Here is a 53435-nt window from a genome sequence, read left to right on the forward strand (position 1 = left end):
CCTTCGGGACGGCGGCGCTGGCGGGTACGGGGGTGCCGGAGGGTACGGAGGTGCCGGAGGGTACGGAGGTGCCGGAGGGTACGGAGGTGCCGGAGGGTACGGAGGTGCCGGAGGGTACGGGGGTGCCGGAGGGCGGGGCGGTGCGGCTGGCGGCGGACTCGGTGGCGGTGGTACTGACCGGCTGATTCACCAGAGGAAGGTGCCGATCCGCGCCTTGAGCGAAGCCGCGTCCAGGCCGTAGGCGGCCAGGTGCTCGGGGATCGCGCCGTACTGCCGGTGCTCCTCCCGGGGCACGCCCAGGGCCAGCACCCGGTGCGGGCGGTCGGCCAGCGCCGCGTGCGCCTCGTTCGCCGAGGTGCCCGCCAGGTACGGCTCCACCAGCACCACGTCCGCCTTCTCGCCCAGCGCGGCGCGCAGCCCGGCGGCGTCGAAGGGGCGCACCGTCGCCGCGTACAGCACGGTGACATCCAGGCCCTCGGTCGCCGCCAGCACCGCGTCCAGCATCGGGCCGACGGCCAGCACCACGCCCCGGCCGCCGGTGCGCACGGTGGTGAAGCGGCCGGGCTCGACCGCGACCGGCGCGTCGTTCTGGTGGGCGGACAGCCGGACGTACACGTTGCGGTCACCGTCCGCGTAGGCATGGCGCAGCAGCTGCTCGGCCTCGTCCGGGTGGCCGGGGACGTGCACCGTCCAGCCCGGGAGGGTGTCCAGCAGGGCGACGTCGCCCGGGGACATGTGGGTGCGGCCGCCGGCCGGCCAGTCGTAGGAGCCGGCCGCACTCACCAGCACCGCGCCGACGCCCTGGTGGACCAGGTCCAACTTGACCTGCTCCCAGGGCCGTTCGATCAGGAAGCTGGCGAAGGTGTGGGCGATCGGCCGCATCCCGGTCAGCGCCAGCCCGCCGGCCGCGCCGATCAGCAGCTGCTCGCGGATGCCGACGTTGACCACCCGGTCGGGATGGCGCCGCTGGGCGGGTTCGAAGGCGGCGGCAGTGATGTCGGCGAGCACCACGGCCAGCCGGGGGTCCTCGTCCAGCAGACGGGTGGTGACGTCGACGAAGCGGTCGCGCATGGTGTCCATCGGTGAAGTGCCTCTCATCGTCCGGCGGTTGGCTGGATGTCGACTGGATAGGGGTCAGGGGTTCTTGGGCTCGACCCGGGCGACCACCGCGTGCGGGCGGCCCGGGTGCTCGGCGGTGTACGCCCGGTGCAGCGCCTCGTGGTCGCGGCCGTCGACGGTCGCGGTGGACCAGCCCTCGGCGGCGAACCGCTGGGCGATGCCGCCCCGCCAGCCGTGGGTGGCCGAGGAGTTGTCGATCACCACCACGTGCAGCCGGTCCAGCCCGGACGCGCCGGCGAAGGCCACCGCCTCGTGGTTGGAGCCCTCGTCGAACTCGGCGTCGCCGACCAGCACCCACACCGCCGGGTCGGTCAGCCCCTGTGCCCGCAGGCCGAGCGCGGTGCCGACGCCCAGCGGCAGGCCGTGGCCGAGCGAGCCGGAGGAGATCTCCACGCCGGGCAGCAGGGTGCGGTCCGGGTGGTGGCCGAGCGGCGAGTCGTAGCCGCCGAAGCTCGGCAGCACGGCCGGGTCAATGAAGCCCTTCGCCGCGAGCACGGCGTAGTAGGCCATCGGACCGTGCCCCTTGGAGAGCAGGAAGCGGTCGCGGTCCTGGGCCTCGGCGGTGTCCGGGGTCACCCGCAGCACCCGGTCGTACAGCACCCACAGCGCGTCCAGGGTGGAGGTGGCGGCGGGGCCGTGCTTCTCGTCGCCGGTCATCAGGGCCATCAGCGCCTGGAGGTCCTCGAAACGGGCCCCGGCCACGAGGTCCGTGCTGGTCTTCGTCGTCATGCGTCGATCGTGCAACTTAAAGCCAGCTTGAGGTCAAGCGGCTACAGTGGGTGCCCATGACCGCGACCTCCGACGGCGGCCGCCCCGCCGGCCCGCGCACCGGCGACCTGCTCACCATCGGCCAGCTGGCCGCCCGCAGTGGGCTCGCCGCCTCCGCCCTGCGCTACTACGAGAGCCTCGGCCTGATCCACGCCACCCGCACCGCCGGCGGCCAGCGCCGCTACCCGCGCGGCACGCTGCGCCGGATCGCGTTCGTCCGGGCCGCCCAGCGGGTCGGCCTCTCCCTGGACGAGGCCAAGGTCGCCCTGGACCGGCTGCCCGAACGGCCCGCCCCCAGCGGCACCGAGTGGGACGCCGTCGCCGCCTCCTGGCAGAGCCGGATCGACGAGCAGATCGCCGAGCTGGAACGGCTCAAGACCAAGCTCACCGGCTGCATCGGCTGCGGCTGCCTCTCGCTCACCCGCTGCGCCCTCTACAACGCCGAGGACCGGGCCGGCCGGACAGGCTCCGGCGCCCGCTACCTGCTCACCCGCGACCCGGAGAGCGGCCCGGAGCCGGCCCCGGTGCACGCCCCGGACGGCTGCGCCACCCGCCGGGCCGCACGCTGAGGCACGCACGCTGAACCCGTCGGGCAGCACGCTGAAAAACCATTTGGCGCAGGGCCGTTGGTGTGCCTACGGTGCGGGGCATGCTGCCCCTGGTGGAGACGGACGAGCAGGGGGACGCGGTCCTCCCCGACGAGTCGGTGCTGCGCCCGGGCGCCCAGGCGCTGTGCGCGCGCCTCGGCCTCGGCGGGCTGCCGCTGGAGCGCTTCGCGGCGGGGTCCGTCCCGGTCTACGCGGTGGGCGCCGAGCACGTGCTCAAGCTGTTCCCGGCCGGCAGCGCGCGGGACGCCCTGACGGAGGAGCGCGTCCTGGCCTTCCTGGACGGCGCACTGCCAATCCCCACGCCGTCCGTCCGGGCGGCCGGCGCGGACGTCGACGGCTGGCGCTACCTGCTGATGTCCCGGCTCCACGGCGAGGGCCTGGCCGGGGCCTGGCCGCGCATCCCACCGGCCGAGCGCGCGCGGATCGCCCACGACTGCGGCGAGGCGCTCGCCACCCTGCACGCCCTGGACGCCGAGCCGCTCGCCGACGTACTCGGGCCCGAGGACTGGCGCGCCTTCCTCGACCGGCAGCGGGCCGGGGCCGTCGAGCGCCAGCGCGAACGCGGCCTGTCCGAGGCCTGGTTGGAGCAGATCCCGGACTTCCTCGCCGCCGCCCCGCTGCCGTCCGGCCCGCTCCCGTCAGGAAAGCAACGCGCCCTGCTGCACACCGAGTTCATGCGCGAGCACCTGATCACCGACCCTGCGGGCGGCTGGCGCCTCACCGGCCTGGTCGACTTCGAGCCCGCGATGATCGGCGACCCGGCCTACGACCTGGTCGCCGTCGGCCTGTTCACCACCCGCGCCGACCCGCACCTGCTCGGGCAGTTGCTCACCGCCTACGGCCGCCCCGTCGAGCCGCGCCTGCTGATGGCGTACACCCTTCTGCACGTGTACAGCGATCTACCCTGGTATCTCAGGGAGTTGAAGCCATCGGCGCGGACCTTGGAGGCCCTCGCCGAGGAGTGGTTCGGGGTCGCCTGAGCCGGACCGCGAGGACGGCGCCCGCAGCCCCGGATCCCGGATCACCGCTCCCGTAGAGTTCCCTGACCGGCGATCGACCCGAGGAGGAACGATGAACCATGACACCCAGGTGATCGTGGTCGGCGCCGGGCCGGTCGGACTGCTGCTCGCCGCCGAACTCCGCCTCGCCGGAGCCGAGACGATCGTCCTGGAGCAGGTCCCCCGCCCGTCCCCGCGGCGCCGGGCCCCCGGGATCGGCCCGCTCGCCTTCGAGGCCCTGCAACGCCGCGGCCTCGAACTGCTGTTGGCCCTGCACCGGTGGGACGACGACGACGCTCCGGAGGATGCCCACCGGAAAGCCAAGGGCAAGAGCAGGGGCCGGGGCAAGCGCAGGGCCAAGGCCAAGGACGCCGGGGCGGTCGTCGAACCCGACCGCGGGAACGGGCACTTCGCCCGGATCGGGACGATCGACCCCGCGCTCCAGGAGGAGCCCGAGCGCCGGGGCCGGCCCATCGGGCAGTCCGGCCTGGAGGCCGCCCTGCGCGCCCACGCGGAGAACCTCGGGGTGCGGATCCGGCAGGCCCACACCGTGACGGGACTCCGGCAGGACGACCGGGGCGTCACCGTCTCCTTCACCGCCGGCACCGTCTCGCCGCCGCAGTCGCGGTCCTGCCGGGCTCCGTACCTGGTCGGCTGCGACGGCCACCTCAGCACCGTCCGCGAGCTGGCCGGCTTCGACTTCCCGGGCACCGGGCCGCTGGTCACCGGCCGCCGGGCCCGGGCGGACCTGGTCTCCTGGAAGGCCCTGCCACCCACCGTCCGGACTCCGCACGGCACCGTGCTGCACGGCGGGGGCTCGGTCGAGGTGTACGAGCCCGCCGTCCCGCACTCCGACCACCAGGGGCCGATCACCGCCGAGGAGTTGGAGGGCAGCGCCCGGCGGGCCGCCGACGCCCGGGTCTTCGTCACCCGGTTCACCGACGCCGTGAGCTTCACCGACCACGCCCACCAGGTCACCGACTACCGGAACGGCCGGATCCTGCTCGCCGGGGACGCCGCCCACGTCCACTCACCGGGCAGCGGCCAGGGCCTCGACCTCGGGCTGCTGGACGCCGTCGCACTCGGCTGGCGGTTGGCCGCCGTGGTGCGCGAGGAGGCCCCGGAGGGCCTGCTCGACGGCTACACCGCCGAACGGCACCCGGTCGCCGCCGCCGTGCTGCACAACGCCCGCGCCCAGTCCGCCCTGCTGCTGCCCGGCCCGCACACCGAGGCCCTGCGGTCGATCGTCGCCGACCTGATGGACTTCCCCGAGGTGAACCGCTACTTCGGCCGGCTGCTGTCCGGGCTCGACACCCGCTACGACCTGCCGTACGCGCCCGCCGAACCGCACCCCCGGTTCGGCCGGCCCGCCCCCGACCTGCTGCTCGACCTTCCGGGCGGCGCCAGCACCCGACTGAGCCGACTCACCACCGGCGGCGGCTTCCTGCTACTCGCCCCGCCCGGCAGCCCCGCGCTGGCGGCGGCCCGCGCCCGGCTGGACGACCGACTGCGGGCCAGGGAGGTCACCGCGATCCACGGCGAGAACCTCTCCGCCGCGCTGATCCGCCCGGACGGCGTCATCGCCTGGACCTGCCGGGCGGGCGGCACCCCGGATCTCGCGCTGCTGGGCGCGGCGCTGGCGGCCTGGCTCGGGTGACGCGGCTTGCGGCTTGGCGGCTCGCGGGCTTGGCGGCTTGCGGGCTTGGCGGCTTGCGGCCTGCGGCTACTGCCAGGGGCGCGGATCGGTGCGCAGCAGGCTGTAGTAGACCATGTCGCGCCACTGCCCGTCCCGGAAGGCCATCGCCCGGTGCACCCCCTCGCGGGTGAAGCCCAGCTTCTCCAGCACCCGCTGCTCGGCGAGGTTCCCGGCCTCGGTGTCCGCCTCCAGTCGCATCACCGGGGTGTGCGCGAACAGGTAGTCCACCAGCAGGCGTTGGGCCGTCGTACCGATCCCCCGCCCGCGCGCCTGCGGCAGCAGCTGCACGCCGATGCTCCAGTACGGGGCGGTCGGGCGCGCGCCCTTGCGACTGGCGGCGACGAAGCCGAGGAACTCGCCCGCGTCTCCCGCCACCGCGAACACCCACTGCTCCTCGCTCAGCAGTCCGTGCTCGGCCCACCGCCGGCGGAAGCGCTCGGGATCGCCCCAGCCGTACCACTGGAACTCGCCCAGCGCGTCGGGGTCGTTCAGCATTCCGCCCATGGCGGTGAGGTCGGCTTCGACTATCGGACGGAGGGTGATCTTCGTTGCGTTCACGCAGCCGCCAACGCCCGAGATCGTTTGACTGTTCCTCAGTCCGTCGCCGAGCGGGCGACCCGGAAGCCGACGTCGTCGATCCGCAGCGTCGGGTGGCTGCGGCGGCGGACGGAGGCGCGGCAGCTCCAGTGCTCGTCGAACCAGCCGCCGCCACGCAGCACGCGGTAACTTCCGTACACCTCGGGGTCGTAGCGCTCCCAGCACCACTCCCAGACGTTGCCGAGCAGGTCGTACAGCCCGTAGGCGTTGGGCCGCAACTCGCCGACCTCGTGCGGGCGTTCGCCGGAGTTGCCGCGGTGCCAGGCGATCTCGTCCAGCGGGCCGTAGCGCGGGCCGTCGGTGCCGGCGCGGCAGGCGTGCTCCCATTCGGCCTCGGCGGGCAGCCGGTAGCCGTCGGCGGTGCGGTCCCAGGCGACGTCCTCGCCGTCCGTCCCGTCCAGCTCGTAGGCGGGCCGACGACCCTCGCGCCGGGACAGCTCGTTGCAGTACCGGACGGCGTCCAGCCAGGAGACGCTGTGCGCCGGGCGGCGGTCGCCCGCGGCGCCCTCGTACTGCTCACGGGTGACCGGACAGGCCGCCAGCTCGAACGCGGCCACCTCGACGCTCCAACTCCGCTGGGTGCGGCGGTCGGAGAGGGTGACGCGGCCGGGCGGGACGGCGATCAGTCCGGTGCGAGGGTCCATGATCGGCGATCCTACGGCCCTGATCCAGCGGCAGCCCAGCTCCGGCCGGTGACCCAGCTCCGGCCGGCGGCCTGCGGCCGCGCCGGGGCGGCCCCTACGCCGACGACCCGATCCCGCCCACCAGGTCGACGGCGCCCTGCGCGGCCAGTTCCTCGGCGTGCGCGGGCAGCGGGGTGCCCGCGTGCAGGTGCGGCCGGACGACGGCGAGCGGCAGGCCGACGACGGCGAGGGTGACCCGGTCGAGGTCCAGCGGTGTCGCGGCGCCGAGCCGCTCGGCCAGCCCGGCCACCGCCCGCCGCACCCGGACCGCGGCCTGCCGTTCGCGCTTCAGCTGCTCCTCGGGCCACTCGGCCCGGCCGAAGGCGTGCACGCCGTGCAGCAGGACGACGGCCCGCTCCCGGTTCGCCCGGCTCCAGGCGACGACCTGCCGGGCGGCCGCCCCGGCGGCGGGGCGCGGCTCGGCGTCCGCGGCGAAGGCGGGCAGGTAGGCCGCGTGGAACTCGTCCAGCGTCCGCAGCCACAACTCGGCGAGCAGCGCCGAGCGCTGGGGGAAGCGGTGGTAGACGGAGCCGTTGGGCGCGCCGCTCTCGCGGGCCACGGCGGACATCGTGACGGCGGCCGGTCCACCGGTGGCGGCGAGGCGGACGGCGGCGTCGAGGAGGGTGGCTTCGTCGTGACGGGGTGGCCTGGGCATGCATTGGAGAGTACTCTCCAATTCAATTGGAGGGACCCATCCAAAACCAGGAGGATCCACGATGGCGGTCATCAACGTCCACCAACGCACCATCCCGGCACCGGAGTCGACGGTCGGCACACTCCTCGACGGCCTGGCCGGCCCGGACGACCGGCTCTGGCCCGGCTCCGCCTGGCCCCGCCTGCACCTCGACGGCCCGCTCGCCGTCGGCTCCTCCGGCGGACACGGCCCGATCCGCTACCGGGTCGTCGGGTACCAGCCGGGCCGGTGGGTGCGCTTCCGGTTCAGCGCCCCGCGCGGGTTCGACGGGTTCCACGAGTTCACCGTCCGACCCGGGGACGGCGGTTCGGTGCTGAACCACACCATCGCCATGCGGCTGCGCGGCCCGGCACGGCTCGCCTGGCCACTCGCCTTCCGCTGGCTGCACGACGCCCTGGTGGAGGACTCCCTCGACCGGGCCGTCCGCGCCTGCGGCGGCACCGTCGACTCCCCCGCGCGCTGGAGCACCCGCGTACGGCTGCTGCGCCGGCTCGTCCACCGCTGACGGCGGCAGGGAGCACCGGCCTCCTGGCGACGGCGCCTGACATTGCCTCAGGATGGTGCCGCACGGAACGGATCAACGGACGAACGGACGGAAGGCGGCGAGGACCATGGCGGTCTTGACGGTCAGCACGGTGGTGGAGGCCCCGGCCGAGCAGGTCTGGGACGTGATCGGGAACTACCACGCCCTCGGCGACTGGCACCCCCACCTGCCGCCGAGCACCCTCGGCAACGAGCTGACGGGCAACACGATCGGCACGGTGCGGGTGTTCGAGTTCGACGGCATCGTGCTGCACGAGACGCTGGTCGCCTACGACGGCGAGGCCCGCAGCTACACCTACAGCTTCCCCGACGGCACCTTCCACTTCGACGGCTACCGGGCCACCCTGCGGGTCACCCCGGTCACCGAGCTGGGCGCCAGCTTCGTGGAGTGGAGCGTCACGTACGACATCGAGGCCGAGCACCGCAAGGAGTCCACCGAGCGGGTGCACGGGGTCTTCACCGTCGGCCTGGCCGCCCTGCGGGAGCAGTTCGCGGGCTGAGGCCCGTGGCCCGGCCGGATCCCGGCCGGGCCGCCGCATCAACCGCCTAACAGCACGAGCTTCCCGCGCGCCCGGCCGCTCCCGTCGGTCAGGAGTGCCCGGCCTCGGGCCGTGCGGCCAGGGCCGCATAGTCGTTTGCCAGCATCACCTGCGCCAGCCGGGCCGCCGCAGAGACCACTGCGGGCCAGCCCGGGGCATCCAGGAACACCTCGTCGGGCGACCGGGCACCGACGGCGTCCTGCACCGCGCTGTAGGCGACGCCGAGCCGGGCCATCAACTCGACCTCCTGCTCGGTGCGCAGGCTCCCGCCCAGAAAGCGGGCGGGCTCGTGCGCGTCGCAGAAGTCGTCGAAGAGCACGTGCACGATGTAGTCGAGATCCTCCAACTGCTCCTGGTCCAGCCACACTTCGCGCTGCCAGGTCGGGCTGGCCAGGGCCACGACGGCGGGCACGACGTGGAGCCGGAAGTACGGGAGGGAGATGCCGTGGTCGATCACCGGGCGAGGGTACCGATGCCGCTACGGGCCGGGCATCCGGTTATCGGACGGCTCCGCGCACGCCGTCGGGGGCCTCAAGGTCGGCATCAACGGCGCCGCCGTCGCGGACGCCGGACAGACCCTGAACGTCTCGGTCACGTACCAGTGTCTGCCGGACTACCAGTCGGCCGCCATCACCGTGCAGGGCACCCAGTCGGGGGTGTCGGGCCGCGGCTCGGTCCACGCCCCCTGCTTCGGCGGGCCGAAGACCGTGACCGTGCCGGTGAGCGCCGCCTCGACCGACGGCGCGTGGACCAGGTTCTCGGTGGACCTCTCCGCGTACATCGCCGACGCCGAGCTCACCACTCCCGCGCCACGGCCACCGTCCTGGCCGGCTGACCTCGGCATAGGACGGGACCGGTCGACCACGTGCCTGGTCGGCCGGCCTCAGAACGCCAGCGGGAACCAGCAGGCCGCCGAGACGGCCGCCGCTGACCAGCCGACGGCCACCGCCGCTCGGCCGACTCCGGGCCCGCAGGCTCGCTGGAAGGCCCCGATCAGCGCGGCGATCGCCGCGAGCGGGAGGACCAGGTAGCCGAGGAACCACCCCCAGGCCCCCAAACCGATCGCGGCCAGCAGGCCGATGACCAGCACCGGCACCCACACGGCGGCGACGCTGAACCCGGCCGCCGCACAGGCGACCCGGAAGCGGTCCCTGCGGCGATAGAAGACCGGCACGGTGCAGAAGGTGCCGGTCAGCAGCCCGATCGCGCAGAGGTAGAGCTGCCCACTGACCCCGCGCGTGAGCGCGGTGAGAATGAACGGCACCAGGAACACAGTGCCGGCAGCTCCAGCCAGCCACCGCGCACTCACCGGAATCCCGGCCATGCCGCCCCCTTTATTTGAACGAGTTCAAATCTAACACGCGGGGGCGGAGCCGCTCAGGCGTGCCCTCGGCCTCTGGGCCCGGCGAGCACCCACCGCCGGACGCACCCCAGGACCTGGCGCCGCGCGCGGCCCGTCGGCCGGATCCCAGGGGGCTCGATCCGGATCTCATGGTCAGCCCTCATCCCGCCACCTCGCCCCAGACGATCTTGCCGATGGGACGGCGCGGGCTGCAACCCCAGTTCGCGGTAAGGGAGTCGACGAGCTGGAGGCCGCGCCCGGTCTCGCCGTCGAGACCGGGCGCGGCGAGGGCGGGGAGGCGGTCACCCCGGGCGTCGTGCACCTCGATGCGGAGCCGCGTGGGGTCGAGGTCGAGGGCGAAGTAGATGAGGTGCCCGATCGGCGTGCCGTGCAGAACGGCGTTGGTGACGAACTCGGTAGTGACCACCAGCCCGGAGTCGAGGAAGCGGCCGCCGTCGGGAGCAGAGGACAGGAGGGCGGCGAGCCGCTGGCGCGCGATGGCGGGGGAACGACGGCTGCGCGGGAGCCAGATGGTGGAGGAGGAGGTTCGAGACATGGCGAAATCACCTTCCAGGCACACGAAATGAGTGGAGAAGGCCGGGCGGCGACAGCGGCAGCCCGTACACGTCCAACACGAAGCGCCCCACGAGAGCGCGCTACAGCCTCACGCCATGCATGTCACACACAGACAGCGCTTCGTTACGCACAGCATGGAGCATCGCCGCGAGAGATCGCAAGGCAAGTCGATGAAATATGAAAACTTTCAGATTCGAGAGCAAGGTGCGCCCTCTAGGCTGCTGCCGATGGTGGCGAACCGTCACCACTCGCATGCACACTGGTCCCTGAACGTCCTGAAGGGGTTACGTACATGGCAGTCGCAGTGCCAGCCGTGCGGTACCGACGCATCGCCGCTGAGCTGAAGCGGCTTCGCGAGCTGAGGAACCTGTCAGCCGAAGAGGTGGCGGCCCAAGTCGAGGGCATCAACCTCGTGAAGCTGAGCCGCTACGAGAACGCTCGCGTCCAGCTGAAGCCCGACGTCGTCCGCGCGCTGCTCGACTTCTACGGGTGCGACGAGGAGCTCAAGGAGGTCCTCGTCGAGATCCTGCGGGACAAGCGCCGCCCCGGCTGGATGGCCGGCTACGAGCAGCTGAACCCGCTCTACACCGACTTGATCCGCCTTGAAGAAACAGCAATAGCGAACAAGTCCTATCAGTCCGCCTACATCCCCGGCCTGCTACAGACCCGCCAATACGCCCACGCGATCATCTCCAGTGGCGTGATCAACAATCCCAGTGTCGAAGAACGTGTCGAGGTCCGGATCAACAGGCAGTCCGTCCTGACTCGATCCGAGAATCCACTCAAACTGTGGGCCGTGATCCATGAGGCAGCCCTGAGTATGAGCGCCGCCTCCGGCGTGATGGTCGACCAGTTGGACAAGCTGCTGCAGTTCAGCCAGCTCCCCAACATCAGGATCCAGGTCATGCCCGCCATGGCTCCACCACACCCCGGAATGACCGGTCCGTTCGCACTCCTGGAGTTTCGACAGCGCGATCTCGACCTGGTTCTGCTCAGCGGGATGCTCAGCAGTGACTGGGTGGAGGATCCACACCAAGTCGACATCTACCGAGCGGCGTTCGACGAAATCATGGCAACCGCCTTGTCCCTCGACAAGTCACGCGACCTCATCACACAGAAGAGAGACACGTTCAAGTGACCCACTTTCCTGTCGCCTCCGCACTCCCCGTGCAGTGGAAGAAGGCAGCCGCCAGCAACCCGAATGACGACTGCGTCGAGATGGCCGACAGCATCGCTGGCATCGTCCCGGTCCGCGACAGCAAGGACCCTCATGGCCCGGCCCTCGGCATCTCTCCCGAGGCCTGGCGCTCCTTCATCGCCGGCATCCGTTCCGGCGACTTCCCCGCCACCCCTTGAAATCTCCCGGGCGGCCCCGCGTGGCACGCGGGGCCGCCCGCTCTTCGCACTGATCGCCGGGGCCTGGAAGCAGGGCATGGTCCCGATCACGACAACACGATCCCGGCCGACGAGGTCCTGATCCGGATTCCGCCCCTGCCGGTGCCCGTGCTCAGGAGGGCCTGTGATGTCGCAGAAGGTGCCCAGCTTCTTCGAGTTGATCGGCTCCACTCTGCACGTCAGCGTTCCGGTCCGTGTGGGAGCGTCGCGTCGACCACGAGACGTTCGCGGTCTGATCGTTCGACCAAAATGTGCAGATCGGCTTCGATGGCCGGAACGGCGGATCCCTCCGTCTGCTTCCTGCACTTCAGATGTTCGAGGGGATGGCGACCCTTTACCTCGTACCCATAGCCACAAGCGCTGGGCAGGCAGTTTCTACGTCCTGCCCAGCGCTTGCGGGTTTCACGGTGCCCCCGATTACCGTCACGCCGTGAGCATTGGATTCGCGCTGGCGGGCGGTCTGACACCGGTCAGTTCGGCCGCGCGGTCGGCCAACAGAGGGGCCAGCTCGCGGTACCAACCTCGGGCAACGGCTTGCAGCATCTCGGCCAGGGCGACCAGCTCCCCGATCCGGCCAGCAGGGCTGTCCAGCACCGACACGAACTCCGCCTGGAGACGGGCGGCCACCGTGGGGACGAGCAGACTGTTGGCATGGAGCAGGCCCGGGTCGTAGCCGACGGGAACCAGCCCCCAGCGCTCCCAGTCGAGCAGGGTGAGCGGGGCCGTCAGGTTGCCCCAGTGCAGATCAGCATGGCCGGTGACCCGTTCGACTTTCTCCGGGGCGGGGATACCGAGGAACTGAGGGAAGGCCCGCTCGATCCATTCGGGTCGGACGGTGGTGCGGACGCCTTCCGCCTGGCCAAGCCGACTCAGGGCGTCGCGCAGGCTGCTCCACCACTCGTCCGGTAGGCCGGGGTCATGGGCGAGGTCAGCGCGATCCGGCGAGATGACCGGGTGGGTCACGTAGTCAGTGACCTCGGCCTGGTACATGCATTCGTCCTCCGACCAGTCGATCATGTCGTGCAGACGCGGTCGGGGGACATCGTCCGGAATCAGGGTGGACGCGCCGACGATGCCTTCGCCCGGCTTGCGCTGAGCATTGGCCTTGGTCGTGCAGTTGACTCGCAGCCACCGATTGCCGGCTCGTCGGCCCAGCGTTCGGCCCTGGAAACCCCAGACCGCGGGGCCGGTACAGATCAGCCCCAGGAGTAGGGCAGCGGTCTGGTGGGCGGCCTCCATGCGGGCTTGAGTCGCCTCATCCGGCGGCGAGTTCATCAAGGATGCTCCTCAAACGTTCAGGTGCCAGGGGGACGGCCACGGCCTTCGCAGCATCGTCCCAGTGTTCCGGAGTACTGGCTGACACGAGGACCACGTCCAGGCCGGGACAGGACGCAACCGTCAGGAGTGCAGCGGCCGGAGCCGACAGGCCGGGACGAATGAACTCCACCAGTTCGGGCGTCATCAGGCCGGGTAGCTCACCGCCGTGCAGCGGTGCAGAGGCGAAGGTGATGACACCGGCGTCTTGCGCTTGGACGAGCGGCCCACCTCCACCGAGCGCCTGGTCGATGGGATCGGCCATGACCAGGCTGACCGGCAGTTGGAGGCCCGTGAAGTGGTGTGCGTCTGAGCCGGCAGCCTCCCCGGCGAGGCCGAGCAATTCGAGCACCGTGAACGCGCCCGAGGTCAGGCCAGACCAAGTGGCGACGCCGTACCCGCCGATCTGACCGCTTTGGGCGAGCTCCTCCAGCACCGCGAAGGCTTCCCGAAGCTCGAACAGCACCTGAACACGGTCATGGTCGACTCGCTCGGGGTTGTGGACGAACACCAGATCGGCGTAGCCGAGCACGTTCAGCGCGCGCTCCGCCTGCCATCGGACGAAGATCGGCGCAAGGCTATGGCTGCCCGCCGCCGCGTCGGCGGGCAGCACGCCGGCGGCGACCGCAGCTCGACCCTGGGCCGCCGTGAAGAAGCCGGTCTTGGTCGATATCCGAACATCCGGGAAATCTCCCAACACCTGCGCCAACTGCTGCTGGGCGAAGCCGTCCGCATAGTTCGGGGCGGTGTCGACCCAGGCAGCGCCCGCCGCGAGGGCGGTGCGCGCCGCTTGAGCAACGGCGCGCACCCGGTACGTCCCCAGCCCCAACACGGCCGTCACAGTGCCGTCCCGACAACAGCAACCGCTTGCCCCTCGATGAGCACTGACACCAGGGCAGCCACGTCCTTGACCTCCAGTCTGGCGATCTCAGCCAGCGCCCCCAGCGTGGCCGGCTCCCCGGTAAGCAGCATCCGGAGCAGCGGGGTGGCCTGAACAGCGAAGTCCCATGCCGTGCCCGCCGCCGCCAAGGTGACGATCCCCTTCGGCGCGTGTTCCGTCAGCCTGGCCCGTGGTGTGGTCAGGCGCACCGTTACTTCGGCCTTGACCGGCAGGCCCTCGATGTACGGCAACGAGGTGATCGCCCGGCCGTAGTGAGTGGTGTCCATCGACTCGGCCCACCGATTGACCAGGTCGGGGTCGCTCAGCTCGCGCAGCACCTCTGCCCGCAGGTTCTCCACGTATCTGGCCTGCACCGACGGCGAAGCGAACCGCGGCACGTCCAGCCGCAGGGCGGTACGAGATCGTAGCTGGTCGACCACCCAGGTCAGGAGATCGGCTCCCGTGTTGGTGACCAGGCCGAAGGTGAGGTGCAGCGACTCCGAACCCTGGTCGGCCGACACCGCGTGCCACCAGCCGCGTGGCAGGTAGAGCACGTCACCAGCCGTCAGCACGATGTCGGCGACCGGCTCACCCTCGGGAGGGTCCGGGCTTTCGACATCTCGGAATGTCGGAGCTTCACGGGTGGAGCCGTAGAGCCGCCAGCGCTTGGCTCCGTACATCTGTACAACCACCACGTCGTGGTCGTCCCAATGGGTGCCGAAGCCTTCTTTCCCGGTCCACGAGGCGTAGGCGTTGACCTGCACCAGCGTGCCGAGGAAGCGCTCCAGACCTTCAGCGGCCGTTCCGATGGGCGGGTGGATCTTCTCGATGGAGTCCAGAACGAGCGAAGCGCCCTCGGCCAGGCGGGCGTGCAGCTCGGCCGGCTGAACACGATGCCATGTCACCGACCGGCGGGTGGTCACCGGCAACGCGTACCGGTGAAGCGGCACCATCTCGCCTTCCAACGACAGCCGCAGCCGTGGGGGCTCCAGCCGCTGTGTGGCGAGGATGGCGTTGAGGTCATCCCAGGAGAGCAGGTCGGCGACATCGGCGACCTGCCCAGGGATGACGGCGTAGGAGCGGTTGAACGTCTGGGCGAGGAACGAGTCCCCGCCCAGACGCGCCGCCCACGAGGCAGCATCAAGCATCGTGGGCGGCCGGATCAGTCGTTGCCGTCGGAACGGCCACTGCTGACGTCGGACGGCTGCTCGGTGCGAACCCGCGCCGCAGCGATCTTCCGCGCCGCAACGAGGAGGCCGCCCTCCGCGGCCGGAGCCGCCGGGGTGCTGTTGTGCACCATGCTCTTTCCCTTCTGTATGGACAATCCCGCCGGGGTTCCGGCGGGAGGACTTGGGTGGTGGGATGCCAACCAAGCTGAGGAAAGGAGCCGGCCAGCAGCCGAATCCCTTCCGACAGGTCTCTACAGAACCGCCTCCAACCAGCGTGGACCAGAGCAGAATTGACGCATCGATGTCGCATCCATGACGCATACCTGGACGTGACATGGCGCGTTATCAGGACAGACGATTCTGGCGTAGCAGAGGGCGGGGCCGATGGCGGTCAAGCGGGAACGGCTTGCTCAGCGGCGCAAGGATGCCGGCCATACCCAGGAGACCCTGGCCGACGTGTTGGGAGTCCATCGTTCAACGGTGGTGCGGTGGGAGCGCGGCCAGGGCGAGCCGCAACCGTGGATGCGGGTAAAGCTGGCTCGGCTGCTGAAGATCAGCACCATCGAGTTGGGGTCGCTCTTTGCGGTGCCGGATCAGCCAGCAGCTGTCATCGAGTGGGTGCCGGCTCCGCGAGCCGAAAGCCCCCATCTCCCGGCACCACTACCTGACCTCAGGGGTGCTGACACCGGGCAGCCCGGCCCGGGTGAACTGGAGCACAAAGCCGCCACTCTCGGCGCGTCCATGGCCCTGATGGGCAACGAGGTCAGAGTTTGCTGCCGCGCGTCCGACGGGAGGATCACCTTCGTGACCATGCCGCGCCGCGCCCTACTGCGCTCAGCCACTGCGGCCGCTGGCGCAGCTCTGACCACGGGAGTACCTGGTGCGCCTGCGGCAAAGCCGTTGCTGTCGCCCGACCTGCACCCGGTCGAGAACCTGCGCCAGCTGCGCAGATCTCTGGTCGAGTGCGACAACGTGCTGGGTCCGCGTGACATCGTCGCCAGCGCCCAGGACCATCTGCGCCTGATCCAACAGCTGCGCCGCGAGGCCGCCGGCCGCGACCGACTCGACCTCATGCAGGTCCAGGCCGAGTACGCCGAGTTCTGCAGCTGGCTGTACCAGGACAGCGGAGACCACCGGGCGGCGCAGTACTGGGCGGACCGGGCGCTCGATTGGTCCAACTCTGCCGGCGACCACCACCTGACCGCCTACATCACCGCCCGCAAAGCGCAGCTGGCCGGCGACATGAAGGAACCGCTCGACGCCATCGATCTGGCCGAGTCGGCCCAGCGGATCTCCCCACAGAGCAGTCGGCTGGTTGCCATGGCGAGGGTCTACGCGGCTCACGGCCACGCACTGGCCGGCGACGAGCTGGCCTGCCAGCGAGCGTACGACGAGGCGCTGGGGCTGGTGGCCGGCCCAAGGGACGTGCCGGTCAGCCGCGGCCGATGGCTGGAAGCCACCTACGTCGAAGCGCAGCGAGCGCGCTCACTGGCCGTCCTGGGCCAGTATGAGGCGGCGGTGCGCGGGTTCGACCAGGCCATCCGGGCCTTGCCTGCCACGTTCCGGCGCGACCGTGGAGTGTACCTGGCCCGGTCGGCCTCAGCTCAGCTGCGTGTCGTCGGACCGGAGCAGGCCGCGATCACGGCAACTGAAGCCCTGTCAGTGGGAGTGGGGACCGGCTCGGGTCGGATCTTTGGTGAACTTTCCTCTCTCGACAGTAAGTTGCAATGCTGGGGGACGGTGCCCGAAGTTGCGCAGTTCCGCCGGGCTCTCGACAGCGTCATGCTCCATGAAGTGTGATCTCCCCAGAACCATGAACCGCACCCGCGAAGAACGGAACCACGATGGCCGAGCGCCCCTTCGTCCTGCTGAGCGTTGCCAGCTCGATCGACGGCTACATCGACGACGCCTCGCCTCAGCGGCTGCTGCTGTCGAACGCGGCCGACTTCGACCGGGTGGACCAGGTGCGGGCCGAGTCGGACGCCATCCTCATCGGCGGCAACACCCTGCGCAGTGACAACCCGCGCCTGCTGGTCAACAACGACAAGCGCCGGGCTGACCGGGTGGCCGCCGGCAAGCCGGAGTACCCGTTGAAGGTCACCGTCACGGCCAGTGGCGACCTGGACCGCGACCTCAAGTTCTGGCACTTCGGTGACAAGAAGGTCGTCTACACGACCGACGCCGGTGCCCTGAAGCTGCGCGACCGCCTGGACGACCTGGCCGACATCGTCAGCACCGGGGACACGGTCGACTTCGGCGCCATGCTCGAAGATCTGGCGGCCCGGGGTGTGGGTCGGCTGATGGTCGAAGGCGGCGGGCAGATTCACACCCAGTTCCTCTCCCAGGGCCTGGCCGACGAGATCCACCTGGCCATGGCGCCGCTGCTGGTCGGCGAGGCCGGTGCACCGCGCTTCGTCCACCCGGCCGAGTTCCCCGGTGGCAGCACCCGCCGGATGAAGCTGCTGGGCGCTGAAACGGTGGGCGACGTGGTGCTGCTGCGCTATGCGCCGAAGGAGGCGTGAGGTCTCGCAGAGCGTTCCAAGCATCGATGAGCTGCTATGGCCCACCTCTTCGGGGACTGGCGTTTCCTCGAAATGAACCCCAACGGCCAGTGGTCGTGGATCGAGCACAGGACCGGCGTGCCGATCTCAGGCGCCCTCGCGGATCTTCTGGAGAAGGGCAGCACGGATGAATGACACCCCGACCGACGCCGAGGAAGCGGCACGCGACCTGCGCGCCGTACTCGTGACGGCCCTCGAACGTGACGGGTCGTTGCGCACCCCGCCGTGGCGGGACGCCGTCTCGGCCGTGCCCCGTCACGTCTTCCTGCCCGCCTTCTACACCACCGTGGACGCCCCGGACGGCATCACCCGGTACACCCCGGTCAGCCGGGACGTCGACCCGCACACATGGCTCCGCCTCGCCTACGAGAACACCACCTGGGTCACCCAGCTCGACCACGGCGCCAGCTCCGCGTCGAACGGCGAACCCCGCGCCGGGACGCCCACCAGTTCCTCGACGCTGCCCGGCGTCGTGGTGCGGATGCTCGAAGACCTCGACGTCCCGGACCGCGCGGACGTGCTCGAAGTCGGCACCGGTACCGGCTACTCCACGGCCCTGCTGTGTGCCCGCCTCGGCGCCCGGTACGTCACCAGCGTCGAGCACGACGCCGACCTCTCCTCCGCCGCCGGCGAGCGGCTCGCCGCCCTCGGCCACCGCCCCCGCCTGATCGTCGGCGACGGCGCCGAGGGCAGCCCCGACGGCGGCCCGTACGACCGGATCATCGCGACGTACTCGCCCGGCCGTGTCCCGGGCGCCTGGCTGGCCCAGGCCCGCCCCGGTGCGGTCATCCTGGTGTCACTGGTCGGCGGCCTCGACGCCTACGGCTACGTGAAGCTGCACGTCCACGACGGCGAGGCCCGAGGCTGGTTCATCGACTCCGAGGTCTCGTTCATGCTCTCCCGGGAGACCCGGCGGCCCGAGATCGGGCCCCTCATGCGCGCCGCCGTCCGGGCCCGCGACGACTCCGGCGGCCTCGACACGACCCTCCACCCCGACCTCCTGGACGACCCCGCCTTCCTGTGGCGCGCCCAACTCGCCATGCCCGGCACGACCCGGCTGCGCCTGGCCACGGACCGGGCCGAAGGCCGGTGGTTCCTCCACCCCGACGGCTCGTGGGCGGCACTGGAGAGCGGGAACGACGGCGCTATCCGCGCCTACCAGGGCGGCCCGCGCAGCCTCTGGGCCCGGTTGGAGGCCACCGCCACGGCCTGGCTGTCCGAGGGACGCCCCGGGCTGGACCGTTACGGGCTGACGGTGACCACGGAGACGAACACGGTCTGGCTGGACGACCCCGGCAACCCCGTCGGCGTTCTCGACGACTGAGACGGCTGAAGGGCCACGGGCGGGGCGGCCCGCGGCTGATGCTCGGTAGGTTTGCGGCATGACGAACCGTGACTGCATCGTGGTGACCACCACCCACGAGAGCGAGGCGAAGGCCCGGGAGTTGGCCGCCGCGGTGGTGCGGGAGCGGTTGGCGGCCTGTGCGCAGGTGTATCCCGTGCGGTCGGTGTACTGGTGGGAGGGTGAGGTGCAGGACGCCGCGGAGTGGAGGATCGACCTCAAGACTCGCGCGGACCTCGCCGGCCGGCTCGCCGATTTCATCGGTGAGCAGCACAGCTACGACACCCCGGAGATCATCGGCGTACCGGTGGTCACGGGCTCCGCGGCCTACCTGGAGTGGGTGGGTGCGGAGACCCGCACCGGCTGAGCAGCTGCGTGAAGCGGTCCGGATCTCCTCTCGGAGTTCGCGGGCCGCTGCCGTTCCTGGGAGTTGGTCCGCGGGAGTGGACAAGCGCACCGGAAGTCGGACCCGCCGACTTCCTGTGCGAGCCTGCTGGAGGTTGACCCGGGGCGGCGGCGCGGCACGGTGAAGTCAGTCGGTGGCGGGGCGGGGCGTCAGGCGGGCGGCGCGGGTTTCCAGGTAGTGGCGCTCGGTCAGGCTGGTGGTGCCGCGGGCGGCGCGGTAGTAGGTCTCGCGGGCCGCCGAGTGGTCGCCGGCCCGCTCCAACAGGTGTGCGCGGACGGCGTGCAGCCGGTGGTGGTCGGTGATCCGGTCGTCCGCGGCGAGCTCGTCCAGCAGGGCCAGGCCGGCTCGCGGTCCGTCGATCATGGCGACGGCCACCGCCCGGTTCAGGCTGGCCATCGGGTTGGGCGCGAGCCGTTCCAGGATCTTGTACAGCGTGTTGATCTGACGCCAGTCGGTCTCGCCGGTGCTGGGCGCCTCGTCGTGCAGCGCGGCGATGGCGGCCTGCAGCTGGTAGGGGCCGAGTGTGGAGCGGGTCATCGCGTCGGTGACCAGTGCGACGCCCTCGGCGATGCAGTCGCGGTCCCAGCGCGAGCGGTCCTGCTCGTCGAGCGGGATCAGTTCGCCGTGCGGGCCGGTGCGGGCGGCCCGGCGGGCGTCGGTGAGCAGCATCAGGGCCAGCAGGCCGGCCACCGCGCCGTCGTCCGGCAGCAGCCGGTGCAGCAGGCGGGTCAGCCGGATCGCCTCGGCGGCGAGGTCGTCGCGCCGCCGCTGGTCTCCGGGGCCGGCGGTGTAGCCCTCGTTGAAGATCACGTACAACACGTGCAGCACGGCCCGCAGTCGCTCTGCCCGGTCGTGCCCGATCGGCAGGGTGAACTCGCTGCCGCCGGCCTTGATCCGCGCCTTGGCCCGGCTGATCCGGGCCGCCATGGTCGGTTCCGGCACGAAGTAGGCGCGGGCGATCTCCGCGGTGGTCAGCCCGCCGACGGCGCGGAGCGTCAGCGCGATCTGCGAGGCCGGGCTCAGCGCCGGGTGGCAGCACAGGAACAGCAGGGTGAGGGTGTCGTCGCGGTCGGCCGGGGTGGACTCGCCGGGGCCGGGCGACGTCGGTTCCGGTTCCCGGGCGGCCGCCTCGTCCTCGCGTCGGCGCCGGGCCTGTTCGCTGCGGATCCGGTCGACCAGGCGGCGGCCGGCGACCGTGGTCAGCCAGCCGCGCGGGTTGTCCGGGACGCCCTCGGCCGGCCACTGCGTCGCCGCGGCGAGCAGCGCCTCCTGCACGGCGTCCTCGCTCGGCTCGAACTGCCCGTACCGGCGTACCAGCGCGCCGAGGACCTGCGGCGCGAGCGCGCGCAGCAGGCCCTCGACGGTGGCGCGGTCGGCGCTCACTCCGTCGGGCCTCCGGAGAAGATCACCTGGCGGACCTCGATGCCCAGGCCGTTGAACCGGGCGTCCGGAATCATCGCGGCCAGCTCCAGCGCGCGGTCCCTGCTCTCGACGTCGACCAGGTAGTAGCCGCCCAGGAACTCCTTGGCCTCCAGGTAGGGACCATCGGTGACGACCGGCACGCCGTCGCGGACGCGGACCACCGAGCTCCGGGACGGGTCGGCCAGCGCCTCGGTGCTGATCAGCTCGCCGGACTCGCGGAGCGTCTTCATGAACTCGCCGTGGCCTGCCATGATCTCCTGGCGCTCGGCCTCGGTCAGTTCCGCCATGATGGCCGGGTCGATGTGCATGATCAGCAGGAACTTCATGTCCAACTCCTCACCGTCGCGGCGCCCGGTCGGGCCCCGTCATCGGGTGGTCGTCGCGGGCCGACCGCTCTTGACGTGCCGGCGGCGGGTTCAGCAGATCGGATGATTCTGCCGGTACGGGTCAAGATCCGTCGACCGGCTCCGACCTCCTGGTGACGATCCACGTCGCACCACCGTTGTCGCCCGTTGTCGCCATCACAGGAGGAACACATGGCTCAGCTGCTGAGAGTCCAGAACTTCAACGTCTCAAGTGACGGAATCGGTGCCGGTGAGGACCAGACCCTCGCGAGGCCGTTCGGTCATGTCGAGCCCGAGCGGCTGTTCGCCTGGGCCGGCGCCACGGCGAGTTGGCCCATGCGCACCGAGCCCGGGGGCAGCCGGGGGCTCGACGACTACCTCACCCGGGACTACGCCCGCAACATCGGCGCCGAAATCATGGGCCGCAACAAGTTCGGGCCCCAGCGCGGGCCCTGGGAGGACCATGAGTGGTGCGGCTGGTGGGGTGACGAGCCCCCGTTCCGCACCCCGGTGTTCGTGATGACCCACCACGAGCGTCCTTCGTTCACGCTCTCCGACACCACGTTCCACTTCGTCGCCGGCGATCCGGCCACGGTCCTCGAACGGGCCCGGGAGGCGGCCGGGGGCAAGGACGTCCGGCTCGGCGGCGGGGTCACCACCATCCGGGAGTTCCTCGACGCCGACCTCGTCGACACCCTGCACGTGGCGGTCTCGCCGGTGGAGCTCGGATCCGGACTACGGCTCTGGGAGTCCTCCGACGAGCTGCTCGACCGGTTCCACCGGGACGTCGTGCCCAGCCCGAGCGGGGTGACGCACCACCTGTTCTGGCGGAAGTGAGGTCGTGGAGAGCCACGGGCGGCCCCGCGCATCGCGTGGGGCCGCCCGTCGTGGCTACCGTGCACCGCTCAACTGGCCTGGCCGGTCGGCATGATGGTGACCTGCTGGAGGTTGACCCGGGGCGGCAGGGTGGCGATGAAGCCGACCGCCTCGGCGACGTCCGCCGGGGTGAGCCACTCCATGGTGTCCCTGGAGCCCTCCAGCCACTCCCGGGCGCCCTGGTCGGTGACGTGGCTCTGCAGTTCGGTGCCGACGATGCCGGGCTCCAGGGCGGAGACCCGGACCTTCTTCGGGCCGAGCTCCGTCCGCAGGGTCCGGGAGAGGTGGCTGACGTAGGCCTTGGTGCCGGCGTAGACCGCGAAGGTGGGGAAGAGGTTCTGCGCCGCGATCGACGAGGTGTTGATCAGGTCGGCCACGCCCTTCTCCGCTCCGGCCTTCACCAGTTGGGGGGTGAAGGCGCCGATCGCGTTCATCAGCCCGGTGATGTTGAGGTCGATCTGCTGCTTCCACTGGTCCGTCGCCAGCTCCTCGATCGGCGCGGGCAGCATCACCCCGGCGTTGTTCAACAGCAGGTCAGCTCCGCCGAATTCGGTGTCCACCCGCTCGGCGGCGGCCTTCAGCGCCTCGGCGTCGGTCACGTCGGCGGCGATCGCCACCACCCGGCCGCCGTTCTTCTCGATCCGCTCGACCAGCTCCGCCAGTCGGTCCGCCCGCCGGGCCAGGACGACGACCTGGGCGCCGAGTTCGGCCAGCTTCTCCGCCGAGGCCTCGCCGATTCCGCTCGACGCACCGGTGACGACGGCAACGCGACCGGCGAGCGGCCGGAACGTGGCGTTGGACGTGGTGCCGAACGTGTTGTTGGACGTGGTGTCGGACGTGGTGTTGACAGACATGATGCGTTCCCTCCAGGGGAGTTGTCCGGGATTCCGCGGCCGCTCTCCGTCGGCCGCAGATCCAGTAGACGCCCCGCGACAGCCCCTCGGGACGCCATAACTGGCCCTGCCCCGACTGGTACTGCCAGGACCACCCGGGCCCCACCCGCACCGGCACCACCACCCCGACAATGGACCCATGGCACCCATGGACCGCACCAAGGAAATAGCCGGCTTCCTCCGCTCCCGCCGCGCCCGCATCACCCCCGAGGACGCCGGACTGCCCTCCGACGGCCGGGTGCGCCGCGTCCCCGGCCTGCGCCGGGACGAGGTGGCCCGACTCGCGGGCGTCAGCTCCGAGTACTACACCCGGCTGGAGCAGGGACGGGCCCTCAACCCCTCCTCCGAGGTGCTGGAGGCGATCGCCCGCGCCCTCTGCCTGGACGCCACCGAGCGCGAGCACCTCGACGACCTGCTGCACGGCGGCGCCCAGCCCGCCCGCCGCGCCCCGGCCCGGGCCCAACGGGTGCGCCCCGGGCTGCACTTGATGCTGGAGACGCTCACCCATGTGCCGGCCCTGGTGATGGGCCGCCGCACCGACGTCCTGGCCTCCAACCGGCTGGCCCGGGAGATCCTCACCGACTTCGACGCCCTGCCCGCCAACCGCCGCAACGTGGCCCGCCACTACCTCCTGGACCCCAAGGCCCGGGACACCGTGGGCGATTGGCCGCGGCTCGCCTCCGAGACGGTGGCCATCCTGCGACTCGAAGCGGGCCGCTACCCCCACGACCGGCAACTGGCCGACCTGGTCGGCGAACTCACCCTCCAGTGCCCCGAGTTCACCGGCTGGTGGAACGACCACCGGGTGCTGCGCCGCACCCACGGCGCCAAGCACTACCACCACCCGCTGGTCGGGGAGCTGCACTTCTCGTACGAGTCCTTCCAGGTCCCCGGTGACGACGAGCAGACCCTGTGCGTCTACAACGTCGAACCGGGATCGGAGACCGCCCAGTCCCTCCGGGTCCTGGCCAGCTGGACCGCGCCCGAGGCCGCGCCCGAGGCCACGCCCGCCAACTGACCGCCACCTGAACCTGCCCGGCCGCTCCCCCAACTACCCTTCCCCCCATGCCCCACAACGAGCTCACCGCCGACCTCGTCCGCCAGCTGCTGCGCGACCAGCACCCCGACCTGGCCGACCTCCCGCTGCGCCTCGGCGCCCGCGGCTGGGACAACCAGATCTGGCGGCTCGGCGACGACCTCGCCGTCCGGCTGCCCTGGGCGACGGAGACCGCGGGTGACCGGCTGCGCAAGGAGCACGCCTGGCTGCCCGCCCTCCCGGCGCCGCTCCCGCTGCCGGTCCCGGCGCCCCAGCGGCTGGGCGAGCCCTCCGGGCGCTTCCCCCACCCGTGGCTGGTCACCACCTGGCTCCCGGGCGCGCCCGCCGACCGCGCGCCGATCACCCGGGCCGAGGCGGCCGCCGACGCACTCGCCGCCTTCCTGAGCGCCCTGCACCGCCCCGCTCCCGCCGCCGCACCCACCGGGGAACGGGGCGGGCCGCTGGCGGGGGTCGCCGACGGGGTCGTCCGGGGGATCGCCGAGGCCGCCGACCTGGGGCTGATCCCCGATCCGGACGCCGCCCTCGCGGTCTGGGAGGACGCCGTCACCGCTCCCGCCTGGACGGGCCCGGCGCTGTGGATCCACGGCGACCTCCACCCGGCCAACGTCCTCACCGAGGACGGCATGCTCTGCGGCGTTATCGACTTCGGCGACCTGTGCGCGGGTGACCCGGCCTGCGACCTCGCCGCCCCCTGGAACCTGCTCCCGGACGGCGTCGCCGACCGCTTCCACCGCGCCTACCGGCCCACCGCGGACCCGGCGACCCTGCGCCGCGCCCGCGGCTGGGCCCTGTTCCGCGCCCTCGGCGGCATCCACATCGGCGAGGCGGGCCTGCGCGGCCGCCCCGGCGGCAAGCCCTCCTGGGGCCCGCCCGGCCACGCCGCCCTGCGCCGCCTCATCGCCACTGCCACTGACACTGCCACCACCACGATCTGACGCCACGTCAGGAGTTAGGGCAGAACTCCGCGTTCAGCTCGGCGGTGAACAGGTCGATCGGCCCGCTGCCGCCGTTCAGCCAGTCCCCGTTGACGTTGGTGGAGAGCAGGTGGCGGCCGTCCCGGCTGCCGTAGGTGTAGGTCCACGAGCCGTTGATGGCGCCGCCCATGCCCCAGACGGTGGTGCAGTTCAGCTTGACGGAGCTGACGCCCAGCCCGTAGGTGGTGTCCTTGATCCACGCGTCCTTCGGCGTCTGGACCATCGTGAACATCTCCTGCTGCTGGGCGGGCGGCAGCAGCCGTCCGCCCAGCAGGGCGGCGAAGAAGGTGTTGAGGTCGCGGGTGGTGGAGATCATGTCTCCGGACGCCCAGCCCCAGGACGGGCTCAGCTCGGTCACGTCGTAGTCCGGGGTGGTCGGCTCGGTGTACCCGAGGTGGGAGTACTCCCGCCCGTGCGGCCCGTGGATGGTGACGTCGTCGGAGGCGGGCTCGTAAGTGCTGGTGAGGCCGAGCGGGGCGGTGATGCGCTGCCGGATCTGCTGGGCCAGGGTGCCGCCGGAGGCCCGTTCGACGATCATCCCGGCGAGGACGTAGTTGGTGTCGGAGTACGTCCAGCCGGTGCCGGGGGCGAAGTCGGGCTGGTGGGCGCTGGCGATGCCGACGAGCTGCTCGGGGGTGAAGTCGTCGAAGCGGTGCTGGAGGAAGGGCTCGTGCCAGAACTTCTTGCCGATCTCCTCGTCCGTGGCGAAGTTGGGGACCCCGCTGGTGTGGTTGAGCAGCTGTCGGACGGTGATCTTGTCGGGCTGGTAGCCGGGGGCGTCGAGGACTCCGGGCAGCCAGTGCTCCACGCTGTCGTCCAGGTTCAGCTCGCCCTCGGCGGCGAGCTGGAGCACGACGGTGGAGACGAAGGTCTTGGTGGTGCTGCCGATCCGGAACCGGTCCTGCTCCTGGCGGGGCCGCCCGGTGGTGAGGTCGGCGACGCCCGCCCGGCCGAACCAGCGGTGGCGCCCGTCCCGCACCTCGGCGACGGCGCCGGGGAGTCCACCGGTCGTCACGCCCTGGCCGAGCACGGCTTGCACGCCCGGGTGACGGTCCCGCTCCCCGGCCTGCCCGGTCCGTCCGGCCTGCGCCTGGCCGGCAGCCTGTCCGGCGACCTGGTCGGCGAACACCGGCGCGGCGGTGGTGACGGTGGCGGCGAGCACGGCCCCGGTGAGCAGGGCGGTGACGGCGGCGCGGGTGGTGGTCCTCATGGTGTGTTCCCCCTCGGCGGTGTTTCCCGTTGACGGAGAGAACGTTCCCGCGAATTCACAACACCGTCAACGTCAACTCCCCGGCCACTTCCACATCATCGCAGCTCAGTTGACGTTTTTCCTTGCAATGGGACTGCTTGTGAACGCAACACCTCCACGCTCCCATTGCAACGATGCGGGCATCGGCCGGATACTCTCCTGACCATCACGAGGAACCCCTGCGAGGAACCCACGCGAGGAACCCACGCGCGGAGCCCGCGAGGACGAGAGGACGAGGCCGGATGCCCGGAGGCCGACTGACCCAGCAGGACCGCCGGCGGATCGCCACCGGCCTGGCCGAGGGGCTCGGCTACGGCGAGATCGCCCGCGGCCTCGGCCGCCCGACCTCGACCGTCACCCGCGAGATCGCCCGCAACGGCGGCCCGTCCGGCTACCAGGCCGAGCGCGCCCAGCGCGCGACCGCCCAGCGCTCCCGCCGCAGCCGGACCGCGCCCGCCCCGCGCCCGACCACCCGGGCCCCCGCCGCCGTCACCGTCGCCGTCGACCGGGACCCGGCCGCCGTCGACGAATTCGCCGGCCAGCTGGCCGAGTTGCTGGTGCACGTCGGCATGCCCCGGATGGTGGCCCGGGTGCTCGGCTGCCTCTACGTCACCGACGAGGGCAGCCTGACCTCCGGCGACCTGGTGCGGCGGCTGCAGGTCAGCCCGGCCGCCGTCTCCAAGGCGATCGGCTACCTGGAGGGGCAGGCGCTGGTCCGCCGGGAGCGCGACGACCGGCAGCGCCGGGAGCGGTACGTCATCGACGGCGACATCTGGTACCGCGCACTGCTGGCCAGCGCCGAACGCAACGCGATGCTGGCCGGAATCACCCGCCACGGCGCCGAGTTGCTCGGACCCGCCACCCCCGCCGGCACCCGGATGGACGACGCGTCGGCGCTGCTGGAGCGGATCGGCCAGGACATCGTGCGCTCCGTCCGGCAGTGGTACGAGGAGCGCGGCCCGGTCCCGTCCTGACCGCCCGGCGACGACCCGGGACCAGCCCGACCGTCGCCGTCGACCGGCTCCCAGCCGCCGGTCAGCCCGCTCCCAGCCGACGGTCAGCCTCTCAGCCCCTTCTCATCCACCAGGCCTAGCCTCCGCGCATGAACGTCTCCCTGCTCGACGGCTGGTTCCCCTGGACGGTCCAGGCCGCCGCCCTCGCCCTGTTCCTGACCGCGGTGGGATGGCGGGACCGGACCTGGCAGCGCAAGTGGGGTCCGATCGCGCTCGGCACCGCGCTGGCGGTCACCGCGGTCGTCGCCGTCTCCGTGCTCTCGCTGTCCGGGATCACCGATCCGATCCCGTTCGGGGTGTGGCTGTGGAGCGGGGTGGCGATCGGGGCGTTCGCGGTGCTCGGCTTCGGCTGGCGCAGCGCCCGGTGGTGGCGGCGGGTGCTGGTGCTGCCGGCCGCGCTGCTGGCGCTGTTCTGCGCCGCGAACAGCGTGAACATGGCCACCGGCTACTACCCGACGGTCGACGACGCGATCGGCGAGCTCAGCGGCCAGCCGCTGCCGGACCAGATCACCGTGGCGGACCTCGCCAAGATCCACGGCAAGACGAAGACCGGGCGCATCGTCCAGGTCGACATCCCGGACACCGCGAGCGGCTTCACCCACCGCCAGGAGCTGGTCTACCTGCCGCCCGCCTGGTTCCGCAGCCAGTCCCGGCCCAAGCTGCCGGTGCTGGAGATGATCGGCGGCGAGTTCGCGGCGCCCGACAACTGGATCCGCTCCGGCAACGCGGCGAAGACCGCGGACGCCTTCGCGGCCCAGCACAACGGCTTCGCCCCGATCCTGGTCTTCGTGGACGCCACCGGCGGCTTCCGGGTGGACACCGAGTGCGTGGACGGCCCGCACGGGAACTCGGAGAGCCACCTGCTCAAGGACGTCCCGCCGTACATCGAGAAGACCTTCAACGCGGCCACCGATCCGCACAAGTGGGGCGTGGCCGGCTGGTCGATGGGCGGCACCTGCGCCGTCGACCTGGTCGTCGAGCACCCCAACCGGTTCACCCACTTCGGCGACTTCTCCGGCGACAAGGGCCCGTACATCGGCGACAAGGACCACACCATCCAGGAGCTGTACGGCGGCGACGCGGCGGCCTGGGCCGCCCACGACCCGCTGACGGTGCTCGGCGCCCACCACGGCAAGTACCAGGGCGTCTCCGGCTACTTCGGCCAGGGCGACGAGGAGCACGGCCAGATCGAGTCCGCCAAGGCCCTGGAGGCGGCCGCCAAGAAGGACGGCATCCGCACCACCGACGCGGTCGGCTCCGGCAAGCACTCCTGGCAGACCGGCGCGGCCACCTTCACCCAGGCCCTGCCCTGGCTCGCCGCCCAACTCGGCGTCCCGGGCACCCACGCGTAGCGCGGCGGCGGCCGCGCGCACCGTACACCCCGCGCGCACACCCCGCGCCGCACACCCTGCGCCGACCGCCCGGACACGGACCGTGGCGGCCCCGCAGCCGCCCGCGACCAGGGGAAACACTTGGCCTCGGCCCCGCCGCGGCCTTCGTCGACGCCGTCCGGGACGAGCACGATCCACCGCCGAAACCGCGCGCCCGGTACGGAGTTCCGCCGCACCGGGCGCACGCCCGACACCCCCCGGACCCCCGCCCGCCGCCCATCGGTTCCGCCGCGGTCGCACACAGGTTCACCACCAGCCCGCTGCAACTGCACCGCTCCCCCGGCCCCCGGCGGAAAACCCGCTTTGCTCCCGGCGCCGCCGTGTCATAGGTTTCGTGCCGCCGTCGCCGCGGCACCCGCTCCGACCGTTCCTCGGAGCAACGGTGAGCCGCGGAGGCAGGGGGCCTGACGGCGGGACCGACGGGGGAGGGGACAGCCGTGCCGAGTGCCCGCAGCCAGGGGTCGACCGGGCGGCGGCGGACCCTCGCAGGCCTCCGCGGCAGCGCCCGCACCACCCCCGCCCCTCACCACCCCGCAACACCCACACAGACGGCCGCCCGGCCCGTCCGGCACAGGGGACCGGACGGACCGGGCGGCGCATTCCTCCCGGGCGGCGCTCACCTCCCGGACGGCACCCGCCGCCCGGGCGGCGCGCCGTCAGCCGCTCACAGCCCCAGTCGGCTGAGCGCCGTGGTCCAGTCGCCGGCGATCGCGCTGCGGGCGGCGTCCAGGGTCACCTTGTGGCCGCACACCGCGTTCTTCAGTCTGGTCTCGACCGAGTCCTTGCTCTGCGCCGGCTCGTTGCCGTAGCGCGGCTCCGGCCACAGGTTGTGCGGGTCGCGCGGCGCGCCGCCGAGCTCCAGCGGGACGAAGTGGTCCTCCTCGTAGTCCGCCGGGTTGGTGTCCGCGTAGCCGTACTGGGCGATCTGCTGGGTCTTCAGCGCATTGGTGTAGCTGGTCGGCGGGCGCACGGTGGCGGTCCAGCCGGAGACGCAGATGGTCTGGCCGATGGTGGCCTGGGTGACCGCCGGGTTGTACGCGCCGGGGGTGCAGGACGGGTCGGGCAGCGGCAGGTAGGCCTGCGAACAACTGGCGCTCGCCGCACCGGTCTTGACCGGCGTGTGGTGGGCCGGGGCGGCAGCCTGCGCGGTGTCGGTGGCGAGCCCGGCGGCGGCGAGGACGGCCGCCGCGGCGACGACGGCGAGACGCTGACGGAGCATCATGGTGGGCGCTCTCCCTGGACCGGCCCGGCCGACCGCCGGGCGACTGTGCCCATGACAGCACCGCCCGCGCGACCGCCGTCAGCCCCGGGACGTGAACGCGTGGTGACCGGGCTTCCACATCCGCGGGAACGCCTTCACACTCCCGGCGCCAGGCCCCCGGCCTCGACCCCCGGGCCCCACTCCCCCACCCCGGCGCCGGGGTCCCCCGGATCCGCCTCCCCGGTGAGCACCGCGCCCGCCCGGGTCCGCAGGTGCAGGGCACTGCGGCCGGTCCGACGGGTCGTCACCAGGCCCGCGCCGCGCAGCGCGCCGAGGTGCTGGGAGACGGCCCCGGGCGTGACGCCCAGCCGGGCGGCGAGTTCGGGGGTGCCGAGCGGTTCGCCGAGCGCGACGAGCAGTTCGGCACGGGTACGACCCAGCACGGCGGCCAGGCCGGCGGAGGACGGCCGGGGGCGGGACCCGGCCCCGGCCCGCCCCCAGAGCGTCCAGACCCCGTCCGCCGGGTAGCGGATCGAGGCGGCGGCACTCGGGGCGTAGTCGACGATCACGTCCGGCCGGCCGAAGACGGAGGGCATCAGCACCAGGCCGTGCCCGCCCGTCCCGACCGTGCGCACCGCGCCGGTGCGGCGGCGGCCGTGCACCAGCACCTCGCCCTCCCGCCAGACCACGTCCTCGTGCAGCCGGGCGAACAGCTCCTCCACCCCGCCGTCCACCAGGGCCGCCGCCCGGCGGCCGAGGTCCGCTTCCAGCACGGCCCGCATCCGCGCCCAGTGCGGGGCCGTCAGCGCGGCGTGGGAGCGCTCCATCGCGTCGGCGATCCGCTCCAACAGTTCGGCCGCGGGCGGTAGTTCACCGGCCCGGGCGCGCAGCGCGGCGGCGCACTCGGCCTCCACGTACGCCGGGTCGGCGGCCCGCAGACCGGCCAGTTCGGCCTCGAAGGCGGGCAGCCGCACGGCCGGCACGGGGAACAGGAAGGAGGGCAGGCAGCCCTTCAACAGGGCCAGCAGCAGCGGGAGTTCGGGCTCGTCGGCGAGCAGCGCCCGGGCCCCGCGCACCCACGGCCGGTGCACCTCGTGCGCGGCGAACCCGAGCGCCGCCCGCAGCCCGAGCGCCGTCTCGGACAGCGGTGACACGGCGAACCGCACCCGGGCCACCTCCGCCGCCGACAACCGGATCGCCACCGCCATGCCGCCCCCTCGACCACTCGGCCCGGAGCACCCTGCTCCCGGCCACTCCGCCCCGACCTGACCGCCCCGGCCACCGGGCCCCTGCTCACCGGGCCCCTGATCGCCGGGCCCCGACCGTTTAGCCGTGGCTGAACGATAGCCGGGCCGCGCCCCGGCCTCCCAAGCTGTCCGCCATGGAGTTCTTCACCTCGTACGACGGCACTGAGCTGGCCTTCCGCACCCTCGGCAGCGGCCCCGCCCTGCTCTGCCTGCCCGGCGGCCCCGGCCGCGCCGGCGAGTACCTCGGCGACCTCGGCGGCCTGAGCGCCGACCACACCCTGATCATCCCGGACACCCGGGGCACCGGCGCCTCCGCCCTGCCCGCCGACCTCACCAGCTGCCGGGTCGACCGGCTGGTCCCCGACGTCGAGGCGCTGCGCGAGCACCTCGGCCTGGACCGGATCGACCTGCTCGGCCACTCCGCCGGCGGCAGCCTGGCCATGCTCTACGCCGCCGCCCACCCCGACCGCCTGACCAGCCTGACCCTGATCACGCCCTCCTTCGCCGGCGTCGGGCTGCCCTCCGACCTCGGGGCCCGGAAGGTGATCGCCGCCCGCGCCACCGAACCCTGGTACGCCGAGGCCGTCGCGGCGTACGAGGGGATGCAGTCCGCGACCGGCTTCGCCGAGGCCGCGCGGTACCGCTTCGCCTTCGAGCCGCTGATGTACGGCCGCTGGGACGACGCCGCCCGTGCCCACGCCGCCGCCGACCCGGCGCAGCGCTCCCTCCCGGTCAGCGAGCACTACTACGCGGGTTACAGTCCGGACACCGAGGCCCTCCGCCGGCAACTCGGCGCGCTCGCCTGCCCGGTGCTCCTGCTGGCCGGCCAGCTCGACCTCTGGCCCACCGCCGCCTCGGCCACCGCGGCGGCCGCCCTGTTCCCGGACGTCATCCTCACCGTCCAGCCCGGCGCGGGCCACTACCCGTGGCTGGACGACCCGGCGGCCCTGAGCGGCATGGTCGCCGGCTTCCTCGCCTCGACCGCGACCCCGCCGGCCCGGCGCACCCCCTGACCGGTCCCGCCCTGAGCCCCCGTCCCCATCCCCGTCGCTCTGAGCCCCGTCCCCGTCGCCCTACGCCCCCTCCGCCAACAGCCGCGCCAGCAGCGCCGCCGGCCCCTCCGGCAGGCTGCCGTGCACCAGCTCGGTGCGGTGCACCAGCCGGGGTGCGGCGATCGCCGCGTGGGCGATGCCCGTCGCCGCCACCGCCACCGGTTCGGGCAGCAGGGTGAGCCCGTGGCCGGTGGCGACCAAGGCGAGCAGGCCGTGCAGGTCGGTGCCCCGGTAGCGGGTGGCGGGCCGGAAGCCGTCGGCGCCGGTGGCGGCGCGCAGGCGGGCGGCGGTGGGGGTGAGGTCGGGGGCGTCCAGCCAGCGGGCGGCGGACAGGTCGGCGAGGGCGAGGCCGGGGCGGCCGGCCAGCGGGTGCCCGACCGGCAGGGCGACCGCGACCGGCTGCTCGTCGACCGCGAGGGTGGCCAGCGGGCCGACCTCGGGCAGTGGCAGCGGGTCGCTGGGCGCGGCCAGGCCGTCGATCAGGGCGAGGTCGACCTCGCCGGTGGCGACCTGGGCGGGCAGCACGTCCTGGGCGAGCACCCGGACCACCGGTTCCACCTGCGGGTACGCCCGGCGCACCTCGCCGAGCGCGCGCCCCAGGGACGCCCCGACCGCCAGCGGGGTGGCGCCGAGCACCAGCCGGGCGCTTGGGGCACCGGCCAGGCGCGCGACGTCGGCGCGCGCCGCCTCCAGCCGGACCAGCAGCGGGGCGGCGTGCTCCAGCAGCCGCCGCCCGGCGACGGTCGGGCCGACCGGGCGGCGGACCAGCAGGGCGGTGCCGAGGTCCGCCTCCAGGGCGGCGATCTGCTGGGAGACCGCGGACTGGGTGTAGCCGAGTTCCCGGGCCGCCTCGGAGAACGAGGCGAGCCGGCTGACGGTGACGAAGGTGCGCAGCTGCTGCGGATCCACGGCGGTCATCAACCGATCTGATCGAGACGTAAGAAATCATCGTTGGCGCTGATCTCGGGTGCGGGGCCAGGATAGCCGCATGACCTACCTGACCCCCCGGATCGCCCTGGTCGGCGACCGCTCCCCCGCCGTCCGCTCGCACGCCCGCATCCCCGGCCTGCTCGACGCCCTCGCCGAGCGCGACCAGCTGGTGCTGGACGCCTACTGGATCCCCACCGAGGACGCCGAGGCGCCCGGCGCCCTCGACGGCTTCGACGCGGTCTGGCTGCTGCCCGGCAGCCCGTACCGCAGCGAGGCGGGCGCCCTGGCCGCGATCCGGACCGCCCGCGAGGAGCGCATCCCCTTCCTCGGCACCTGCGCCGGGTTCCAGCACGCGGTGCTGGAGTTCGCCCGCGACGTCTGCGGCCTGGCCGACACCGTCCACGGCGAGCAGGACCCGGAGCGCGAGCAGCAGGTGATCGTGCCGCTCGCCTGCTCCCTGGTCGGCCACGAGGGCGCCGTCGTGATCACCCCGGACACCCTGGCCGAACGCGCCCTCGGCACCTCCCGCTCGCTGGAGCGCTACCACTGCAACTACGGCCTCAACGCCGACTACCTGGACCGGCTGCGCGCCCACGGCCTGCGCTTCAGCGGCGCGGACGAGTCCGACCAGGTCCGGATCCTGGAGCTGCCGGGGCACCCGTTCTTCCTGGCCTCGCTGTTCCAGCCCGAGCTGTCCGGCGACGGCACCAGGGCCCACCCGATGATCCGCGCCCTGGCCGCGGCCGCCGTCGCCCACGCCACCCGGGCCACCCAGGCCGCCCGTACCGCCCAGGCCGCGGCCGCCCAGGCCGAGCCGACGCCCGCCTGAGCGGCACCCCCGCGAGCAGGCGTCACATCGGCAACGACCGCAGCCGCACCGGCCCCTCCGGCCACCCGGCGCCCTCCGCCAGCGCCCGCCACATGGTGCGCAGCGGCATGACGGCGAGCCGCCCCTCCGGCTGCTCGACCGTCACCTCCTCGGCCACCTCGCGGAAGCCGAGCCCCCGGTAGAACGCGGCCAGCGGCGGACGGCAGAACAGCAGCGCGTAGCGGAAGCCGAGCGCGCGCCCGTGCTCCAGGGCGGTCTCCACCACGGCGTGCGCCAGGCCCTCGCCGCGCCGCTCGGCGGCGACGCAGACCCCGCCGACGCCGATCGCCTCCAGGTCGGTGCCGCCGACGGTGAGCGGGATCGGGAGCAGCCCGGTGTGGGCGACGAGCCGGCCGTCGGCGGCCCGGATGCCGAAGTGCACGTCCTTGGAACGGAAGCTCAGCCCGGTGTAGGCGACGCCGTACGGGTCCTCGCCGGCGCCGAGGATCTCCTCCTGTTCGGCACGGGAGTACGTCTCCAGGCGCTCGACGGGCAGTGGCTCAACAGAAAAACGATCATTCATCACTCCATGCTCCATGCCCAGCCGAACGGCCTCCAAGTCCCCTCCCGGCCAGCGGATCGGTCACATGATCAGCCCGTTCCTCGGACGTGTGGAAACATTCCCCTCATGCGCCAGCCCACCGACCAGCCGGCCGACGACCTCACCGCACCGCTGCCCGGCCCCCTGCTGCGCCTGCCCCGCCCGGTCCGGGTCCTGGCGCCGACCGCCGTGGTCCTGCTGCTGCTCGTCCCGCTGGCCGCGCACGACCCGGACTTCGGCCCCACCGCCTCGCCCGGGACGAACGCCGCCCTGATGGCGTTCGGCGCCTGCGCGCTCGCCTTCCGCAGCCGCTTCCCGGCGGCGACCGCCGCGGCCACCCTGCTGAGCGGCCAACTCCCGCTCGCCTTCGCGCTGTACGGGCTGGCCATCCGGCGCGGCGCCGGCCCGCTGCTGTACGTCCTGGCGGTGCTGGCCGAGCTCCGACTGTTCGTCCCCTTCGACCTCGGCGACATCAGCAACCCCTCGGCGCTGGCCAACCTGGTCGAGGACCCCCTGGTGTTCGGCGCCGTCCCGCTCGCCCTGGGGCTGACCGCCCACCAACGCGGCCGCACCGTCCGGGTGCTCGCCGAACGCGCCCGGCTGCTGGCCGAGCGCAACCGGCTGCTGGTGGAGGCCCGGCTGCACGCCGAGGAGCGGGCCGCGGCCGCCGAACGCGCCCGGCTCGCCCGGGAGATGCACGACGTGGTGTCCAACCGGGTCTCGCTGATCACCCTGCACGCGGGCGCCGGGCAGGTCGCCCAGGCCGGGGACCCGGCCGCCGTCGGGGTGACCCTCGGCCTGATCCGCGCCCTGGGCCTCCAGGCGCTCACCGAACTGCGCGGCCTGCTCGGCGTGTTGACCCCGGCCTCCGACCAGGCGCCCTCGCTGCGCGGCCTGCCGACCCTGGTCGAGGAGTCCCGGCAGGCCGGGCTGGCGGTGGGCCTGACCGTCACCGGCCCGGACGACGGGCTGCCCGCGCCCGGCCCGAAGGTGCAGTACGCGGCCTACCGGATCGTCCAGGAGGCGCTGACCAACGCGCACAAGCACGCCCCGGCCGCCGAGGTCGCCGTCACCGTCGCGGTCGAACCGGACGGGCTGCGGCTGGCCGTGGTCAACTCCCCCACCGAGACCGCCGGAACGCACGGAACCACCGGAACGCACGGAACCACCGGAACGCACGGCACGGCCGAAGCGACCGGACCGGGCGGAACCACCGCCCCGGAGCCGGAACTGCCCTCCGGGGGACACGGCCTGGTCGGCATGCGCACCCGCGCCGACGACCTCGGCGGCACCCTGCACGCCGGGCCGACGCCCGAGGGCGGCTTCGCCGTCCGGGCCCGACTGCCGCTCACCGCTGCCTGAGCGAACCGTCCTAGGAGCCGGCCGCCGCCCGCTTCACCAGCTCCGCCCACACCTCGTCGACCCGCGCCGCCAGCGCCTCCAGTGCCCCGCCGTTGTCGATCACCAGGTCGGCGATCGCCAGCCGGTCCGCCCGCGCGGCCTGCGCGGCCATCCGGGCCCGGGCCTCCTCCTCGGCCATCCCGCGCAGCCGCACCAGCCGGTCCACCCGCACCGCGTCGTCCGCGTCGACGACCACGACCAGGTCGAACAGCGGGGCCAGCCCGTTCTCGGCGAGCAGCGGCACGTCGTGCACCACGACGGCGTCGGGGGCGGCGGCCGCCTCCAGCTCGGCGGAGCGGGCCCGCACCAGCGGGTGGACGATCGCGTTCAGCACCCGGAGCTTCTCCGGGTCGGCGAACACGATCGCCCCGAGGGCCGGACGGTCCAGCGCGCCGTCCTCCCGCAGCACCTGCGGGCCGAACTCGGCGACCACGGCCGCCAGACCGTCCGTCCCGGGGGCGACCACCTCGCGGGCGATCAGGTCGGAGTCCACGATCACCGCGCCGCGCGCGGCGAACAGCCGGGACACCTCGCTCTTGCCCGCGCCGATCCCGCCCGTCAGTCCGATCTTCAGCATGGCGTCAGGCTACCGGCGCCGACTCGGCGGCGTCAGCCCCGACCCCTCGGCCCCGACCCCTCAAGGCCCGTCCGCCCCGACCCCTCGGGCCCGTCCGATCTGGGCCGCTCAGCCCAGGTCCAGGTCCTCGCCCTCGCCCAGCACCACCAGCTCGGAGCCGACGCCCGGCCCGTCCGGCCCGAGCAGCCGGGTGGCCACCATCTGTCCGATCGGGCTGAGCGTCGCCTCGTGCACCGGCACCGCCTGGCGCGCGCCCGCCTCCCGGACGTAGTCGATCACCTCACCGGCCTTGCTCCACGGCCCGGCGAGCGGCAGCAGCAGGGTGTCCACGGTGTGCGGCGGCACGGTGAAGGAGTCGCCGGGGTGGAACAGCCGGCCGTCGAACAGGAAGCCGATGTTCTTCACCAGCGGCACGTCCGGGTGGATCACCGCGTGCCACTCGCCGTGCACCGAGACGTCGATCCCGCCGACCTCGAAGGCGTCGCCCTCGCCGACCACGGTGACCCGCTGCCCGAGGCCCTCCAGCTGGGCGGCGACCGCGTCGTTGGTCCAGACCCGCACCGCCGGGTCGGCCTCCAGCGCGGCGCGCAGCCGGGACTCCTCGAAGTGGTCCATGTGCTCGTGGGTGATCAGGACGGCGTCCGCCCCGGCCAGTGCAGCGGGGTCGGTGAAGGCCCCCGGGTCGACGACGACGGTGGTCCCGTGGTGCTGGATGCGTACGCAGGCGTGTCCGAACTTGGTGATTCGCATGTCCAAAACCATACAGCACAACTGTACAGTTTTGCTGCACACCTTCCGGATACACTGCTCCCATGACCAGCAACGCCCCGCACCCGGACACCCTGGACCTCGCCGCCGACCTGCGCACCGCCCTCGGCAGCCTGGTCCGGACCCTGCGCGACAGCGACGACCTGCCGCCCAACCAGGCCGCCGTGCTCGGCCTGCTGGTCCGCGACGAACGCTCCTACACCGTCGCCGAGCTCGCCGACCGCCGCCGGGTGCGCCACCAGTCGATGGCCCGCACCGTCGCGCTGATGACCGAGGCCGGCCTGGTCGCCCAGCAGCCGCACCCCACCGACGGCCGCAAGCAGCTGATCGCCGCCACCGGGGCCGGCCGCACCGCCCTGCTCGACCAGCGGGCCCGCCGCGAGCACCACATCGCGACCGCCATCGAGTCCCGGCTGTCCGCCACCGAGCGGGACCAACTCCGCACCGCCGTGGCCCTGTTGGGCCGCCTGGCCTGAGCCCCGTCCGGGGCGGCGACCAGGCGGTCAGGCCTTTCTCACCTGACCGGTCCGGCCTTTCACCGGACCGGTCCGGCCTTTCACCAGACCGGTCCGGCCTTTCACCAGACCGGCCAGGCCTTTCACCGCACCGGTCAGGCCTTCACGAGGTCCGGCTCCGCCGCCTCCGGCCGCGGCACCGGAATCCCCGGCCGCCCGAGCTCCGGCAGGTCGACGTGCTCGCTCAGCCCGAACCGCCGGTGCAGCCTCCGCAGCGGAGCCGGCGCCCACCAGTTGAACTCGCCGAACAGGCTCATCGCCGCGGGCACCAGCAGGCACCGCACCAGGGTGGCGTCCACCGCGACCGCGACGGCCAGCGCGATGCCCATCTGCTTGACCATGAGCATGTCCCCGAGCGCGAAGCCGGCGAAGACGATCACCATCAGCAGCGCCGCCGAGGTGATGATCCGACCGCTGCGCTGGACGCCCAGCTCCACCGCCCGGACGCAGCCGTGCCCGCGCGCGGTCAGCTCCTTGATCCGGGCGAGCAGGAACACCTCGTAGTCCATCGACAGCCCGAAGGCGAACGCGAAGACCAGCACCGGGATGAAGGTCTCCAGCCCGCCGGTCGGGCTGAACCCGAGCAGCCCGCTGAACCAGCCGTCCTGGAACACCAGGGTCAGCGCCCCCAGCGAGGCCCCGAGCGAGAGCAGGTTCATCAGCAGCGCCTTGACCGGCATCACCACCGAGCCGGTCATCAGGAACAGCAGCACCAGCGTCCCGGCCGCCACCAGGCCGAGCGCCCACGGCCCGCGCGACAGCAGCTCGTCCTGGAAGTCCACCACCGAGGCCGCGCCACCGGTGACGTACGTCGTCAGCCCGCCCCGGTCGGCCCGCAGCTCGTCCACCACCCGCTTGGCCTCGGCGCCCTGCGGATCCCCGGGGACCAGCACGTCCACCGTCGACACCCCGTCGCCGATCGGCGTGACCGCCCGCACCCCGCTCACCCCGGGCAGCTTGGCGACCACGTCGTCCGCGTACGCCTGCGCCACCGGCGCCCCGCCCTCGACCACCACCGTGATCGGCGCGGCCGCGACCTGCGGGAAGCGGTGGTCGATCGCCTCGGCGACCTGCCGCCCGGCCGAGGAGGCGGGCAGCACGGCGGCGCCGGAGCTGCGCATCTCGGCGTGCAGGAACGGTGCCCCGGCCGCCATCAGCAGTCCCACGCAGGCGAGGGTGACCAGCACCGCCCGCTTGCGGACCCGGCGGACGGTCCGGCTGAAGAAGCCCTCGTCGGGCACGGGCGCGCTGGGCGCCTTGATCCGGCCGCCCGCGAAGCCGAGCAGCGCGGGGATCAGGGTGAGCGCGGCGGCGACCGCGATCACCACCACGCTCACCCCGGCCGCGGCGACCGCGCCCAGCACCGGGCTGGTGAAGACGAACAGGCCGGACAGCGCCACGGCCACGGTCAGCCCGGAGAAGGCGACGGTGCGCCCGGCGGTCGCGGCGGTGCGCTCGACGGCGGCGGCGATGCCCGCGCCATGGCCCCGTTCCTCGCGGAAACGATTCACCATCAGCAGCGCGTAGTCGATCGACAGCCCCAGCCCCAGCACGGTGGCGATCGGCAGCACGCTGGTGTCGATGTCCATGATCCGGCTGAAACCGAACATCGCCAGCAGGGCCCCGCCCACCGAGGCGACCGCCCCGATCACCGGCAGCGAGGCCGCGGCGAGGCCGCCGAAGACCAGCACCATGACGACCAGGGTGAGCGGCAGCGTCACCATCTCGCCGAAGCGGGTGTCCTGTTCGGTCTGCTTCTTGACCTCCTGCTGGAGCACGAGGTCCCCGCCGACGGTCACGTGCGCCCCGCCCGCTCCGTTCAGCGCGGCGAGCCGATGGGTGACCGCGTCGGTCTGGGCGGAGGTCGCGGTGTCGGCCATCCGCACGCTGACCAGGCTCGCCGTCCCGTCGGGGGCCCGCAGCGCGGCCGGGCCGGGCCCGGTGCCGTACGCGTCCTGGGTGCCGGCCACCCCGGGCAGCGCGGTGATCTCGGCGGTGGCCCGCTGGACGGCGGCCCGGACGGCCGGATCGTCCACCGGCCTGCCGTCCACTACCGCGGTCACCGTGCCCTTGACCGGATCCGCCGCGGCGACCACGGCACCGCCCCGGTCCGCCTCGGCGGTCGCGGAGGAGGCCCCGGCCACCGAGCCCTCGAAGACCCGGCCGCCGATCAGCACCCCGGCCACCAGGACCACGGCCCAGAAACCGAGCACCCAGCGGCGGTGGCGGAAGCAGAACCGGCCGATCGCGGCCAGCCGGCCGCCGACCACAGCGGTGGGGCCGACGGAGGTGGGGTTGCGCATGAGGAGCCTTTCGGGCAGCTCCCCTCAATCTAGGTGCAAGCCGAACTCCGGCCTATAGCAGGGCAATGAGCCTCATCTCACATTTCCCTACACATAAACCATACATAAGTCAAACCGGAAAACGAAGGCCGCCGGGGCGGGTGCCCGGACAAGGTGTCCGGACAACACGAAGCAGGCGCCCGGACAACACGAAACGGGCCCCATCCGGAAGATCCGGATGGGGCCCGTTCCCTAGCTGTCAGCTAGCGGGGGGCGAGAGCTTCAGCTCTGGCCACCGGCCAGCTTCTCGCGCAGGGCGGCCAGGGCCTCGTCGGAGGCCAGGGCGCCCGAGCCCTCGTCGCTGCTGGACGAGTAGGAGCCACCGGCGGCAGCGGCGACGGCGTCGCCACCCTCGGCAGCGGCCTCGGCGTCGGCCTCGCGGCTCTTGATGACCTGGGCCTGGTGCTGCTCGAAGCGGGACTGCGCCTCGGCGTACTGGCGCTCCCACTCCTCACGCTGCTTCTCGAAGCCGGCCAGCCAGTCGTTCGCCTCGGGGTCGAAGCCCTCGGGGTAGATGTAGTTGCCCTGGTCGTCGTACGAGGCGGCCATGCCGTACAGGGTCGGGTCGAACTCGACCTCGGCCGGGTTGGCACCCAGGGCCTCGTTGGCCTGCTTCAGCGACAGGCTGATGCGGCGACGCTCGAGGTCGATGTCGATGACCTTGACGAAGATCTCGTCGCCGACCTGGACGACCTGCTCCGGGATCTCGACGTGGCGCTCGGCCAGCTCGGAGATGTGGACCAGACCCTCGATGCCCTCGTCCACGCGGACGAACGCACCGAACGGAACCAGCTTGGTGACCTTACCCGGAACGACCTGGCCGATCTGGTGGGTACGGGCGAACTGCTGCCACGGGTCCTCCTGGGTCGCCTTCAGCGACAGGGAGACGCGCTCGCGGTCCATGTCAACGTCGAGAACCTCGACGGTGACCTCCTGGCCGACCTCGACAACCTCGGACGGGTGGTCGATGTGCTTCCAGGACAGCTCGGAGACGTGCACCAGGCCGTCGACGCCACCCAGGTCCACGAAGGCACCGAAGTTGACGATCGAGGAGACGACGCCGGAGCGCACCTGGCCCTTCTGCAGGGTGGTGAGGAAGGTCTGGCGGACCTCGCTCTGGGTCTGCTCCAGCCAGGCACGGCGGGACAGGACCACGTTGTTGCGGTTCTTGTCCAGCTCGATGATCTTGGCCTCGAGCTCCTTGCCCACGTAGGGCTGGAGGTCGCGGACGCGACGCATCTCGACGAGCGAGGCCGGGAGGAAGCCACGGAGGCCGATGTCGAGGATGAGACCACCCTTGACGACCTCGATGACGGTACCGGTGACGATGCCGTCCTCTTCCTTGATCTTCTCGATCGTGCCCCAGGCACGCTCGTACTGAGCGCGCTTCTTGGACAGGATGAGACGACCCTCCTTGTCCTCCTTCTGGAGAACCAGGGCCTCGATGTTGTCGCCCACGGCGACGACCTCGTGCGGGTCGACGTCGTGCTTGATCGAGAGCTCGCGGGACGGGATGACGCCCTCGGTCTTGTAACCGATGTCGAGGAGGACCTCGTCACGGTCGACCTTCACGATGACGCCCTCGACGATGTCGCCATCGTTGAAGTACTTGATGGTCTCGTCGATCGCGGCGAGGAAGGCCTCCGCGTCGCCGATGTCGTTGACCGCGACCTGCGGGGTGGTGCTGAGGGAGGAGTCGGTGGGGCTCGTCATTAGGAAAAGGGCTCCGGTACGGACATGAAAGTCGTAGGTAATGCCACGCGGAGGGCCCGTATCGCTCCCACCGAAAGCCGGACAGCCAAGAACACGGCGCACCGATGATCCCGTGAACAACGGGGAAACCGGCGTCCGTCTTGCGACCGTGGGGTCTTCGACAGATGCGAGCGCGACCTGCTCCGTCCGAGGCGCGCAGGCCCGCAGCGCAACTTGTAGCATACGGGGACGGCCAGGCACGGTCAACGCCAGAAGAGGCAAGACGGTGGAGCCCGGTACGGATCAGGCCATATCCTCCGATTGCGCACCTCGCGGTGCCGATTCGAAGGGGCCCCAGTCCCCGGATGCCACCGCCAGGATCCGTCCCCGAGAGGGCCGGTTCGCGGCAGCGGCGCTTCCGCACTCCATACCCTACGCGATGGGCATTGTCACCGTGGCCACCACCCCCCAGTCGAACCTCCACGATCTTGTCACCTCCGACCCGGAGGCCCTGGAAGTCGGGGAACTGGAAGCCGAGGCGGAGGACGACGGCGACGACGCGCTCCGGCGCGAGGCCGGCGTCGGGGAGAGCAGCCGGGCCAGCCGGCACTGGTGGGACCGCAACGCCGACGAGTACCAGGACGAACACGGGGAGTTCCTCGGCGACGACCGCTTCACCTGGTGCCCCGAGGGCCTGGACGAGGCGGACGCCCGCCTGCTCGGGCCGGTCGACGGCCGGGACGTCCTGGAGATCGGCGCCGGCGCCGCCCAGTGCTCCCGCTGGCTGGCCGCCCAGGGCGCCCGCCCCGTCGCCCTGGACATCTCCTACCGCCAGCTCCAGCACTCCCGCCGGATCGACCTCGGCCGGGGCGTGGCACCCGTCGCCGTCGTCCAGGCCGACGCCGCGGTACTGCCCTTCGCCGACGGCTCCTTCGACCTCGCCTGCTCCGCGTACGGGGCCGTGCCGTTCAGCGCCGACACCGAGCGGCTGATGCGCGAGGTGCACCGGGTGCTGCGGCCCGGCGGGCGCTGGGTGTTCTCGGTCACCCACCCGATCCGCTGGGCCTTCCCCGACGAGCCCGGCGTCGAGGGGCTCACCGCGATGTCCTCCTACTTCGACCGCACCCCGTACGTCGAGCAGGACGAGAACGGCGACGCCACCTACGTCGAGCACCACCGCACCCTCGGCGACCGGGTCCGCGAACTCGTCGCCGCCGGCTTCCGTCTGGTCGACCTGGTCGAGCCGGAGTGGCCGGCCGGGCTGGAGCAGGAGTGGGGCGGCTGGTCCCCGCTGCGCGGGCGACTGATCCCCGGCACGGCGATCTTCGTCACCGAGCGGGGCTGAGCCCCGTGCACCCCGCCTGGCGCGAACTGCCCGTCCGCACCGCCCTGCCCGCGCTGCACGAGGCGCTGGACGGGGACGGTGCCGCCGTCCTGGCCGCGCCGCCCGGGACGGGCAAGACGACGCTGGTGCCGCTCGCGCTGGCGGGGTTGCTGTCCGACGGCCGTCCGGTCCGGCGGGTCCTGGTCGCCGAACCGCGCCGGCTCGCCGTCCGGGCGGCCGCCCGGCGGATGGCCTGGCTGCTCGGCGAGACCGTCGGCGGGCAGGTCGGCTACACCGTGCGCGGGGACCGGCGGGTCGGGGCCTCGACCGTGGTCGAGGTGGTCACCACCGGGGTACTGCTCCAACGGCTGCAGCGCGACCAGGAGTTGCCGGGCGTCGACGTCGTCGTCCTGGACGAGTGCCACGAACGGCATCTGGACGCCGACACCGCACTCGCCTTCCTGCTGGACGTCCGGGCGGCCCTGCGGCCCGAACTGCGACTGGTCTGCGCCTCGGCCACCTCCGACACCGAGGCCTGGGCCGAACTCCTCGGCGGGGCACCGGTGGTGGAAGCGCACGGGGTGTCCCACCCGGTGGACGTGGTCTGGGCACCGCCGCCACGTGCCGTCCGGCCCGCGCACGGGACGCGGGTCGACCCGGCGCTGCTCGACCACGTCGCGGCGGTGGTGCGGCGGGCGTTGGACGAACAGTCCGGCGATGTCCTCTGCTTCCTCCCGGGCGTCGGCGAAATCGCCCGCGTCGCCGGCCAGTTGGGCGGCCTGCCGGTGGACGTCCTGCAACTCCACGGCCGCGCCCCGCAGTCCGTGCAGGACGCGGCCCTGACGCCGTCCGCCGCGCGGCGGGTGGTCCTGGCGACGGCCGTCGCCGAGTCCTCGCTCACCGTGCCCGGCGTCCGGGTCGTGGTCGACGCCGGGCTCGCCCGCGAACCCCGCACCGACCACGCCCGCGGGCTCGCCGGGCTGGTCACCGTACGGGCCTCGCTGGCCGCCGCCCGGCAGCGTGCGGGCCGTGCCGGGCGCGAAGCCCCGGGAACGGTGTACCGCTGCTGGCACGAGGCGGAGGACGCCCGGGCGGCGCGCTTCCCGACGCCGGAGATCGCCCTCGCCGACCTGACGTCGTTCGCCCTCCAGGCTTCGTGCTGGGGCGACCCGGACGCCAGCGGGCTCGCCCTGCCCGACGCCCCGCCCGCAGGGGCGATGGCGGCGGCCCGGCAGACCCTGGTGGCCCTGGGCGCGGTCTCGCCGGACGGCCGGGCCACCGATCGCGGTGTCCGCCTCGCCCGTACGGGACTGCATCCCCGGTTGGGGCGCGCCCTGGTCGACGGCGCGGCGGCCGTCGGCGCGCGGCGGGCCGCCGAAGTGGTCGCCCTGCTCTCCGAGGAGCCGCCGCGTGCACTGGGGGACGACCTCAACGCGGTCTGGCGGACGGTCCGTTCGAGCAGCGACCCGTATGCCGGGCGCTGGCGCGACGAAGTCCGCCGCCTGCAGCGTGCCACCTCCGACGAGCCCGCCACTCAGCTCCCCGAGGCCGTCGCCGTCGGCCTCGTCGTCGCCCTCGCCTTCCCGGAACGCATCGCCCGCGCCCGGGTCGAGCGGCCCGCTCCCGGCGAGCGCAGCCCGTACCTGATGGCCTCGGGGACGGCCGCCGAACTCGCCCCCGACACCCGGCTCGGCGCCGTGCCCTGGCTCGCCGTCGCGGTCGCCGACCGGCAGGCGGGGTCGCACTCGGCGCGGATCCTGCACGCGGCGGCGCTGGACGAGTCCACCGCCCTGCTCGCCGGGGCCGCCCTGGCCACGTCGCGCGAGGAAGTCCACTGGGACACCCGCAGGGGCGAGGTCGTCTCCCGCCAGGTCGAGGCCCTCGGCGCCATCGAACTGGCGGAGAAACCCCTCAAGCGGCCTGACTCAACCCTCGTCCGCGCTGCGTTGGTCGAAGGCCTCACCCGCGAGGGCATCAGTACGGTCCTGACCTGGCCCTCCCCCGGCCTCCGCGAGCGTCTCGCCTTCCTCCACACGGCCCTTGGAGACCCCTGGCCCGACGTCAGCGACGAGGCACTGCTGTCGAGGGCTGAGGAGTGGCTGGAGCCCGAACTCTCCCGCGCTCGCCGCCGTAGCGACCTCGCCAGGATCGACACCACCTCGGCCCTGCAACGCCTCCTGCCGTGGGCGACCGGCGAGGCCGGCCGCTTGGACGAGCTCGCCCCCGAGCGCATCACCGTCCCGTCCGGCTCGAAGATACGAGTCGACTACTCGACGGAACGCCCGGTGCTGGCAGTCAAGTTGCAGGAACTCTTCGGCTGGGCAGCAGCTCCCGCCCTGGCCGGCGGCCACGTCCCACTCACCATCCACCTGCTGTCCCCGGCAGGCCGCCCCGCCGCCGTCACGGGAGACCTGGCGTCCTTCTGGCGCGAGGGATACCGAGCCGTCCGCGCGGATCTACGGGGCCGCTACCCCCGCCATCCCTGGCCCGAGGACCCGACGACCGCCGAGCCCACAAAGCGCACCAACACCCGGAAGTGAGTCCCGGTGGCACGGTCACCAGCCGGTGACCTCCTGACCGAGGACTGGCCGGCGCTCCGCCGAGTTACCCGAAAGGCAGACGGGTACTCACTGTTCGCGACACGATGAAAGTCCGTAGGCACGCAGGATTCCGCGAGCGGCATGACAGGAGACTTGGTCATGAGCCTAGAGTTCTTCGGAATCGACCCCGACACCGAGAAGGAGGGTTCGCCTACCGTGTGGGCGAACCTGACCGATCGTCGGCTCGTCATCCAGAGCGACACCGTCATCGGGGACGAGTTCGCCGAGGTCGACGAGACCGAGTGGGTCGCCGGTCACGTGGTCGGTGTGCCTGACCACGAGTCTGTGATCAGCATTCCCGCGAGCATGATCCCGCTCATCAGGAAGGCGTGCGATGCAATCGAACGTGCCGGACTTCGCGACGCTTCTTCGGGAGGCGAAGACGTCAGCGGTGCACCTGGAGATGCGTGACGCCTACGGCGTCGGAGACGAGTCGTCGGGCTTCGCTCGCTGGCTCCGCACCGGAGAGCGGGACAACGACCCGAACTCGGACTACTGGCGTGACTGGGTGCAGATGATCCGCGCTACGGTCGACCGTGGTGTGGTCATCCGGCGTGCGCGCATCGTCTCGGAACCGGTGACGGACTACATCCGGTATGAACACGGCGGTACGAATGTCAACCTCGCGTCCGGTGAGCTGGTGCGTTGGCTCCCGCGTCGGCTGGCGTCCGACATCGCGCTGCCGGGTAACGACTTCTGGGTGTTCGATGGCAAGCTCGTCCAGTTCAACCACTTCACGGGGGTGGGAAACTGGGCCGAGCCGCCCAAGGAGCTGCGGCATGAGCCCGACGTGGTGAAGTTGTGCTCCACGGCGTTCGAGGCGGTGTGGGAGCGGGCTGTCCCGCACGAGAGTTTCTCCGTCTGACGGCTACCGTCACGATCACCGGATCGCCCGCCGATGTCGCCAGCTTCCGCGTCGTCCAGCGCCCAGGCAGCCCGCAGGGCGCTCGCTGTTCGTCTCCAGAACCTCCGCCGGGATGCCCGGCTGAACGGCCGCGAGCTGTCGGCACGTTGCGGGTGGCACCCGGCCAAGACCTCGCGCATCCAGGACGGCAAGGCCGCGCCGTCAGAGGCGGACATCCGAACATGGTGCGTCGCGTGCGGTGCCGAGGATCAGGTAGCCGACCTGATCGCCGCATCCCGCTCCGTCGAGTCCATGTACGTCGAGTGGAAACGGTTGAAGTCGGCAGGACTCCGGAATCTCCAGGAGTCCTATGCCGCTCTGTACGAACAGACGCAGCTGTTCCGGTTCTACACGTCGGACGTGATCCCCGGGGTTCTCCAGACGTCCGCGTATGTGCGAGCGATCATGTCGAGGTCGGCCGGAACAAGCCACTCCGAGGAGGACATGGAACAAGCGATCGCAACGAAGGTGGAGCGGGCCGGCATCATCCACCGGGGCATGCACCGGTTCCTGTTCCTCCTTGAGGAGTCGGTTCTGAGGTACCGACTCGGTGATGCCGAGGCCATGGCCGGTCAGCTCGGCCACCTGCTCACCGTGATGTCCCTGCCCCGTGTCAGCCTGGGAGTGATCCCGTTCGCCGCCCGCCGGACCCTGTGGCCCGTGGAGTCCTTCCGGGTCTACGACGAATCCCGCGTGCAAGTCGAACTCGTCACGGCCGCAGTCAACGTGACCGCACCGAATGAGGTACGCCAGTATTTGGACACCTTCGCCGAGCTGCACGGCATGGCCTTGTTCGGTGCCAAGGCACGGATGCTGATCGGTGACGCGATCGCCGCCCTGGAGTGACGTCGCGCAACTTCTCGCAATCTCGTTGGGTTTGCGGTTCCGGCGGCCCTAACGTCCTGATGGCAGGTCATCACCACTGTGGCGCCGAGCCCATGACGGTCTCGACGCGCCCATAAGCCCCGCCCCGACCGGCGGACCTGGACAGCTCGAACGGTCGGAGCGGGGTCCGCAACACCGAACGGTCCGGGCGCCTTCCGGTGACCGGTCCCCAGTGTGAGGAGGCATCAGTATGCGCTACATCCCGCCCGAGCGGCCGCCGCAGTTGCCGCCCGGCCCCGACTGCACCGCGACCGTCCCCGCCGAGTAGGAGGAGTCAGCCATGCGCATCGAGAGCATCGTGTCCAAGCACAAGGGCAACGAGAAGCCCCCGCCGAAGCACGCGGGCAAGCCCGCCCCGGAGCCGACCCCGCCGTCCCAGTAGAGCGACACCCGACACACCGGCAGGCCCCCGCTCGCATGCGAGGGGGGGCCTGCCCTCCGCTTCCGAGGGAGAGCACCGATGGCCGATCGCCTCGTCATCTCGTACGCGTCTCGCCACTTCGCCGACGTCGACTGGTCGGAGAAGGCGGACCGCTGGCGAGCCAGCTTCTACGAGAACGGCGGCAAGGTCTTCGGCACCGCCGACATCACCCGCGTCATCCCCGGCGTCACACCGAACCCTTCCGAAGCCCTGGGCCAGGACCCCGGCCTGCTCGACCGCATTCCGCGCGTGATCTTCACCGAGGACGGCGGACTCGCCCCGGTGGTCGCCGAGTTGCGCCCTTCGCTGCTGCTCCTGCTGGAGTCCGTCGAGGTGTCGGCCGAATGGCGGGGGAAGGGTGTCGGGATGCGCCTGGCCGTCGAGGCGCTGCGCCGGTTCGCCGTACCCGGCACACTCGCCGTCTGCTACCCGGCACCGATCCACGACCACGGGCCGGACGAGCCGTGTTCGTACGAGTCGGACGACCCGGAAGTCCGGCGACCGGACGAGGAGGCGATGGCGAAGCTCCGGAGGGCATGGGAGGGGCACGGCTTCGCTCCGCTCACCGAGGGCGTGTACGCCCGCCGGATGGAACCGTAGCGCCCGCCAGGGGCGATGGATCCCATCTACCGCACTGCCGCACGCCGTTGACGCCCGTCACGAGATCGAGAAGCCCATCTGGTTCACCACGGGCGTCATCGGCACGTACATCACCTGCGCGTAGCAGGTGGTCGAGTGTGCCGTCGAACCGGCCGGGCAGCCGACCTCCGACTGCCCGGCGACGATCACGCCACGGGCCTCCATGTCGCCGTTCGCGCCGGAGGGGTTGGCCAGCGCGGGGCCGCCGCTGTCGCCCTTGGCGCCGATCGCCCGCCGGTCGCCGCCCTTGGACTCCGCGACGTCCACCGGCTTGATCCTCGTGCCCTCGTCGTTGGTCGTCTCGACGTCGACCCTCTTGACCTCGATGTCGCACTTCCAGCCCGACTGGGCGCCGCTGAGGCAGACGAGGTCGCCGACGTTGTTGCGCCCGGCGCCGTAGGTGTGTCGGGAGGAGCCGCTGCTGTCCGACCAGGCGCCGTCGTAGAACCGGCCGGCGCCGTTGCCGTTGATGGCGATCATGCCGACGTCCAGCCCGTCGCCGATCGCGTACAGGTCGCCGATGTAGCCGCCGGTGCCGTTGTAGTACCGACCGTTGCCGCAGTGGGCGGCGGTCAGCAGTACCTTCGTCCGGTCCTTCCAGCCGCTGAACGCGGTGGAGCAGAACGCGGCTTTACCGGTGTTGACCTCGGCGCCCGCGTAGTACGGCGCGCTGTCGGAGTGCCGGCTGCCGGACAGTGGGGTCGGGATGTCTGCGACGGTGGCCGTCACCGGCATTCCGGCGAGCTCGGCGGCCTTCCGGGCGTAGGCCTGCTCGGTCGTGGCGCCGCCGGTCAGCCGGGTCGCCTTCGTCGGTTCGTAGGTGATCGCGATGGCGGCGCCGTCCTCCTGGGGGCCGATCGAGGTCCACTCCTCGGGGGCCACGGCGGCGGTGAACCGGTCGATCGCGGCGCGCATCTCCGTACGGGAGTAGGGGCTCCGGTGGATGTCGACGGTGTAGCCGGGGTTGGCGTTCGCGTCGAGGAGCGTCCGGACCTCGGCCGGGGCCTCGCCCTTCCAGTAGAGGTCGGCGTGCTGGTCGGAGGCGTCGATCACCGTCCCGGCGTAGCCGTCGGCCGCCGGGGCGCCGGACTCCACCCAGTCCTGCACCGGGTCCGTCATGCGGTGGAGCTTGGTTTGGGCCTGCGGGTCGCGGAGCACCGGCAGGCTGACGGAGCGGACGGGTTCTTCGTCCGGCGCGGCATCGGCGGCGACCAGGGCGGAGGCGGTCACGGCGGACAGGGCCAGGGACAGCACGAGACGGGAACGACGCATGGGCGGTCCTTCGAGGAGGCTGGCGGGCCGGCACTCAGCGTAGGGACCGGGCAGCGTTTCCCCTGACCAAAGGGCGCGTACGGAAAGCTACGCGCCCCCGGTCGCCGATCAGCTCTCGGGGAAGTCACCGGCTTGGATGCCGGAGAGGAAGGAGGACCAGGCGGAGGCCGGGAAGAGGAGGGCCGGGCCGTGGGGGTCCTTGGAGTCACGCACGGGGACGAGGCCGGGGAACCCGGGGGCCACCTCGATGCACTCGCCCGCGTTGTCCCCGCTGTAGCTGCTCTTCCGCCACAACGCCCCGCTCAGCTCGGCGTTCTGCATATCGGTATTCCTCCATCGCTTCGGCGATTAGGCCGTGGGAGTCGTCCATCGAGAGTACCGCCCCTCTCACGAGATCGAAGTCCCGGCGGCTCTCCTGTACGACCTCAGGAGCGTCGCTGAAGTGCCCCCGATAGAGGCTCTCCGAGTAGACCCACTCCTTCCTGTCAGGCATCTCCAGCAGAACCACGGACGTGGTCGGCAACTTCCGCGCTCTGAACGCGAACGGTGCCACCTGGATGACCACGTTCGCCCGCTCTCCCACCGAGAGGAGATGCTCCATCTGCCTTCTCATGACGCCCGGCCCGCCGATGACGCTCCGGATCGCGCTCTCATGGAGGATCACGATCATTGACGGTCCGTCGTCGGCCAGGAAGCGATCCTGGCGACTCAGTCGAGCCGCCACCCGTTCGGCCAACCATTGCGGATTGTTCCGCGCGTCTCCGAGGCGAAAGATCTCGTAGGCATACTCCTCGCTTTGGAGCAGGCCATTGATCCGCATGTACTGGAGCACTCGGACCGCCACAGCCTCCTCTTCAAGCTCGACGTACTTCTGAAACCAGTCCGGGTGCTCGATGTCCGCATCCCAGTCCACCCGCTCCCACAGGCGCACCAACAAGCCCCCCATGGCGAGCAGCTCGTCGACCCTCTCCACCGTGTCCCGATCCATGGGCCGCTTGCCACCCTCGTAGCGGGTGATCACCGTTCGGTGGCAGTGCAGCAGCCTGCCCAGGTCTTCCTGTTTGAGGCCGGCCTGCTCACGAGCGAAGCGGAGCGCTTCACCGAACATCACCGCCGGACTCGACGTGAGCCCGTTCTCCAACCGCCGATGTGCCATCCCGATCCCCTCAGGTGCTACGGATCCCCGCACCCCGTTTTGGTCGTCACCGTAGCCCCAGCGGTCGATCATTGATGTCGGAACGCAATCATCTGCATGCATAGCGTGATTGCGCGCTACCCTCACGCTCCCCCATCCGCCCCCCGAGGAACTCCGCCATGCCCGATTCCCGCCGCCCCCGCGCGTTCGCCGCCCGCCTCGACTCGTGCGTCGAATCCACCCCCCTCGCCCGGCACTTGCTCCGCGCGTACCTCGCCGCGCTCCCCAGCGGCGACCGCTACCGCGACATCGCCGAACTCCTCCTCGGCGAACTCTTCGCCAACGCCGTCCAGCACTCCGCCGCCCCCGACGACCGCCTGGTCGAGGTCCGCTTCGCCCTCGTCGGCAACCGCCTCCGCCTCGAAGTCCACGACGCCGGCACCGGGCGGCCCTCCGTCCGCTCCGCCACCCCGGACGACGAGCACGGGCGCGGGCTGTTCCTCGTCAACGAGCTCGCCGAACGCTGGGGTTGCTGCCCCCGCGCGGGCGGCATCGGCAAGTTCGTCTGGGCTCTCATCGCGCCTTCCTTCTCCCCCGCCCTCGTCTGAAAGCGCGCCCCCTACCGGTCACCGTGTCCCCGGAGCCAGGCCTCGCGGGTGACCGCGTACTCCACATCACCGTGCTCAGCGCCCTCGATCGGCTCGTCCCAGTCCTCGAAGAAGGTGCGGACCAAGGACAGGCCGGCCTTCTCCATCACCCGCCTCGAAGCCGTGTTGACCGTCATCGTGGTGGCCACGATCCGGTCCACCGCCAGCTCGGTGAACGCGTGGCGCACCAATGCCCGTGCACCCTCGGTGGCATAGCCCAGGCCCCAGACGGACGGCAGCAGCCGATATCCCAGCTCCGTCCCACCGTTCATGCCGACGCTGTACGCGGGCCGGAGCTCGAACCAGCCCAGGAACGCCCCGGTCGACTTCTCCACCGCCGCGAAGCAGCCCTGACCGCTCGGAAGTTCGGCGTACTCGTCGAGGATGCGCGGGAGTTGGCGCTGCTCGACGTCGGCCCTGGGCACCGGGCGGCCGTCGTCGATGTACCGCATCACCTCGGGGTGACCGTGCAGGGCGGCCAGGGCGTCGACGTCCGCCCCGGTGAAGCGACGGAGCGTCATCCGCCGGGTTTCCAGGTAGATGTCCACGTCTGCGATTCGAGCAGCCCGTCCGGCGTGCGGCAACGGATTTCCGCTCGCCGCCACCACGCGAGCGCAGGAAGTCGGCCCCGCCGACTTCCTGCGCAACACCTCAGCCGTCCGCCCGCCCTCAGCCGCGCACGTGCAGCCCGAAACCCGTGCGACCCGCGGGCTCCAGCCCCTCCTTCAGGTGCAGCGAGGGGATCTCGTAGTCGCCGAAGTTCTGCCGCCGGAAGGCGATCGGCTCGGTCGTCTCCAGGGTGAGCAGGCGCTGCTTCCAGGCCTCGGCGGCGGCCGCGTACTCCTCCTCGGTCATCCGGTCGGTGCGGTGCAGCACGAACGGGGGCAGCACCTCGATGCCCGGGTAGTAGAGGACGCCGTGCTGGAACGGGAACAGCAGGTCGTCGATGGGGCCGCTGATCCCGCGAGCGGCGTAGTGCGAGGCCGGGCCACCGGTGGTCACCGAGACCAGGGCCCGGCGGCCGGCGAGGGTGCCTTCGCCGTAGCGCTCGCCGTACTTGGTGTCGCTGTGCTCGCCGACGCCGTACGCGAAGTGGAAGGTGAACACCCGGTCCACCCAGCCCTTGAGGATCGCGGGCATCGAGTACCACCACAGCGGGAACTGGAAGATGATCGTGTCGGCCCAGAGCAGCTTCTCCTGCTCGGCGAGGACGTCCGGGGTGAGCGTCCCGGTGTCGAAGGCCCGGCCCGAGTCCCGGGCCACGTTCAGCCGGCCGGAGGCCGCGGGGCCGAAGTCCTCGGCGTCCACCACCGCCTTCCAGTTCATCGCGTACAGGTCGCTCACCCGCACCTCGTGCCCGGCGCCCTCCAGCGTGGAGACCGCGAGGTCCTTCAGCGCGCTGTTCAGCGACTTCGGCTCGGGGTGGGCGTGGACGATCAGCGTCTTCACGGGGACTCCTTCGGATCGGTTGCCTTCGATCCTGGCCGCCGCCGCGCCGGACTTTCAGGGGCGCCGCCTCCGTCGGACGGGACTTCCTGGTATCAGCAGGACCACCCTCACCGGGAGCGGCCGCAGCCATACTTGGGGGCATGGACGATCTCGCGGGCTTCCTGCGGACCCGGCGCGCCCGGGTCGACCCGGCCGTCGTCGGCATCCCCACCGACAGCCGCCGCCGGGTCGAGGGGCTGCGCCGCGAGGAGGTCGCGCACCTGTCCGGCGTCAGCGTCGACTACTACGTGCGCCTGGAACAGGGCCGCGCGACCCAGCCGTCCGAGCAGGTCCTCGACGCGCTCGCCCGGGTCCTCGACCTCGACGAGACCGAACGCGGGCACCTCCACCGCCTCGCCCGGCAGCGCCGCCGCACCAAGACACCGGGCGGCCGGCTCCGGCCGGAGCTGCTGCGCGTCCTCGACCTGGTCGCCGACGCACCCGCGCTGATCATGAACCACCGGATGGACGTGCTCGCGGGCAACCGCCTCGCCGGGCTCCTCCTCGGGCGCCCGCCGGCGGACCTGAACACCGCCC

At 72.2% G+C, this 53435-nt stretch carries 60 protein-coding genes (2 of these 60 cut by a window edge); 30 read left to right on the forward strand and 30 right to left on the reverse strand.

Going from position 1 to position 53435, the window contains the following annotated elements:
• Positions 1-185, forward strand: partial view of a malto-oligosyltrehalose trehalohydrolase gene (treZ, locus tag ACIP4P_RS27925; RefSeq protein WP_400922997.1) — the end only. 1657 nt of this gene lie to the left of the window's left edge; 185 of the gene's 1842 nt are visible here — the last part of the coding sequence; the start codon falls outside the window, past its left edge; the stop codon is at positions 183-185.
• A 1-nt stretch (position 186) separates the two neighbouring features.
• Here the strand turns inward: treZ and ACIP4P_RS27930 are convergent, their stop codons facing one another.
• Positions 187-1080, reverse strand: a complete 894-nt coding sequence (locus tag ACIP4P_RS27930) for a transketolase family protein (RefSeq protein ID WP_400922998.1) — start codon at positions 1078-1080, stop codon at positions 187-189.
• Between the two features lie 54 nt (positions 1081-1134).
• A complete protein-coding gene (locus tag ACIP4P_RS27935) occupies positions 1135-1848 on the reverse strand; it encodes a transketolase (RefSeq protein WP_400923000.1) in 714 nt (237 codons plus the stop codon).
• Between the two features lie 56 nt (positions 1849-1904).
• On the opposite strand from ACIP4P_RS27935, the gene soxR reads away from it, so the two are divergent.
• The 3 genes from soxR to ACIP4P_RS27950 all read left to right on the forward strand — a co-directional run bounded on the left by soxR (position 1905) and on the right by ACIP4P_RS27950 (position 5150).
• Complete coding sequence (gene soxR / locus ACIP4P_RS27940) at positions 1905-2456, forward strand: redox-sensitive transcriptional activator SoxR (protein ID WP_400923002.1); 552 nt, start codon at positions 1905-1907, stop codon at positions 2454-2456.
• 80 nt (positions 2457-2536) lie between these two features.
• A complete protein-coding gene (locus ACIP4P_RS27945) occupies positions 2537-3475 on the forward strand; it encodes a phosphotransferase family protein (RefSeq protein ID WP_400923004.1) in 939 nt (312 codons plus the stop codon).
• Between the two features lie 91 nt (positions 3476-3566).
• The gene (locus ACIP4P_RS27950) at positions 3567-5150 is read left to right on the forward strand and encodes an FAD-dependent monooxygenase (protein ID WP_400923006.1); all 1584 of its coding nucleotides are present in this window, start codon (positions 3567-3569) and stop codon (positions 5148-5150) included.
• A 66-nt stretch (positions 5151-5216) separates the two neighbouring features.
• Here ACIP4P_RS27950 and ACIP4P_RS27955 read toward each other — a convergent pair whose 3' ends face one another.
• The 3 genes from ACIP4P_RS27955 to ACIP4P_RS27965 all read right to left on the reverse strand — a co-directional run bounded on the left by ACIP4P_RS27955 (position 5217) and on the right by ACIP4P_RS27965 (position 7124).
• The gene (locus ACIP4P_RS27955; protein ID WP_400923008.1) at positions 5217-5747 is read right to left on the reverse strand and encodes a GNAT family N-acetyltransferase; all 531 of its coding nucleotides are present in this window, start codon (positions 5745-5747) and stop codon (positions 5217-5219) included.
• A gap of 35 nt (positions 5748-5782) precedes the next feature.
• Entirely contained in the window at positions 5783-6430 is a 648-nt protein-coding gene (locus tag ACIP4P_RS27960) for a formylglycine-generating enzyme family protein (RefSeq protein ID WP_400923010.1), read from the reverse strand.
• 94 nt (positions 6431-6524) lie between these two features.
• Complete coding sequence (locus ACIP4P_RS27965; RefSeq protein WP_400923012.1) at positions 6525-7124, reverse strand: TetR/AcrR family transcriptional regulator; 600 nt, start codon at positions 7122-7124, stop codon at positions 6525-6527.
• A gap of 61 nt (positions 7125-7185) precedes the next feature.
• Here ACIP4P_RS27965 and ACIP4P_RS27970 point away from each other — a divergent pair, with 61 nt between their 5' ends.
• Both ACIP4P_RS27970 and ACIP4P_RS27975 read left to right on the forward strand, forming a co-directional pair.
• Positions 7186-7668, forward strand: a complete 483-nt coding sequence (locus ACIP4P_RS27970) for an SRPBCC family protein (RefSeq protein WP_400923014.1) — start codon at positions 7186-7188, stop codon at positions 7666-7668.
• A gap of 115 nt (positions 7669-7783) precedes the next feature.
• Complete coding sequence (locus ACIP4P_RS27975) at positions 7784-8206, forward strand: SRPBCC family protein (RefSeq protein ID WP_400923016.1); 423 nt, start codon at positions 7784-7786, stop codon at positions 8204-8206.
• A gap of 88 nt (positions 8207-8294) precedes the next feature.
• On the opposite strand, the gene ACIP4P_RS27980 is transcribed toward ACIP4P_RS27975, so the two are convergent.
• The 4 genes from ACIP4P_RS27980 to ACIP4P_RS27995 form a co-directional block, all read right to left on the reverse strand.
• Complete coding sequence (locus ACIP4P_RS27980; RefSeq protein ID WP_400923018.1) at positions 8295-8702, reverse strand: hypothetical protein; 408 nt, start codon at positions 8700-8702, stop codon at positions 8295-8297.
• 156 nt (positions 8703-8858) lie between these two features.
• Positions 8859-9044, reverse strand: coding sequence for a hypothetical protein (locus tag ACIP4P_RS27985; RefSeq protein ID WP_400923020.1), 186 nt, complete (start codon positions 9042-9044; stop codon positions 8859-8861).
• Positions 9045-9128: 84 nt separating this feature from the next.
• Positions 9129-9509 (reverse strand): hypothetical protein, encoded by a 381-nt coding sequence (locus ACIP4P_RS27990; RefSeq protein WP_400923022.1) that lies wholly within the window; start codon positions 9507-9509, stop codon positions 9129-9131.
• Between the two features lie 238 nt (positions 9510-9747).
• Entirely contained in the window at positions 9748-10143 is a 396-nt protein-coding gene (locus ACIP4P_RS27995; protein WP_400923023.1) for an ATP-binding protein, read from the reverse strand.
• Between the two features lie 312 nt (positions 10144-10455).
• Between ACIP4P_RS27995 and ACIP4P_RS28000 the strand changes: the two genes are divergently transcribed.
• Together ACIP4P_RS28000 and ACIP4P_RS28005 are read left to right on the forward strand one after the other, a co-directional pair.
• On the forward strand, positions 10456-11301 hold the full coding sequence (locus ACIP4P_RS28000; RefSeq protein ID WP_400923025.1) for a helix-turn-helix domain-containing protein: 846 nt from the start codon (positions 10456-10458) through the stop codon (positions 11299-11301).
• Positions 11298-11519, forward strand: a complete 222-nt coding sequence (locus ACIP4P_RS28005; RefSeq protein ID WP_400923028.1) for a DUF397 domain-containing protein — start codon at positions 11298-11300, stop codon at positions 11517-11519. The genes ACIP4P_RS28000 and ACIP4P_RS28005 overlap by 4 nt, the downstream gene beginning before the upstream one ends.
• Before the next feature lie 462 nt (positions 11520-11981).
• On the opposite strand, the gene ACIP4P_RS28010 is transcribed toward ACIP4P_RS28005, so the two are convergent.
• The 4 genes from ACIP4P_RS28010 to ACIP4P_RS28025 are packed head-to-tail and all read right to left on the reverse strand — an operon-like array spanning position 11982 to position 15052.
• Entirely contained in the window at positions 11982-12833 is an 852-nt protein-coding gene (locus ACIP4P_RS28010; RefSeq protein ID WP_400923030.1) for a hypothetical protein, read from the reverse strand.
• Positions 12814-13713, reverse strand: coding sequence for an aldo/keto reductase (locus ACIP4P_RS28015; protein ID WP_400923032.1), 900 nt, complete (start codon positions 13711-13713; stop codon positions 12814-12816). The genes ACIP4P_RS28010 and ACIP4P_RS28015 overlap by 20 nt, the downstream gene beginning before the upstream one ends.
• Positions 13710-14900, reverse strand: a complete 1191-nt coding sequence (locus ACIP4P_RS28020) for a cupin domain-containing protein (RefSeq protein WP_400923033.1) — start codon at positions 14898-14900, stop codon at positions 13710-13712. Before ACIP4P_RS28020 ends, ACIP4P_RS28015 begins: the two co-directional genes overlap by 4 nt.
• Positions 14901-14914: 14 nt before the next feature.
• Positions 14915-15052 (reverse strand): hypothetical protein, encoded by a 138-nt coding sequence (locus tag ACIP4P_RS28025; protein WP_400923035.1) that lies wholly within the window; start codon positions 15050-15052, stop codon positions 14915-14917.
• A 253-nt stretch (positions 15053-15305) separates the two neighbouring features.
• On the opposite strand from ACIP4P_RS28025, the gene ACIP4P_RS28030 reads away from it, so the two are divergent.
• The 5 genes from ACIP4P_RS28030 to cutA are packed head-to-tail and all read left to right on the forward strand — an operon-like array spanning position 15306 to position 19191.
• Complete coding sequence (locus ACIP4P_RS28030) at positions 15306-16721, forward strand: helix-turn-helix domain-containing protein (protein WP_400923036.1); 1416 nt, start codon at positions 15306-15308, stop codon at positions 16719-16721.
• A 44-nt stretch (positions 16722-16765) separates the two neighbouring features.
• The gene (locus tag ACIP4P_RS28035) at positions 16766-17443 is read left to right on the forward strand and encodes a RibD family protein (RefSeq protein ID WP_400923038.1); all 678 of its coding nucleotides are present in this window, start codon (positions 16766-16768) and stop codon (positions 17441-17443) included.
• A 36-nt stretch (positions 17444-17479) separates the two neighbouring features.
• Positions 17480-17617 (forward strand): hypothetical protein, encoded by a 138-nt coding sequence (locus ACIP4P_RS28040; RefSeq protein ID WP_400923040.1) that lies wholly within the window; start codon positions 17480-17482, stop codon positions 17615-17617.
• Positions 17610-18806, forward strand: a complete 1197-nt coding sequence (locus ACIP4P_RS28045) for a methyltransferase domain-containing protein (protein WP_400923042.1) — start codon at positions 17610-17612, stop codon at positions 18804-18806. The genes ACIP4P_RS28040 and ACIP4P_RS28045 overlap by 8 nt, the downstream gene beginning before the upstream one ends.
• A 58-nt stretch (positions 18807-18864) precedes the next feature.
• Positions 18865-19191, forward strand: coding sequence for a divalent-cation tolerance protein CutA (gene cutA, locus ACIP4P_RS28050; RefSeq protein ID WP_400923044.1), 327 nt, complete (start codon positions 18865-18867; stop codon positions 19189-19191).
• Positions 19192-19356: 165 nt separating this feature from the next.
• Here the strand turns inward: cutA and ACIP4P_RS28055 are convergent, their stop codons facing one another.
• Complete coding sequence (locus ACIP4P_RS28055) at positions 19357-20613, reverse strand: RNA polymerase sigma factor (RefSeq protein WP_400923046.1); 1257 nt, start codon at positions 20611-20613, stop codon at positions 19357-19359.
• Positions 20610-20978: a YciI family protein gene (locus ACIP4P_RS28060; RefSeq protein WP_400923048.1), complete on the reverse strand. Its 369-nt coding sequence runs from the start codon at positions 20976-20978 to the stop codon at positions 20610-20612. Before ACIP4P_RS28060 ends, ACIP4P_RS28055 begins: the two co-directional genes overlap by 4 nt.
• A 210-nt stretch (positions 20979-21188) precedes the next feature.
• Between ACIP4P_RS28060 and ACIP4P_RS28065 the strand changes: the two genes are divergently transcribed.
• Positions 21189-21833: a dihydrofolate reductase family protein gene (locus tag ACIP4P_RS28065; protein WP_400923050.1), complete on the forward strand. Its 645-nt coding sequence runs from the start codon at positions 21189-21191 to the stop codon at positions 21831-21833.
• A gap of 68 nt (positions 21834-21901) precedes the next feature.
• On the opposite strand, the gene ACIP4P_RS28070 is transcribed toward ACIP4P_RS28065, so the two are convergent.
• Positions 21902-22726, reverse strand: a complete 825-nt coding sequence (locus ACIP4P_RS28070) for an SDR family oxidoreductase (RefSeq protein ID WP_400923052.1) — start codon at positions 22724-22726, stop codon at positions 21902-21904.
• A gap of 187 nt (positions 22727-22913) precedes the next feature.
• On the opposite strand from ACIP4P_RS28070, the gene ACIP4P_RS28075 reads away from it, so the two are divergent.
• Both ACIP4P_RS28075 and ACIP4P_RS28080 read left to right on the forward strand, forming a co-directional pair.
• On the forward strand, positions 22914-23783 hold the full coding sequence (locus tag ACIP4P_RS28075; RefSeq protein WP_400923177.1) for a helix-turn-helix domain-containing protein: 870 nt from the start codon (positions 22914-22916) through the stop codon (positions 23781-23783).
• Between the two features lie 47 nt (positions 23784-23830).
• Positions 23831-24757, forward strand: coding sequence for an aminoglycoside phosphotransferase family protein (locus ACIP4P_RS28080; protein ID WP_400923054.1), 927 nt, complete (start codon positions 23831-23833; stop codon positions 24755-24757).
• A 7-nt stretch (positions 24758-24764) separates the two neighbouring features.
• Here the strand turns inward: ACIP4P_RS28080 and ACIP4P_RS28085 are convergent, their stop codons facing one another.
• On the reverse strand, positions 24765-26006 hold the full coding sequence (locus ACIP4P_RS28085; RefSeq protein ID WP_400923056.1) for a serine hydrolase domain-containing protein: 1242 nt from the start codon (positions 26004-26006) through the stop codon (positions 24765-24767).
• 281 nt (positions 26007-26287) lie between these two features.
• On the opposite strand from ACIP4P_RS28085, the gene ACIP4P_RS28090 reads away from it, so the two are divergent.
• Both ACIP4P_RS28090 and ACIP4P_RS28095 read left to right on the forward strand, forming a co-directional pair.
• Positions 26288-27019, forward strand: a complete 732-nt coding sequence (locus ACIP4P_RS28090) for a MarR family transcriptional regulator (protein ID WP_400923058.1) — start codon at positions 26288-26290, stop codon at positions 27017-27019.
• Between the two features lie 128 nt (positions 27020-27147).
• Positions 27148-28410 carry an alpha/beta hydrolase gene (locus ACIP4P_RS28095; protein ID WP_400923060.1) on the forward strand — a complete coding sequence of 421 codons (1263 nt, stop codon included), beginning with the start codon at positions 27148-27150 and terminating at the stop codon, positions 28408-28410.
• Between the two features lie 703 nt (positions 28411-29113).
• Here ACIP4P_RS28095 and ACIP4P_RS28100 read toward each other — a convergent pair.
• Both ACIP4P_RS28100 and ACIP4P_RS28105 read right to left on the reverse strand, forming a co-directional pair.
• Positions 29114-29671 carry a hypothetical protein gene (locus ACIP4P_RS28100; protein WP_400923062.1) on the reverse strand — a complete coding sequence of 186 codons (558 nt, stop codon included), beginning with the start codon at positions 29669-29671 and terminating at the stop codon, positions 29114-29116.
• Between the two features lie 134 nt (positions 29672-29805).
• Positions 29806-30858, reverse strand: coding sequence for a DUF5937 family protein (locus tag ACIP4P_RS28105; RefSeq protein WP_400923064.1), 1053 nt, complete (start codon positions 30856-30858; stop codon positions 29806-29808).
• Positions 30859-31031: 173 nt separating this feature from the next.
• Between ACIP4P_RS28105 and ACIP4P_RS28110 the strand changes: the two genes are divergently transcribed.
• Complete coding sequence (locus tag ACIP4P_RS28110) at positions 31032-31910, forward strand: alpha/beta fold hydrolase (protein WP_400923066.1); 879 nt, start codon at positions 31032-31034, stop codon at positions 31908-31910.
• Positions 31911-31970: 60 nt separating this feature from the next.
• Here ACIP4P_RS28110 and ACIP4P_RS28115 read toward each other — a convergent pair whose 3' ends face one another.
• Positions 31971-32867, reverse strand: a complete 897-nt coding sequence (locus ACIP4P_RS28115) for a LysR family transcriptional regulator (protein WP_400923068.1) — start codon at positions 32865-32867, stop codon at positions 31971-31973.
• A 70-nt stretch (positions 32868-32937) separates the two neighbouring features.
• Between ACIP4P_RS28115 and ACIP4P_RS28120 the strand changes: the two genes are divergently transcribed.
• Positions 32938-33708: a hypothetical protein gene (locus ACIP4P_RS28120; RefSeq protein ID WP_400923070.1), complete on the forward strand. Its 771-nt coding sequence runs from the start codon at positions 32938-32940 to the stop codon at positions 33706-33708.
• A 22-nt stretch (positions 33709-33730) separates the two neighbouring features.
• On the opposite strand, the gene ACIP4P_RS28125 is transcribed toward ACIP4P_RS28120, so the two are convergent.
• Positions 33731-34270: a GNAT family N-acetyltransferase gene (locus tag ACIP4P_RS28125; protein ID WP_400923072.1), complete on the reverse strand. Its 540-nt coding sequence runs from the start codon at positions 34268-34270 to the stop codon at positions 33731-33733.
• A gap of 105 nt (positions 34271-34375) precedes the next feature.
• Here ACIP4P_RS28125 and ACIP4P_RS28130 point away from each other — a divergent pair, with 105 nt between their 5' ends.
• Complete coding sequence (locus ACIP4P_RS28130; protein WP_400923074.1) at positions 34376-35650, forward strand: sensor histidine kinase; 1275 nt, start codon at positions 34376-34378, stop codon at positions 35648-35650.
• Between the two features lie 10 nt (positions 35651-35660).
• Here the strand turns inward: ACIP4P_RS28130 and coaE are convergent, their stop codons facing one another.
• Both coaE and ACIP4P_RS28140 read right to left on the reverse strand, forming a co-directional pair.
• The gene (coaE, locus tag ACIP4P_RS28135; protein ID WP_400923076.1) at positions 35661-36266 is read right to left on the reverse strand and encodes a dephospho-CoA kinase; all 606 of its coding nucleotides are present in this window, start codon (positions 36264-36266) and stop codon (positions 35661-35663) included.
• 108 nt (positions 36267-36374) lie between these two features.
• Entirely contained in the window at positions 36375-37016 is a 642-nt protein-coding gene (locus ACIP4P_RS28140; protein WP_400923078.1) for an MBL fold metallo-hydrolase, read from the reverse strand.
• Positions 37017-37078: 62 nt separating this feature from the next.
• Here ACIP4P_RS28140 and ACIP4P_RS28145 point away from each other — a divergent pair, with 62 nt between their 5' ends.
• Positions 37079-37510: a MarR family winged helix-turn-helix transcriptional regulator gene (locus ACIP4P_RS28145; RefSeq protein ID WP_400923080.1), complete on the forward strand. Its 432-nt coding sequence runs from the start codon at positions 37079-37081 to the stop codon at positions 37508-37510.
• 134 nt (positions 37511-37644) lie between these two features.
• Here the strand turns inward: ACIP4P_RS28145 and ACIP4P_RS28150 are convergent, their stop codons facing one another.
• Both ACIP4P_RS28150 and rpsA read right to left on the reverse strand, forming a co-directional pair.
• Positions 37645-39852, reverse strand: a complete 2208-nt coding sequence (locus tag ACIP4P_RS28150) for an MMPL family transporter (RefSeq protein ID WP_400923082.1) — start codon at positions 39850-39852, stop codon at positions 37645-37647.
• A 261-nt stretch (positions 39853-40113) separates the two neighbouring features.
• Positions 40114-41604, reverse strand: coding sequence for a 30S ribosomal protein S1 (gene rpsA / locus ACIP4P_RS28155; protein WP_063347134.1), 1491 nt, complete (start codon positions 41602-41604; stop codon positions 40114-40116).
• A gap of 418 nt (positions 41605-42022) precedes the next feature.
• Here rpsA and ACIP4P_RS28160 point away from each other — a divergent pair, with 418 nt between their 5' ends.
• The 6 genes from ACIP4P_RS28160 (at position 42023) to ACIP4P_RS28185 (ending at position 48317) form a co-directional block, all read left to right on the forward strand.
• Complete coding sequence (locus ACIP4P_RS28160; RefSeq protein WP_350514726.1) at positions 42023-42928, forward strand: class I SAM-dependent methyltransferase; 906 nt, start codon at positions 42023-42025, stop codon at positions 42926-42928.
• A 5-nt stretch (positions 42929-42933) separates the two neighbouring features.
• The gene (gene hrpB / locus ACIP4P_RS28165; RefSeq protein ID WP_400923085.1) at positions 42934-45447 is read left to right on the forward strand and encodes an ATP-dependent helicase HrpB; all 2514 of its coding nucleotides are present in this window, start codon (positions 42934-42936) and stop codon (positions 45445-45447) included.
• A gap of 159 nt (positions 45448-45606) precedes the next feature.
• A complete protein-coding gene (locus tag ACIP4P_RS28170) occupies positions 45607-45918 on the forward strand; it encodes a hypothetical protein (protein ID WP_350514728.1) in 312 nt (103 codons plus the stop codon).
• Positions 45842-46372, forward strand: a complete 531-nt coding sequence (locus tag ACIP4P_RS28175) for a DUF6879 family protein (protein ID WP_350514729.1) — start codon at positions 45842-45844, stop codon at positions 46370-46372. The genes ACIP4P_RS28170 and ACIP4P_RS28175 overlap by 77 nt, the downstream gene beginning before the upstream one ends.
• Before the next feature lie 33 nt (positions 46373-46405).
• Positions 46406-47257 (forward strand): helix-turn-helix domain-containing protein, encoded by an 852-nt coding sequence (locus ACIP4P_RS28180; protein ID WP_400923087.1) that lies wholly within the window; start codon positions 46406-46408, stop codon positions 47255-47257.
• Between the two features lie 499 nt (positions 47258-47756).
• Entirely contained in the window at positions 47757-48317 is a 561-nt protein-coding gene (locus tag ACIP4P_RS28185; protein WP_400923089.1) for a hypothetical protein, read from the forward strand.
• Positions 48318-48374: 57 nt separating this feature from the next.
• On the opposite strand, the gene ACIP4P_RS28190 is transcribed toward ACIP4P_RS28185, so the two are convergent.
• From ACIP4P_RS28190 to ACIP4P_RS28200, 3 genes are all read right to left on the reverse strand, one after another.
• On the reverse strand, positions 48375-49628 hold the full coding sequence (locus tag ACIP4P_RS28190) for a hypothetical protein (RefSeq protein ID WP_400923091.1): 1254 nt from the start codon (positions 49626-49628) through the stop codon (positions 48375-48377).
• A 108-nt stretch (positions 49629-49736) separates the two neighbouring features.
• Complete coding sequence (locus ACIP4P_RS28195; protein WP_400923093.1) at positions 49737-49871, reverse strand: DUF397 domain-containing protein; 135 nt, start codon at positions 49869-49871, stop codon at positions 49737-49739.
• Complete coding sequence (locus ACIP4P_RS28200; RefSeq protein ID WP_400923095.1) at positions 49834-50856, reverse strand: helix-turn-helix domain-containing protein; 1023 nt, start codon at positions 50854-50856, stop codon at positions 49834-49836. Before ACIP4P_RS28200 ends, ACIP4P_RS28195 begins: the two co-directional genes overlap by 38 nt.
• Positions 50857-50942: 86 nt before the next feature.
• Here ACIP4P_RS28200 and ACIP4P_RS28205 point away from each other — a divergent pair, with 86 nt between their 5' ends.
• The gene (locus tag ACIP4P_RS28205; protein WP_400923097.1) at positions 50943-51371 is read left to right on the forward strand and encodes an ATP-binding protein; all 429 of its coding nucleotides are present in this window, start codon (positions 50943-50945) and stop codon (positions 51369-51371) included.
• Positions 51372-51382: 11 nt separating this feature from the next.
• Here ACIP4P_RS28205 and ACIP4P_RS28210 read toward each other — a convergent pair whose 3' ends face one another.
• Both ACIP4P_RS28210 and ACIP4P_RS28215 read right to left on the reverse strand, forming a co-directional pair.
• Positions 51383-51958 (reverse strand): GNAT family N-acetyltransferase, encoded by a 576-nt coding sequence (locus tag ACIP4P_RS28210; RefSeq protein WP_400923099.1) that lies wholly within the window; start codon positions 51956-51958, stop codon positions 51383-51385.
• Positions 51959-52079: 121 nt separating this feature from the next.
• Positions 52080-52859, reverse strand: coding sequence for an NAD(P)H-dependent oxidoreductase (locus ACIP4P_RS28215; protein WP_400923103.1), 780 nt, complete (start codon positions 52857-52859; stop codon positions 52080-52082).
• Positions 52860-52999: 140 nt separating this feature from the next.
• Here ACIP4P_RS28215 and ACIP4P_RS28220 point away from each other — a divergent pair, with 140 nt between their 5' ends.
• On the forward strand, positions 53000-53435 hold the 5' portion of the coding sequence (locus ACIP4P_RS28220; protein ID WP_400923107.1) for a helix-turn-helix transcriptional regulator. It continues 425 nt past the right edge of the window; the window shows 436 of its 861 coding nt (coding positions 1-436); its start codon is at positions 53000-53002; its stop codon lies beyond the right edge, outside the window.

The organism is Kitasatospora sp. NPDC089509, assembly GCF_044749365.1.
GTDB lineage: Bacteria > Actinomycetota > Actinomycetes > Streptomycetales > Streptomycetaceae > Kitasatospora.

Bases quoted from the DNA above. Each gene is read 5' to 3' on its own strand.
- ACIP4P_RS28085 (WP_400923056.1), bottom strand. From the start codon at position 26,006: ATGAGGACCACCACCCGCGCCGCCGTCACCGCCCTGCTCACCGGGGCC.
- ACIP4P_RS28090 (WP_400923058.1), top strand. From the start codon at position 26,288: ATGCCCGGAGGCCGACTGACCCAGCAGGACCGCCGGCGGATCGCCACC.
- ACIP4P_RS28095 (WP_400923060.1), top strand. From the start codon at position 27,148: ATGAACGTCTCCCTGCTCGACGGCTGGTTCCCCTGGACGGTCCAGGCC.
- ACIP4P_RS28115 (WP_400923068.1), bottom strand. From the start codon at position 32,867: ATGACCGCCGTGGATCCGCAGCAGCTGCGCACCTTCGTCACCGTCAGC.
- ACIP4P_RS28160 (WP_350514726.1), top strand. From the start codon at position 42,023: ATGGGCATTGTCACCGTGGCCACCACCCCCCAGTCGAACCTCCACGAT.
- cutA (WP_400923044.1), top strand. From the start codon at position 18,865: ATGACGAACCGTGACTGCATCGTGGTGACCACCACCCACGAGAGCGAG.
- soxR (WP_400923002.1), top strand. From the start codon at position 1,905: ATGACCGCGACCTCCGACGGCGGCCGCCCCGCCGGCCCGCGCACCGGC.
- ACIP4P_RS28030 (WP_400923036.1), top strand. From the start codon at position 15,306: ATGGCGGTCAAGCGGGAACGGCTTGCTCAGCGGCGCAAGGATGCCGGC.
- ACIP4P_RS28190 (WP_400923091.1), bottom strand. From the start codon at position 49,628: ATGCGTCGTTCCCGTCTCGTGCTGTCCCTGGCCCTGTCCGCCGTGACC.
- ACIP4P_RS27950 (WP_400923006.1), top strand. From the start codon at position 3,567: ATGAACCATGACACCCAGGTGATCGTGGTCGGCGCCGGGCCGGTCGGA.
- ACIP4P_RS28130 (WP_400923074.1), top strand. From the start codon at position 34,376: ATGCGCCAGCCCACCGACCAGCCGGCCGACGACCTCACCGCACCGCTG.
- ACIP4P_RS28070 (WP_400923052.1), bottom strand. From the start codon at position 22,726: ATGTCTGTCAACACCACGTCCGACACCACGTCCAACAACACGTTCGGC.
- ACIP4P_RS28125 (WP_400923072.1), bottom strand. From the start codon at position 34,270: ATGAATGATCGTTTTTCTGTTGAGCCACTGCCCGTCGAGCGCCTGGAG.
- ACIP4P_RS28105 (WP_400923064.1), bottom strand. From the start codon at position 30,858: ATGGCGGTGGCGATCCGGTTGTCGGCGGCGGAGGTGGCCCGGGTGCGG.
- ACIP4P_RS28180 (WP_400923087.1), top strand. From the start codon at position 46,406: ATGTCGCCAGCTTCCGCGTCGTCCAGCGCCCAGGCAGCCCGCAGGGCG.
- ACIP4P_RS28140 (WP_400923078.1), bottom strand. From the start codon at position 37,016: ATGCGAATCACCAAGTTCGGACACGCCTGCGTACGCATCCAGCACCAC.
- ACIP4P_RS28175 (WP_350514729.1), top strand. From the start codon at position 45,842: ATGCAATCGAACGTGCCGGACTTCGCGACGCTTCTTCGGGAGGCGAAG.
- ACIP4P_RS27970 (WP_400923014.1), top strand. From the start codon at position 7,186: ATGGCGGTCATCAACGTCCACCAACGCACCATCCCGGCACCGGAGTCG.
- ACIP4P_RS28205 (WP_400923097.1), top strand. From the start codon at position 50,943: ATGCCCGATTCCCGCCGCCCCCGCGCGTTCGCCGCCCGCCTCGACTCG.
- ACIP4P_RS28185 (WP_400923089.1), top strand. From the start codon at position 47,757: ATGGCCGATCGCCTCGTCATCTCGTACGCGTCTCGCCACTTCGCCGAC.
- ACIP4P_RS28020 (WP_400923033.1), bottom strand. From the start codon at position 14,900: ATGCTTGATGCTGCCTCGTGGGCGGCGCGTCTGGGCGGGGACTCGTTC.
- ACIP4P_RS27935 (WP_400923000.1), bottom strand. From the start codon at position 1,848: ATGACGACGAAGACCAGCACGGACCTCGTGGCCGGGGCCCGTTTCGAG.
- ACIP4P_RS27965 (WP_400923012.1), bottom strand. From the start codon at position 7,124: ATGCCCAGGCCACCCCGTCACGACGAAGCCACCCTCCTCGACGCCGCC.
- ACIP4P_RS28010 (WP_400923030.1), bottom strand. From the start codon at position 12,833: ATGAACTCGCCGCCGGATGAGGCGACTCAAGCCCGCATGGAGGCCGCC.
- ACIP4P_RS28035 (WP_400923038.1), top strand. From the start codon at position 16,766: ATGGCCGAGCGCCCCTTCGTCCTGCTGAGCGTTGCCAGCTCGATCGAC.
- ACIP4P_RS28000 (WP_400923025.1), top strand. From the start codon at position 10,456: ATGGCAGTCGCAGTGCCAGCCGTGCGGTACCGACGCATCGCCGCTGAG.
- ACIP4P_RS28025 (WP_400923035.1), bottom strand. From the start codon at position 15,052: ATGGTGCACAACAGCACCCCGGCGGCTCCGGCCGCGGAGGGCGGCCTC.
- ACIP4P_RS27995 (WP_400923023.1), bottom strand. From the start codon at position 10,143: ATGTCTCGAACCTCCTCCTCCACCATCTGGCTCCCGCGCAGCCGTCGT.
- ACIP4P_RS28200 (WP_400923095.1), bottom strand. From the start codon at position 50,856: ATGATCGACCGCTGGGGCTACGGTGACGACCAAAACGGGGTGCGGGGA.
- ACIP4P_RS27945 (WP_400923004.1), top strand. From the start codon at position 2,537: ATGCTGCCCCTGGTGGAGACGGACGAGCAGGGGGACGCGGTCCTCCCC.
- ACIP4P_RS28100 (WP_400923062.1), bottom strand. From the start codon at position 29,671: ATGATGCTCCGTCAGCGTCTCGCCGTCGTCGCCGCGGCGGCCGTCCTC.
- ACIP4P_RS28075 (WP_400923177.1), top strand. From the start codon at position 22,914: ATGGACCGCACCAAGGAAATAGCCGGCTTCCTCCGCTCCCGCCGCGCC.
- ACIP4P_RS28150 (WP_400923082.1), bottom strand. From the start codon at position 39,852: ATGCGCAACCCCACCTCCGTCGGCCCCACCGCTGTGGTCGGCGGCCGG.
- rpsA (WP_063347134.1), bottom strand. From the start codon at position 41,604: ATGACGAGCCCCACCGACTCCTCCCTCAGCACCACCCCGCAGGTCGCG.
- coaE (WP_400923076.1), bottom strand. From the start codon at position 36,266: ATGCTGAAGATCGGACTGACGGGCGGGATCGGCGCGGGCAAGAGCGAG.
- ACIP4P_RS27930 (WP_400922998.1), bottom strand. From the start codon at position 1,080: ATGGACACCATGCGCGACCGCTTCGTCGACGTCACCACCCGTCTGCTG.
- ACIP4P_RS28170 (WP_350514728.1), top strand. From the start codon at position 45,607: ATGAGCCTAGAGTTCTTCGGAATCGACCCCGACACCGAGAAGGAGGGT.
- ACIP4P_RS28110 (WP_400923066.1), top strand. From the start codon at position 31,032: ATGGAGTTCTTCACCTCGTACGACGGCACTGAGCTGGCCTTCCGCACC.
- ACIP4P_RS28040 (WP_400923040.1), top strand. From the start codon at position 17,480: ATGGCCCACCTCTTCGGGGACTGGCGTTTCCTCGAAATGAACCCCAAC.
- ACIP4P_RS28145 (WP_400923080.1), top strand. From the start codon at position 37,079: ATGACCAGCAACGCCCCGCACCCGGACACCCTGGACCTCGCCGCCGAC.
- ACIP4P_RS28120 (WP_400923070.1), top strand. From the start codon at position 32,938: ATGACCTACCTGACCCCCCGGATCGCCCTGGTCGGCGACCGCTCCCCC.
- ACIP4P_RS28045 (WP_400923042.1), top strand. From the start codon at position 17,610: ATGAATGACACCCCGACCGACGCCGAGGAAGCGGCACGCGACCTGCGC.
- ACIP4P_RS28080 (WP_400923054.1), top strand. From the start codon at position 23,831: ATGCCCCACAACGAGCTCACCGCCGACCTCGTCCGCCAGCTGCTGCGC.
- ACIP4P_RS28060 (WP_400923048.1), bottom strand. From the start codon at position 20,978: ATGAAGTTCCTGCTGATCATGCACATCGACCCGGCCATCATGGCGGAA.
- ACIP4P_RS28065 (WP_400923050.1), top strand. From the start codon at position 21,189: ATGGCTCAGCTGCTGAGAGTCCAGAACTTCAACGTCTCAAGTGACGGA.
- ACIP4P_RS27960 (WP_400923010.1), bottom strand. From the start codon at position 6,430: ATGGACCCTCGCACCGGACTGATCGCCGTCCCGCCCGGCCGCGTCACC.